The 57,671-nt window shown below is 62.2% G+C and carries 51 protein-coding genes (1 of these 51 only partly in view); 28 read left to right on the top strand and 23 right to left on the bottom strand.

What is annotated here, in order from left to right; all coding sequences use genetic code 11:
- A protein-coding gene (locus LCF59_RS04835) for a DUF4214 domain-containing protein (RefSeq protein WP_292286150.1) crosses the window boundary here: on the bottom strand, positions 1-1,318 show its 5' portion. The gene continues 2,165 nt to the left of window position 1, outside the view; the window shows 1,318 of its 3,483 coding nt (coding positions 1-1,318); the start codon lies at positions 1,316-1,318; its stop codon lies beyond the left edge, outside the window.
- An 824-nt stretch (positions 1,319-2,142) separates the two neighbouring features.
- Here LCF59_RS04835 and LCF59_RS04840 point away from each other — a divergent pair.
- The 3 genes from LCF59_RS04840 (at position 2,143) to LCF59_RS04850 (ending at position 5,107) form a co-directional block, all read left to right on the top strand.
- Entirely contained in the window at positions 2,143-2,802 is a 660-nt protein-coding gene (locus LCF59_RS04840; RefSeq protein ID WP_292286152.1) for a hypothetical protein, read from the top strand.
- A 170-nt stretch (positions 2,803-2,972) separates the two neighbouring features.
- A complete protein-coding gene (locus LCF59_RS04845; protein ID WP_292286154.1) occupies positions 2,973-4,658 on the top strand; it encodes an ATP-binding protein in 1,686 nt (561 codons plus the stop codon).
- Positions 4,655-5,107 carry a response regulator gene (locus LCF59_RS04850; RefSeq protein WP_292286156.1) on the top strand — a complete coding sequence of 151 codons (453 nt, stop codon included), beginning with the start codon at positions 4,655-4,657 and terminating at the stop codon, positions 5,105-5,107. The genes LCF59_RS04845 and LCF59_RS04850 overlap by 4 nt, the downstream gene beginning before the upstream one ends.
- 258 nt (positions 5,108-5,365) lie before the next feature.
- On the opposite strand, the gene LCF59_RS04855 is transcribed toward LCF59_RS04850, so the two are convergent.
- A complete protein-coding gene (locus tag LCF59_RS04855; protein ID WP_292286158.1) occupies positions 5,366-6,448 on the bottom strand; it encodes an AbrB family transcriptional regulator in 1,083 nt (360 codons plus the stop codon).
- A 34-nt stretch (positions 6,449-6,482) separates the two neighbouring features.
- Entirely contained in the window at positions 6,483-7,223 is a 741-nt protein-coding gene (locus LCF59_RS04860; protein WP_292286160.1) for an SDR family oxidoreductase, read from the bottom strand.
- A gap of 420 nt (positions 7,224-7,643) precedes the next feature.
- Between LCF59_RS04860 and LCF59_RS04865 the strand changes: the two genes are divergently transcribed.
- From LCF59_RS04865 to LCF59_RS04880, 4 genes are all read left to right on the top strand, one after another.
- Positions 7,644-8,636, top strand: coding sequence for a tripartite tricarboxylate transporter substrate binding protein (locus tag LCF59_RS04865; protein WP_292286161.1), 993 nt, complete (start codon positions 7,644-7,646; stop codon positions 8,634-8,636).
- A gap of 85 nt (positions 8,637-8,721) precedes the next feature.
- Positions 8,722-9,174, top strand: a complete 453-nt coding sequence (locus tag LCF59_RS04870) for a tripartite tricarboxylate transporter TctB family protein (RefSeq protein WP_292286163.1) — start codon at positions 8,722-8,724, stop codon at positions 9,172-9,174.
- Positions 9,175-9,212: 38 nt separating this feature from the next.
- Entirely contained in the window at positions 9,213-10,739 is a 1,527-nt protein-coding gene (locus tag LCF59_RS04875; protein WP_292286164.1) for a tripartite tricarboxylate transporter permease, read from the top strand.
- On the top strand, positions 10,729-11,760 hold the full coding sequence (locus tag LCF59_RS04880) for an Ldh family oxidoreductase (RefSeq protein WP_292286166.1): 1,032 nt from the start codon (positions 10,729-10,731) through the stop codon (positions 11,758-11,760). Before LCF59_RS04875 ends, LCF59_RS04880 begins: the two co-directional genes overlap by 11 nt.
- Here the strand turns inward: LCF59_RS04880 and LCF59_RS04885 are convergent.
- Genes LCF59_RS04885 through LCF59_RS04895 form a run of 3 tightly spaced genes read right to left on the bottom strand, consistent with a single transcriptional unit; the run spans position 11,757 to position 14,243 of the window.
- Positions 11,757-12,221 carry a PaaI family thioesterase gene (locus LCF59_RS04885; RefSeq protein ID WP_292286168.1) on the bottom strand — a complete coding sequence of 155 codons (465 nt, stop codon included), beginning with the start codon at positions 12,219-12,221 and terminating at the stop codon, positions 11,757-11,759. The two genes, LCF59_RS04880 and LCF59_RS04885, sit on opposite strands and share 4 nt — an antisense overlap.
- Complete coding sequence (locus tag LCF59_RS04890) at positions 12,221-13,006, bottom strand: enoyl-CoA hydratase (RefSeq protein ID WP_292286170.1); 786 nt, start codon at positions 13,004-13,006, stop codon at positions 12,221-12,223. The genes LCF59_RS04885 and LCF59_RS04890 overlap by 1 nt, the downstream gene beginning before the upstream one ends.
- Positions 13,007-13,028: 22 nt before the next feature.
- Positions 13,029-14,243: a CaiB/BaiF CoA-transferase family protein gene (locus LCF59_RS04895; RefSeq protein WP_292286172.1), complete on the bottom strand. Its 1,215-nt coding sequence runs from the start codon at positions 14,241-14,243 to the stop codon at positions 13,029-13,031.
- Positions 14,244-14,359: 116 nt separating this feature from the next.
- Here LCF59_RS04895 and LCF59_RS04900 point away from each other — a divergent pair, with 116 nt between their 5' ends.
- From LCF59_RS04900 to LCF59_RS04910, 3 genes are all read left to right on the top strand, one after another.
- Positions 14,360-15,052, top strand: a complete 693-nt coding sequence (locus LCF59_RS04900; protein ID WP_292286173.1) for a GntR family transcriptional regulator — start codon at positions 14,360-14,362, stop codon at positions 15,050-15,052.
- Positions 15,053-15,065: 13 nt separating this feature from the next.
- Entirely contained in the window at positions 15,066-16,589 is a 1,524-nt protein-coding gene (locus LCF59_RS04905) for a malonyl-CoA synthase (protein ID WP_292286175.1), read from the top strand.
- Between the two features lie 228 nt (positions 16,590-16,817).
- Entirely contained in the window at positions 16,818-18,125 is a 1,308-nt protein-coding gene (locus LCF59_RS04910) for a cytochrome c peroxidase (protein ID WP_292286177.1), read from the top strand.
- Between the two features lie 67 nt (positions 18,126-18,192).
- On the opposite strand, the gene LCF59_RS04915 is transcribed toward LCF59_RS04910, so the two are convergent.
- Positions 18,193-19,701, bottom strand: a complete 1,509-nt coding sequence (locus tag LCF59_RS04915; RefSeq protein WP_292286179.1) for a CRTAC1 family protein — start codon at positions 19,699-19,701, stop codon at positions 18,193-18,195.
- The gene (locus LCF59_RS04920) at positions 19,701-21,014 is read right to left on the bottom strand and encodes an ROK family protein (protein ID WP_292286181.1); all 1,314 of its coding nucleotides are present in this window, start codon (positions 21,012-21,014) and stop codon (positions 19,701-19,703) included. The genes LCF59_RS04915 and LCF59_RS04920 overlap by 1 nt, the downstream gene beginning before the upstream one ends.
- A 255-nt stretch (positions 21,015-21,269) precedes the next feature.
- Here LCF59_RS04920 and xylF point away from each other — a divergent pair, with 255 nt between their 5' ends.
- The 13 genes from xylF (at position 21,270) to LCF59_RS04985 (ending at position 36,071) form a co-directional block, all read left to right on the top strand.
- Positions 21,270-22,295: a D-xylose ABC transporter substrate-binding protein gene (gene xylF / locus LCF59_RS04925; RefSeq protein ID WP_292286183.1), complete on the top strand. Its 1,026-nt coding sequence runs from the start codon at positions 21,270-21,272 to the stop codon at positions 22,293-22,295.
- Between the two features lie 130 nt (positions 22,296-22,425).
- Complete coding sequence (locus LCF59_RS04930; RefSeq protein WP_292286185.1) at positions 22,426-23,736, top strand: sugar ABC transporter permease; 1,311 nt, start codon at positions 22,426-22,428, stop codon at positions 23,734-23,736.
- On the top strand, positions 23,736-24,491 hold the full coding sequence (locus LCF59_RS04935) for an ATP-binding cassette domain-containing protein (RefSeq protein WP_292286187.1): 756 nt from the start codon (positions 23,736-23,738) through the stop codon (positions 24,489-24,491). The genes LCF59_RS04930 and LCF59_RS04935 overlap by 1 nt, the downstream gene beginning before the upstream one ends.
- 4 nt (positions 24,492-24,495) lie before the next feature.
- Positions 24,496-25,935, top strand: a complete 1,440-nt coding sequence (gene xylB, locus LCF59_RS04940) for a xylulokinase (protein WP_292286189.1) — start codon at positions 24,496-24,498, stop codon at positions 25,933-25,935.
- A gap of 3 nt (positions 25,936-25,938) precedes the next feature.
- Complete coding sequence (xylA, locus tag LCF59_RS04945) at positions 25,939-27,234, top strand: xylose isomerase (protein WP_292286191.1); 1,296 nt, start codon at positions 25,939-25,941, stop codon at positions 27,232-27,234.
- Between the two features lie 490 nt (positions 27,235-27,724).
- Complete coding sequence (locus tag LCF59_RS04950; protein WP_292286193.1) at positions 27,725-28,756, top strand: LacI family DNA-binding transcriptional regulator; 1,032 nt, start codon at positions 27,725-27,727, stop codon at positions 28,754-28,756.
- 95 nt (positions 28,757-28,851) lie between these two features.
- The gene (locus tag LCF59_RS04955; RefSeq protein ID WP_292286195.1) at positions 28,852-30,156 is read left to right on the top strand and encodes a sugar ABC transporter substrate-binding protein; all 1,305 of its coding nucleotides are present in this window, start codon (positions 28,852-28,854) and stop codon (positions 30,154-30,156) included.
- 114 nt (positions 30,157-30,270) lie between these two features.
- Positions 30,271-31,137, top strand: coding sequence for a carbohydrate ABC transporter permease (locus tag LCF59_RS04960; RefSeq protein ID WP_292286197.1), 867 nt, complete (start codon positions 30,271-30,273; stop codon positions 31,135-31,137).
- 15 nt (positions 31,138-31,152) lie between these two features.
- Positions 31,153-31,983, top strand: coding sequence for a carbohydrate ABC transporter permease (locus LCF59_RS04965; RefSeq protein WP_292286199.1), 831 nt, complete (start codon positions 31,153-31,155; stop codon positions 31,981-31,983).
- A gap of 12 nt (positions 31,984-31,995) precedes the next feature.
- Positions 31,996-33,000: an ABC transporter ATP-binding protein gene (locus LCF59_RS04970; RefSeq protein ID WP_292286201.1), complete on the top strand. Its 1,005-nt coding sequence runs from the start codon at positions 31,996-31,998 to the stop codon at positions 32,998-33,000.
- Positions 32,997-33,770, top strand: a complete 774-nt coding sequence (locus LCF59_RS04975; RefSeq protein ID WP_292286203.1) for an L-iditol 2-dehydrogenase — start codon at positions 32,997-32,999, stop codon at positions 33,768-33,770. The genes LCF59_RS04970 and LCF59_RS04975 overlap by 4 nt, the downstream gene beginning before the upstream one ends.
- A complete protein-coding gene (locus LCF59_RS04980; protein ID WP_292286204.1) occupies positions 33,770-35,266 on the top strand; it encodes a mannitol dehydrogenase family protein in 1,497 nt (498 codons plus the stop codon). The genes LCF59_RS04975 and LCF59_RS04980 overlap by 1 nt, the downstream gene beginning before the upstream one ends.
- A gap of 148 nt (positions 35,267-35,414) precedes the next feature.
- Complete coding sequence (locus LCF59_RS04985) at positions 35,415-36,071, top strand: nucleoside triphosphate hydrolase (protein WP_292286207.1); 657 nt, start codon at positions 35,415-35,417, stop codon at positions 36,069-36,071.
- 42 nt (positions 36,072-36,113) lie between these two features.
- Here the strand turns inward: LCF59_RS04985 and LCF59_RS04990 are convergent, their stop codons facing one another.
- From LCF59_RS04990 to LCF59_RS05025, 8 genes are read right to left on the bottom strand one after another with little or no spacing between them, the layout of a single operon-like run.
- Positions 36,114-36,782 carry an NnrU family protein gene (locus LCF59_RS04990; RefSeq protein ID WP_292286208.1) on the bottom strand — a complete coding sequence of 223 codons (669 nt, stop codon included), beginning with the start codon at positions 36,780-36,782 and terminating at the stop codon, positions 36,114-36,116.
- A 2-nt stretch (positions 36,783-36,784) separates the two neighbouring features.
- Positions 36,785-37,972 carry an NnrS family protein gene (locus LCF59_RS04995; RefSeq protein ID WP_292286210.1) on the bottom strand — a complete coding sequence of 396 codons (1,188 nt, stop codon included), beginning with the start codon at positions 37,970-37,972 and terminating at the stop codon, positions 36,785-36,787.
- A 2-nt stretch (positions 37,973-37,974) separates the two neighbouring features.
- On the bottom strand, positions 37,975-38,223 hold the full coding sequence (locus LCF59_RS05000) for an NnrT protein (protein ID WP_292286212.1): 249 nt from the start codon (positions 38,221-38,223) through the stop codon (positions 37,975-37,977).
- Positions 38,220-38,396 carry a protein NnrT gene (locus LCF59_RS05005; RefSeq protein ID WP_292286214.1) on the bottom strand — a complete coding sequence of 59 codons (177 nt, stop codon included), beginning with the start codon at positions 38,394-38,396 and terminating at the stop codon, positions 38,220-38,222. The genes LCF59_RS05000 and LCF59_RS05005 overlap by 4 nt, the downstream gene beginning before the upstream one ends.
- Before the next feature lies 1 nt (position 38,397).
- Positions 38,398-40,281 carry a VWA domain-containing protein gene (locus tag LCF59_RS05010; RefSeq protein WP_292286216.1) on the bottom strand — a complete coding sequence of 628 codons (1,884 nt, stop codon included), beginning with the start codon at positions 40,279-40,281 and terminating at the stop codon, positions 38,398-38,400.
- A 4-nt stretch (positions 40,282-40,285) separates the two neighbouring features.
- Complete coding sequence (locus tag LCF59_RS05015) at positions 40,286-41,080, bottom strand: CbbQ/NirQ/NorQ/GpvN family protein (protein WP_292286217.1); 795 nt, start codon at positions 41,078-41,080, stop codon at positions 40,286-40,288.
- Between the two features lie 3 nt (positions 41,081-41,083).
- Positions 41,084-42,433, bottom strand: coding sequence for a cbb3-type cytochrome c oxidase subunit I (locus LCF59_RS05020; protein ID WP_292286219.1), 1,350 nt, complete (start codon positions 42,431-42,433; stop codon positions 41,084-41,086).
- A gap of 13 nt (positions 42,434-42,446) precedes the next feature.
- Positions 42,447-42,899, bottom strand: coding sequence for a cytochrome c (locus tag LCF59_RS05025; protein WP_292286221.1), 453 nt, complete (start codon positions 42,897-42,899; stop codon positions 42,447-42,449).
- 121 nt (positions 42,900-43,020) lie between these two features.
- Between LCF59_RS05025 and LCF59_RS05030 the strand changes: the two genes are divergently transcribed.
- Complete coding sequence (locus LCF59_RS05030; protein ID WP_292286223.1) at positions 43,021-43,233, top strand: DUF1858 domain-containing protein; 213 nt, start codon at positions 43,021-43,023, stop codon at positions 43,231-43,233.
- A 6-nt stretch (positions 43,234-43,239) separates the two neighbouring features.
- On the opposite strand, the gene LCF59_RS05035 is transcribed toward LCF59_RS05030, so the two are convergent.
- Positions 43,240-43,956, bottom strand: coding sequence for a Crp/Fnr family transcriptional regulator (locus LCF59_RS05035; protein WP_292286225.1), 717 nt, complete (start codon positions 43,954-43,956; stop codon positions 43,240-43,242).
- 146 nt (positions 43,957-44,102) lie between these two features.
- Here LCF59_RS05035 and LCF59_RS05040 point away from each other — a divergent pair, with 146 nt between their 5' ends.
- Genes LCF59_RS05040 through LCF59_RS05050 form a run of 3 tightly spaced genes read left to right on the top strand, consistent with a single transcriptional unit; the run spans position 44,103 to position 46,589 of the window.
- Complete coding sequence (locus LCF59_RS05040; protein WP_292286227.1) at positions 44,103-44,534, top strand: pseudoazurin; 432 nt, start codon at positions 44,103-44,105, stop codon at positions 44,532-44,534.
- Positions 44,535-44,594: 60 nt separating this feature from the next.
- Positions 44,595-45,812, top strand: a complete 1,218-nt coding sequence (gene nirK, locus LCF59_RS05045) for a copper-containing nitrite reductase (protein ID WP_292286229.1) — start codon at positions 44,595-44,597, stop codon at positions 45,810-45,812.
- An 18-nt stretch (positions 45,813-45,830) separates the two neighbouring features.
- Positions 45,831-46,589, top strand: a complete 759-nt coding sequence (locus LCF59_RS05050; RefSeq protein ID WP_292286231.1) for an SUMF1/EgtB/PvdO family nonheme iron enzyme — start codon at positions 45,831-45,833, stop codon at positions 46,587-46,589.
- A 174-nt stretch (positions 46,590-46,763) separates the two neighbouring features.
- Here LCF59_RS05050 and LCF59_RS05055 read toward each other — a convergent pair whose 3' ends face one another.
- From LCF59_RS05055 to LCF59_RS05070, 4 genes are all read right to left on the bottom strand, one after another.
- Complete coding sequence (locus LCF59_RS05055; protein ID WP_292286234.1) at positions 46,764-48,053, bottom strand: TRAP transporter large permease; 1,290 nt, start codon at positions 48,051-48,053, stop codon at positions 46,764-46,766.
- A 3-nt stretch (positions 48,054-48,056) separates the two neighbouring features.
- Positions 48,057-48,581: a TRAP transporter small permease gene (locus LCF59_RS05060; protein WP_292286236.1), complete on the bottom strand. Its 525-nt coding sequence runs from the start codon at positions 48,579-48,581 to the stop codon at positions 48,057-48,059.
- A 7-nt stretch (positions 48,582-48,588) separates the two neighbouring features.
- The gene (dctP, locus tag LCF59_RS05065) at positions 48,589-49,593 is read right to left on the bottom strand and encodes a TRAP transporter substrate-binding protein DctP (protein ID WP_292286238.1); all 1,005 of its coding nucleotides are present in this window, start codon (positions 49,591-49,593) and stop codon (positions 48,589-48,591) included.
- A 97-nt stretch (positions 49,594-49,690) separates the two neighbouring features.
- Positions 49,691-51,094 (bottom strand): aminotransferase class V-fold PLP-dependent enzyme, encoded by a 1,404-nt coding sequence (locus tag LCF59_RS05070; RefSeq protein WP_292286240.1) that lies wholly within the window; start codon positions 51,092-51,094, stop codon positions 49,691-49,693.
- Between the two features lie 227 nt (positions 51,095-51,321).
- Here LCF59_RS05070 and LCF59_RS05075 point away from each other — a divergent pair, with 227 nt between their 5' ends.
- A complete protein-coding gene (locus tag LCF59_RS05075) occupies positions 51,322-51,810 on the top strand; it encodes an Lrp/AsnC family transcriptional regulator (protein WP_292286242.1) in 489 nt (162 codons plus the stop codon).
- Positions 51,811-51,832: 22 nt separating this feature from the next.
- Here the strand turns inward: LCF59_RS05075 and LCF59_RS05080 are convergent, their stop codons facing one another.
- Positions 51,833-53,068 (bottom strand): Xaa-Pro peptidase family protein, encoded by a 1,236-nt coding sequence (locus LCF59_RS05080; RefSeq protein ID WP_292286244.1) that lies wholly within the window; start codon positions 53,066-53,068, stop codon positions 51,833-51,835.
- A gap of 380 nt (positions 53,069-53,448) precedes the next feature.
- Complete coding sequence (locus LCF59_RS05085) at positions 53,449-57,549, bottom strand: Hint domain-containing protein (RefSeq protein ID WP_292286246.1); 4,101 nt, start codon at positions 57,547-57,549, stop codon at positions 53,449-53,451.
- Positions 57,550-57,671: the final 122 nt, after the last annotated feature.

Consider the following 57,671-nt stretch of genomic DNA (forward strand, 5'->3'; position numbering starts at 1 on the left):
CTTCATACATCACCAGGTCTAGCCCATGCGCATCGGCTACCGACTTGTGATAGCGGAACAGCTCGAACAGGCCCTGAAGCGAATCGTCGGCGTTGCCGGTCACCGAGCCGTCGCGCAGCTCCCGCACCGCCAGCGCTTCTGCCAGATCGAAACGGTGCTCTGCAACATAGGCGTTTGCCGCCGCACCGGACAGGCCCTGTGCGCTGGCGTCCTGCCGCGCCTCGGACTCGCTTTGAGAAATCCAGTCCAGGACGGTGCCCGCCTTGGTATCCGTGCCAAGGCTGTTTCCGAAATAGCCGGTGATGGCGTAGGTATCGAAGGACAGGTAGGGGGCGTCGTTCTCCGGGCTTTGCGCCTCCCAGTCCGGTGCGCCCAGAATGGCTTTCTCCAGCCCCGGCCAATACGTGTGGGTCGAGACCACCTTGACCAATTGATCCTCGGATCCGTCATAAACCTGATCGAGAATGCGCGCCATCTCGGCGGATCGGGCTCCGTATTCCTGCATCCAGCCGTTACCCAGATCCTGCCCGAACCGCTCTTGTGCGGCCTCGGAGGCATCCTGTGCCTGATCGAACATCCAGTTCCAGACTTCGTTCGACAATTCGATATGCGCGCGCAGATCGGGGTTCAGATTGTCACGCACATAAGTGGCGAACTCGCGGATATAGGTCGCATCGGCATGCCATGGAATGTTGAACCATGGCTCGGTGCCCGTGGTGTTTGCAAGCTCGACCATGACCTCGACAGGGACGCCCTTGTTATAGGTATAGTTTCCCTCTTGCGGGCGTTCTGACCAGGTGCGGACCGTTGAGTCGTTGGTCCCTTGCCAATCCATGAAGCGCAGCGCATGGGCGTCATCGATGATGTCGAGCCAGAGCGGATTGAACAACGCGCCCGCCTCATGCGCCTGGATGTGTTCCTGCTTCACAACCTCGATGTTGCGCAGGTAATTACCGGTGTTTTGCGGGTCGGTCGAATTGATCGAGATCGCGACCATGCCATTCCCGGTCGGGCGATAGTCGAACAAGATCTCGCCGTCTGCCCGCGAAACCATTTCGGCGCCGAAGACGGTGATGTCGCCTTCTCCGTCAAAGCTCAGCCGGTAGGTGCCGCCGGTATATTGCGCCTCGACCGGCATTTCGGTCAGGATGAAGGCTTGGATTTGCGAAACCCCATTCGGCATCTCGGTGACCCAGCCGTTGGCGTCCAGAACACCCATGGCCTCCAGATCATCTGCCCGGTACGCGCCCCATTTGCTCTCGGTATGGGCATGCCAGGGCCGGGCCGTCTTGAAAACATCGAGGAATGGTTGTTGCACACTCCAGTCAACAATACCCCGAAGCCCGAAGGCCATCGCCGACGAAGCTGTCTGGGTTCCGAACACATGATCACCGTCGGGCCCGGTGGACCCTTCGGAAGAGTTAGGCGCGTGCATTTTTTAAATCCCGATTACAATCCTGCAGCTGTGGCCTGCGCGGCCGGTGCATTTGTGATTTGCAAACAGCGTTCCGGTTGTTTCATTGGCAGTGCTGGAAAGGTACGTCCGCCAACATCCTGATACTATTGAGACTCATGGGCTGACCGAATGGGCAGCGGCTATCGAGGCCGCCACGACCAGCCCGGCATGACGCGAGCCTGTCGAGAACCGCGGATCGATCGGGACAGGGGTCTGCCTGTCCACTTGGCCAGAGCCGCGGCCTGGTCACTCCAGCATTTGTTTGGCCCGTAGACGCGGTTCTCCGTGATCTGTGCGGCATGGAGGCCGCATCGCGGTGCCGAGCAGATTTGGACCTGTCCCCTGCCTGAAAAGTAAAAGCTTTTCTTGCGACTGGCCGTCCGTAGGGACGAACAACCTACGATCAGGCTGGCACGAGAAATCCCTTGATCGGCGTGTTCAACCGACCAGGAAACTCCTGTCGAGTCAGGTGATGCCTGCGGCATAGGGCCGGTCATGGAGCAGCGCGGCTTGCTCCGTTCAGAAATCCCGGCGCTCTGTGAACCAGGCGGACTGTCCAGCTCTTGGCTGAACGTCTGGCCAGTCCATCAGGACAGCTATCCTTGAACCGTCGTTAAAAGTTTTATGGATCCCAGCATGTCATCTCATGTGTTTCCGTCCCGCGGATTGTCTTGGGAGCAATCGAAATGACAAAGGACATTTTGCTGAACGGGTGGCGTTCGCAGGTAGAGGTGTCGCCCGGTCCCTTTGACAGGGTCGCACCAACCCTGCTCGACCGCCTGTTTCAGCACGTCTCCTGTCCCCTTGCGCAAAGCGCACCAAAACGGGCGCATGTCGGGGTGACAGGGCGACGGCAGATTGCCCTTGAGCAAGGGTCCGAGATAGCACTTTTCGCGCCGGACGTGCCCGAATTTCGGGGCATGAAAGCCGACATCGAGGAACTTGGTGGAACAGCGACGATCGTTCCCGAAGCAGTTTTGACGGAGTGCGGGCTTCGCAAGCACGCATCGGGACTTTCCTTTTGCGTCGTTGGACATGATTTCGCAGATGCCGATGCGGCAGTGGATTTCTGCCTCGAACTGCGCCGGGTTGCGCCTGCACTCGTGATCGTTCTGGCCCTGGCAGGTATCCCAAACAGCGATTTGAGTTCTGAACGGATGTCGATCTGCGAGGTGACCTTGCGTCGCCCGGTTTCCTGCGTGTCCCTTTCGCGCGGTATCCGGGCGGCATTCGACAATCGTGCGACCTTCGAAAGTGGCCGCGACCAAGGCGCTTCGGGCGGCGTGGCGATGGACCTGCCCTGGGAGGGACTGTGCCCGCAGAAGCTGCACCAATCAAGACAATGATACCGGCGCGGCGCGCGCCATGCTTCGGACACGTCGGGCGGCTTTCCTGATATCCTTCCCGTTTGTGGACGTCAGTCCGGCTTGCACCCGACAGGAACGCTCGACTTGAAGAAACCGGTGCTGTGGAGTATGCGGTCGTCACCGTTCCGATCACGTAAAGCGACATTGGAGTGATTTTGGATCAGGACCATTCACGGCAACTGCGCCAGCAGACCGCTCTCGCCCAGTTTGGCGAGTTGGCGCTCCACTCGGATGATCTGGACGAGATACTCACCGAAGCCTGCCGGCTTGTCGGCGAGGCGCTTGGCACGGATTTCGCCAAGGTTGTCGAACTGCAACCGGACGGCAATACGTTGCTGGTGCGCGCCGGTGTCGGGTGGACGGAGGGCGTCGTCGGGGTTGCCACAATACAGGCGACGGACGACACGTCGGAAGGTTACGCGCTCAAGACCGGCGAGCCAATGATCTCGCCGGACATTGATGAGGAAACCCGCTTCAGATACCCGGATTTCCTGATCACCTATGGGGTGAAAGCGGTCGCGAACGTGATCATCATCGGTGGCACGGATCGACCACCGTTTGGTATCCTTCAGGTTGACAGCCGCGTTCGTCGTGAATTCTCGGAAGAAGACGTGGCCTTTTTGCGGACATACGCGAACCTGATCGCCGCCACCGTCGAGCGGCTTAGCGTTCTGAACGAAACGCGTGATGCATCGACCCGTTTGCGACTGGCGCTGGAGGCCGGTGATCTGGGCAGCTTCGAGATGGATGTTGCATCCGGCCACATCACCAGCTCGGATCGCTATGACAGCATCTTTGGTATCGTGTCGGTCGAAAAGTCCTGGACATGGAACGCGCTGCTGGAGCAGGTCGTGCCCGAGGACCGAGCCGGCATCGCGGATGCCATGCGGTCCGCGCTGGCCGAGAGTGGTGAGCTTCGTGTCGAATTCCGGATCGAACGCGCCGAAGACAGCGCGCCCCGATGGATTGAATTGCGTGGGCGGCTCGACGACCAAGGGGACAGCCCGCCCCGTATTGTCGGCATCGCCGCTGACATCACTGACCGCAAGCTGGCCGAGCAGGCGCTCGTGATGAGCAATGGCACACTGGAGGCGCAGGTGTCGGAGCGGACCAACTCGCTGGCCGAGTCGAATGCCCAGCTTGACGCCTTTGCCTATACCGTGAGCCATGACCTTCGCGCGCCGCTGCGGGCCATGGAAGGGTTCGCGCGCATTCTGCAGGAGGATCACGGCGCGGGTCTTGGCGAAGAGGGTTACCACTATGCCTCCCGCATCGTCGGGGCTGCAAAGCGGATGGAGGGGCTGATCGACGATCTTCTGGCCTTCAGCCGCGTGCAACGCGCAGATGTCACGATGAAATGGACCGATCCTGCCCGAGCGATCCGGAACGCGATCACCGAATTGCGTTCTGCGGGCTTTGACGAGAGCGCCGTAACGCTCAAGGTTACCCCGTCGTTTCCGCCGATCAAGGCTGACGGGATGATCCTTGCCCAGGTGATCGGCAATCTTGTGCTCAATGCAGCCAAGTTCAAGGCGCCGGATCGCAGCGCGCATGTGACCATTCGCGCGGAACGATGTGCGGAACGGGTGCGCATCTGGGTCGAGGATAACGGCATCGGCATTGCACCGGAGCATCAGGCGCGCATCTTCAATGTGTTCGAACGATTGCACGGACAGGAAACCTATCCCGGCACCGGCGTTGGTCTTGCCATCGTCAAGGCGGGGGTCGAGCGGATGGGCGGAACCTGCGGGGTGGAGGGCGACCTGGGTGTCGGCAGCAGGTTCTGGATCGAGCTTGATGCAGCCGAGAACAGCGCAGGGGAAGGGGTGTCATGACCACGGGCACGATGGACGATCAATCGATAGTGTTGCTGGTGGAGGACAATCTCGACGATGCCGATCTCATCCGCCATGCCTTTCGCAAGGCTGATGTCAGGAATCCGCTGGTTGTCTTCGACGACGGAGACAAAGCCATCGACTACCTGCTGGGGCGGGAGGAGTATGCCGACCGTCAGCGGTTCCCGGTGCCCCGACTGATCCTTCTGGACTTGAAGTTGCCACGTCGCTCGGGAAACGAAGTCCTGTCGGTCATCCGGGCGACGGACGCGGTTCGGCAGATTCCCGTGGTCGTGCTGACCTCTTCCAACCGGGAAGACGATATTCGGAAAGCCTATGATGCGGGCGCAAATGCCTATCTCGTGAAACCGATGGGGGGAAACGCGCTCGTGACCATGATCCGCTCCATCCATGCCTTCTGGATAAGCCAGAACAGCGCGCCGTACTGACGGACGAAACTAGCTGGGACATGCGCCTCCTGGTCGTGCATGACAAGGTGGCGCTGACGCTTGAGGCCGCCCGCGCCATGCCGCTCGGTCCTGTCTGTCACGAGATCATTCATCAATGCGATGGATCCTGCATGGCCCGAGGGACAACCCGGCACCCTGAAGATCGGACTCGACGACGCCCATGAGATCACCACCGCCGACAAAGGCGCTGGTTTTGTGAAAGCGAAGGTGGTCGAACCTGTGGATGCCTGAACCCGGTTATTTCGCAGACGGCGGGCCGGGTGGTCCCACGCAAAAAATGCGGGCAGCAACCGGAGCGCCGGAGATCACCAGGAACACGCGGGTGAGGTGATGCACCACGACATAGCCAAGATCGGCGCCAACGACGATGGCCAGAACCGTCATCTCGGCCTGGCCGGCAGGCGCGAAGGCAAGGAAGGCATCGACGGGTCGCCCGCCGGCGATACGCGTGGCAATTTCGGCAAAGATCACGGTCAATCCCGACAGTATCAGGACAAAGAACACGCCTGCTGCCACATCGCGACGAATATCGGCCAGGGTCACCCCGATATACCCGGCCCCGAGCGTGATGCCGATGAAGAACTGTGCGGCCAGGATGGCCTCGGCGGGAGGGCGATGATGGATGATATCAGTGAGCGAAAGCACACCAGCCAGGATCATCGGCCCAAGCATCGGCGCGCCGAACATGCCCAGACGTTCGGCGACCTTCCAGCCGATGACGGCGGCCAGAGCCATGATGGCCAACTCGTGCGCCGGGAGAGCCGAGGCGGGTTCGCCCAGAGGTGCTCCAAGATCCGCGTCGAACCCCTGGGTCAGAATGATGGGCGCAAGGGTGATGATGATCATCAGCCGCGTGGCATGGATCAAGGACAAAGCCCGGACATTGCCGCCCGCTTCCTGGCCAAAGAGCACCATGTCCTGCAAACCGCCGGGCATTGCGGCGTACCAGGCGGTGACACCATCAAAGCGATAGACGTAACGGAAAAACGGCACGCCCAGCAGGGCAATGCAGAGCACGAAGACCGGGATAAGGGCGACCGACGCGGCCATCTGTGGCAGCTCGGCCATCACTTGCGGTGTGATCGACGCACCGATTGCGACGCCGAGGATGGTCCGCATCCATTGGCTTATCGGGCCCGAACCGGCCAGCGGCAGTCCCGCAAGGGCCCCGATCACACAGGCGGCAAGGGGGCCGAACAGAAAGGGCAAGGGCAGAGCGAGCCACCAAAAGACCAGCGTGCCAAGCCCTGCAATCGAGATTGTGAAGCCGCGCTTGCGGGGCGTGCTGCTGGCCAGCCAGCGAAATGTCGTCGGTCGCATCGGGCTGTCCTTGCGGTGGTGCGGAAGCGGCGGGTCAGGTTGTTTCGCCACCATTCACGGCGATCATCTGCCCGGTCACGAAGCGGGCTTCGGGCGATGCGAGATAGGCCGCCATGGAGGCGATGTCGTCAGGTTGCCCCATGACGCCTGCCGGTATGGATGCGGCGCGGGCCGGATCGTCGGCAGTGGCGCTGTCCTTGCGGATCTGGCCCGGCGAGATAGCGTTGATCGTGATGCCCTTTGACGCGAATTCGGTGGAGAGCGCCTTGGTCACGCCCCAGACCCCATGCTTTGCGGCAGAGATCGGCGCGCCGTGGTTGTAACCCCTGATGGCCTTCATGCCTGCAAAGTTTATGATCCGTCCCCAGCCCGCATCCACCATTCCGGGCAAAAAGGCGCGGCTTGTGCGGAACACGGCCGTCAGCGCCACATCGACCACGCTGTGCCAATCCTCTTCGGTCATCTCGAGGAACTGTTTATGCGGACGGCGCGCGGCGTTGTTGACGACGATATCGACGCGCCCAAATCGGGAAAGCGCGGCCGTCGCGATCTGGTCGATAGCGTCCGCGCGGCCCATGTCACCCATCGCGACCATGGCGGTCACGCCTTCGGCTTCTGCGAGCGATGCCGTTTCTTCGACCGGGGCGCTGTCGGAGGACCCGTTGACGATCAAGTTGCAGCCCATCGCGGCCAGACGCAGTGCGACGGCGCGTCCGATGTTTTGCCCGGAGCCGGACACGAAGGCTGTTTTGCCCTCCAATACATGGTTTGTCATGAATGGGTCTCCTATTCCCGGGATGATGTGGGAGCGTTTCGAGGGCCAGCGACCGCAGCGTCACCGGGCGGAATAAACCTGTCGGCATCGAGCATGACGGCAAAGTGAAATTTGTCAATCAATAGAAAATTGTTGACATTCGGCAAATAACAGCCTTTCCATGGCGCCATGCCAGTTAATCTGACCATCATGCCAACTGCCTGCGGACGCCGACGAACAGTCGTGGCCCGACAAGGCTACCACCGGCATTGTCCAAATGGCCGCGATGGGCCGTTCCTGGTATCATGGGGGCAGATCGAAGAACCGGTAAGCTATATCGAAAGCTGACACTTCAAGGAACTGGGAGCGAGAATAGCGACCCCCACACGCCACGATGGACACGGTTGACGTGTCACAACGAGATCAAGGGAGGATCTAATCATGACAATCCAATTCGAACCGACGCACTGGCTGCCGAGCAGTACGGTCGCTGCACTTTCGGCCTGTGCCATTGCACTTTCCGCGCCTGTCATGGCGCAGGAGGCGTATCCATCAACCGACGAGACGCTGGACTGGACCATCGCCTTCGGACCGGGCGGCGGCAATGACATCATGGCCCGGACCATCATCGACATCCTGACCAAATACGATCTCTACCCGGGCGACGTCTCGGCCGAGAACCGTGCCGGCGGGTCTGGAGCTGTCGGTTGGGGCTATCTCTATGGGCAGGACGGAGACCCCTACGGCATCTCCACCACGTCGGGCAGTTTTGTCACAACGCCCTTGCAGGCCGACACACCCTGGCAACCCGAGGACTTCACCCCGGTCGCCTTGCTGGCGACAGATGACCTTGTTTTGGTCGTGAACGGTGACTCCGAGATCCAGAACATCGACGAATTCATCGCAATGGCAAAAGCCGAGCCGATGAATATAGGTGGCACAGGCACGGTGAATGTCGATTTCATCGTTCCGACGCTCTTTGCAGAAAAGGCGGGCTTCGAGTTCGATTACGTCTCGTTCAACTCCATGGCGGACCAGACGACAGCGCTGCTGTCTGGCGCATTGGATGCGATGGTCGGCAACCCCGGTGAAATTCTTGGCTTGATCGACGCTGGCGAATTGCGCCCGCTGGTCTTTTCCGGTCAGAGCACGCCCGATGCCTTGGGCGATACGCCGACGATGGGCGATGTTGGCTTCGATATCGGCGTGTCCATGCCCCGCGGCCTGATCCTGCCGCCGAATGTGCCCGAGGCGGCACAAGAGTGGTGGATCGGCACGATGCAGAAGGTGGTCGACACCCCGGAATGGGCGGAATACATCGCGTCCAACACGCTGACGCCGACCGTGATCTATGGCGAGGATTTCCGCACGTTCCTTGGTCAGACGAAGACCAATTTCGAATCCGTGCTGAAATCCGTCGGGGCCATCGAGTAACCATGCACCTGACCTGATCGGCTTTGCCGATACGAACCGGCCGCGCCACATGCGGCCGGTCACGTTTACGCCGGAGGAAAAAGACTTGAGGCTCGCGTTTTTGCTGGTCCTATTGGCCGGCGCAATCTTCTACACCTATGTCGCGTTCGTGGACCTGTCATTCATGACCCGGTCAGGACGGCTTGGGCCGGGATTCTTCCCGCGTATTGTCGGCGTTGCCGGCGTCTTCTTTGTCGGCTGGACGATTCTCGAGGCGCTGCGCGACCGCCAGGCCTTGCTGGTCGACCAGGCCGGTCAGCGCTGGTCAGACGCGGTCCTGCTGATCGCACTGGCGATCGGATATGCAGTGCTTTTGCGGCTCTTCGGAGGCTTTCCGGCGACAGTCGTGTATCTTGCGCTTGCCCTGTCGATCCTCAACCGCGGCCGATACCTGCAAAACGGTATCCTTGCACTGGCCATTCCGAGTGGTGTGTACCTGCTATTCGACCAATTCCTGAATGCGAACATGCCACCGGCGCTGTTTGATCTGACATTCTGACACTTTCGTGCTGCACGTGACCGACTGGAGCGAAACCAATGGACATCTTTAGCGACCTGATCATGGGTCTGTCGATCGCGATCACGCCGATCAACCTCGTGTATCTTCTGCTTGGAGCTGCGATCGGAATGATTGTCGGGGTGATCCCCGGCTTTGGCCCCTCTGCCGGGCTTGCGATCCTGTTGCCGATGACCTTCGGGATGGATCCGATCGGCGCCATCATGTTGCTGGCTGCGATCTATTACGGTGCCATGTACGGCGGGACCATCACCTCGATCCTGCTTAATACGCCCGGAGAAAGCGCCACTGTGGCAAGCACATTCGACGGCTTTCCGCTGGCCAAGAACGGGCGCGCCGGGCCGGCGCTTGTCATGCAGGCGGTCGCGTCTTTCGTGGGCGGCACGGTGGGCGTCATCCTGATCACTCTGCTGGCACCGATGTTTGCGCAGGTCTCGCGGAGTTTCGGTCCACCGGAATACTTCCTGCTGGCGCTCATGGGAATGCTGACCCTTATCGTGATGATCGGAGAGAACTGGCGCCTCGGCATCATCTCGGCCCTTATCGGCTTTGCGCTTGGCACGGTCGGGGTCGACCTCGAGACAGGGCAGGGGCGCTACACGTTCGGCTCTGCCGAGTTGATCGGCGGTATCTATTTCATTCCCATCGCCATCGGCCTTTTCGGTCTCGGAGAGCTTTTCTACGCCTTCTACCAGGGCCTGCACCGGTTCGGCACTGGGGGCATCGTCAATTACGAGAACGAGGACCGTTTCTGGCCGACCCGGATGGACTGGATTTCCACGCGCATGACAATGGCGCGGAATTCGGTGCTGGGCTTTGTCGTGGGTGTCATCCCGGGCGCAGGGGCCACGATCGCCTCGCTCATGGCCTATTCGACCGAACGGTCGCTGTCTAAAACACCCGAGAATTTCGGCAAGGGCGAGATGGCGGGCCTGGTCGCGCCCGAAACGGCCAACAACGCGGCTTCCTCCGGCGCCATGATCCCGCTCCTGACGCTGGGTATCCCGGGTTCGGCGTCGACTGCTGTGCTTTTGGCGGCATTTCTGCTCTGGGGCCTGCGTCCGGGGCCGCTCTTCATGGAGCAGAACCCCGAACTGGCCTGGGGGCTTATCGCGTCGATGTATCTGGGCAACATGGCGCTTCTGACGATCAGCATTTTCGCGATCCCGCTTTTCGTGCAAATCATCAAGGTGCCCTATCGAATCCTTGGACCGACCGTCATCGTGGTCTGTGCGCTTGGCACGTTCAGTGTGAACGCATCCTTCATCGAACTTTACATCATGTTCGCCGCAGGCATTGTCGGGTTCTTCATGCGTCTTTACGGGTTTTCCGCCGCAGCACTCGTGCTGGCATTGGTGCTGGGTCCCTTGGCCGAAGAAGCTTTGCGCCAGACCCTGACCATCTCTCGTGGGTCCTTCATGATCTTCGTCGAACGACCGGCCTCGGTCTGGATCATTCTCGTGACACTAATGCTCGTGGTGATGTTGCCCTTGCTCAACCGGATCGGAAAAAAAGCACAGATGGTCAAGAAACTCGATGCCGGGTGAGGTCACGATCCCGGCGGAGGAGGCCCGTGACCTTGCGGCAAGCGCTTTTGCCCGACTGGATGTGCCACCCGACGGTGCACAAGCCGCAGCGGAGAGTCTTGTCCTGACTGAAATGATGGGGCTGCCCACCCACGGGTTGAGCCGCGTCATCACCTATTGCGATCGCATAACGGCGGGGGGGATCGATCCGAGTGCCGTCGTCAAGGTGCAGGCTCCCGCGCTTGCCCTGCGTCATGTCGATGGCTGTGACGGTCTGGGTCCGGTCACCGCGATGCGCGCATTGACCGAAGGTCAGAAGGCCGCGTGTGCGGCAGGGGTCGGCGCGGTCTTTCTGCGGGGCGTGACACATGTAGGTGCCCTGGTGCCTTATCTCTGGCTTGCGACGCAGGCGGGCTTTGCAACCCTTGTCACTACGGCCACGGCGCCGATGATTGCCCCGGCCGGCGGACGACAGCCGCTGATCGGCAACAACCCGATCGGCATAGGCGTCCCAATCGACGGGCGCGATCCGGTGCTTCTCGATATCGCGCTCTCGATGGCGTCCCGGTCGCGTGTGCGCGGGGCGCGGGACGCTGGTCGGGCTATCCCGAGCGATTGGGCACTGGATGTCGATGGCAGGCCGACAACCGATCCGCAGGCAGCGCTGAGCGGTGTCTTGCAGGCGATCGGCGGCCCGAAAGGAGCGAACCTGGCGCTGAGCCTGGACCTTTTCGCCGCCACCCTTGGAGGTGGAAAGATGCTCGGGCAGGTCGCCGATCAGCACAAGGACCCGTCAAAGACCCAGGGCTTCAGTATGATGTTCCTGCTGATCGACGCAAATTCGCTTTGCGGCATCATCGGGCCGAATGACACTGTGGACGAAGCGCTGGAGCAGATCGTGCAAAGCCCAGCTGCAGACCCGGCCACACCCGTCCGCCTGCCCGGTGCCCGCGCGGTGGCGCAGATGCGACAGGCAGAGCGCCGGGGTCTTTCCATACCTGCGGTTCTGCTGGAAAAGCTCGAAAAACTGTCGAGAGACTAGGGCATTTTCCATGTCGCGGTCGCAACCGCGGCCAGCTTGCCTGCGTCGTCCCACAAGCGGCTTTCCATAAACGAGATCGACCGCCCGCGTTTCAAAAAACGGCCTTCGCAGGTGGCGTGGCCATGGGTGACCGGGCGCATGAATTGCAGCTTCATTTCGATGGTCGCTCCCGGGCCCTGTATCTTGTTGATGAGGTGCCCCATCGAAATGTCCATCGCCGACGCCATGACGCCGCCGTGCAAGGAACCCTGCGGATTGCGGAGCATGTCCGTCACTTCGAACCTGACGCGGCAGACCTCCTTGTCGGGTGCAGCCGCATCTTGGGGAAGATAGGTGAATTCAAGCCCGAGAAACCGGGCCAGAAAGAATATTTCAAAGGCCTGCTCGTGATCGTTCAGGGCGGTCTCGAACTGCGTGCGCGCCTGCGTTTCGGCGACCCTCTTGGGGCTGTCGCTACTCATTACGCCCCGACAAAGTTTGGCTTGCGTTTCTCCATGAACGCCTTGCGGCCTTCCTTGTAATCCTCGCTCTCGAAACAGGCCTGCACGCGGCGGGCACATTCCTCGCGATTCGTCTTGTTTTCCGGTGCCATGATCTGGCTGACGATATATTTCACCGAATCCACGGTCATCGGGGCATTCTCCGCAATCATCTGCGCGGTTTCTTCCGCCACGGTTTTGACCTGGTCATCCGGGACCACACGGTTGACCAGCCCCATGTCTTTGGCTTCGGCCGAGGTGAAGCGACGCGCGGTGAAAAAGATTTCCTTGGCAAAAGTAGGGCCGACGACGTTCACCAACCGGGTGATGCCTTCATAGCCATAGCCCAGGCCCAACTTGGCCGCAGGCACGGCGAATTGGGATTTCTCTCCACAGATCCGCAAATCACAGCTGAGGGACAGGGCCACGCCGCCGCCAATGCAATAGCCGTCAATCTGGGCGATGGTTGGTTTGGGAAACGCCTCGATGCTGTCATAGACCCGCTTGGTTGCGGCGTTGTACTGCGCAACCGCCTCGACGCTGGCACGTTCGGTCTCGAATTTCGAAATGTCGGCACCCGAGACGAAGGCCTTGCCGCCCGCGCCCGACAGGATGAGAATACGCACGCTGTCGTCGGCTGCAAAGCGCGCCGTCGCGGATTCGACCGCTTCCCACATCTCGAGCGACACCGCGTTGCGCTTTTCCGGCTGGTTGAAGATGATGCGGGCAATATTGCCCGATTGCTCGATCAGGATCTTGTCGGTCATGTCGTGTGTTTCCTCGTGTTCGTCATGTGGCACCTGACGCCTTCATGTCGGCTATTTCAGCTTCGGACAGGCCAATTTCAGACAGGATTTCAAAGCTGTGTTGACCCGCGGTCGGCGGGGGCGTGGCGATGTGGCTTGGCGTGCGGCTCATCAGGATGGGTTGGCCCACAAGTTCCGTATCACCGCGTTCCTGGCTTTTGACGGGTTGAGCAAGACCCAGATGCCGGACCTGGGGTTCGGAAAAGACCTCCCCGATATCGTTGATCTCTCCTGCGGGCACCCCGGCGCGTGTGAAGAGTTCGATCCAATGTGCGGTTGTCGCGGATTGCAGGATGGCCTCGATCTCGGCGCCCAATGCGTCGCGGTGTTCCGACCGCGCCGGCGGGGTGGCGTAGCGGTCATCGGTCAACCAGTCTTCGCGGTCGAGCGTCTTGGCAAAGTTTGTCCATATGTTGTTGCCGGTCACGGCGATGTTCATGTAGCCATCCGCCGTGCGGAAAACGCCTGTCGGGATCGAGGTCGGATGATTGTTGCCCGCCTGTTTGGGAACATCGCCATCCATCAGGTAGCGGGCGGCCTGAAAATCGAGCATGAAGACCTGTGCTTGCAGAAGCGACGTCTGAATCCATTGCCCCTTGCCGGAGGTGGCCCGTTCGAACAGCGCGATCAGGATGCCTTGCGCGGCGAACAGCCCGGCGCAGAGATCGGCGATCGGGATGCCGGCCCGCATCGGTCCTTCACCGGGTTTGCCGGTGATCGACATCAATCCGCCCATGCCCTGCGCTATCTGGTCAAAGCCGGGACGATCGGCCAGCGGACCGTCCTGACCGAAGCCCGAGATGGACGCGTAGATCAGGCCGGGGTTGGTCTTTGACAGCGTGTCGTAGTCGATCCCGAGGCGGGTCTTCACGGCGGGCCGGAAGTTTTCGACGATGATATCCGCCGTCTCTGCCAGCTTGAGAAAAGCTGAAAGCCCGGCCTCGGCCTTGAGGTCCAGCGTCAAGCTGCGCTTGTTGCGGTGCAGGTTCTGGAAGTCGGGGCCGGAGCGGGGCCCTCCGAACTGGGCGGTATCGACCGGCGTCTCGATCTTGATGACATCAGCGCCCCAATCGGCGAGCTGGCGCACGCAGGTCGGGCCTGAGCGCACCCGGGTGAGGTCAAGGACACGCAACCCGTTCAAGGCGGTGCTGGGCGGCACATCCGCCTTGGATGCGAAAGGACGTTCCGGTTTTGTCATTTTGCTTCCTGCGATGGTTCGAGTTCTGCTATTGACTAATACAGTTCTCATCAAATGACAACAATATGTTGATTGTTGACAATATAAACCGGGTGGCAGAAAAAAGGGACATGACCATGAAGGCGAAATTGATCGGAGTTGGACGCGCCACGCTTGCCCAGGAAGCCCGGGCGGAGATTGAACGCATGATCACCGAAGGCGAGTTGACCGCAGGGGAAAAGCTCAATGAGCTCGACCTGTCGATGTTGATGGGGGTCAGTCGCGGCACGGTCCGAGAAGCCATCCGGTCGCTTGCCGATTCCGGGCTCGTCGATCTGATCGCCAACCGTGGCGCTTTTGTGCATGAAACCACCCTGTCCGAAGTGCAGAACCTGTACGAATTGCGGGGGGCGATCTTCGCCATGGCCTGCGCCGCCGCTGCACGCCGTGTGGGCACCGGTGAAGAGCGCGACCTTGCCGCTGCACTTGCCGTCAATATTGATAAGATGGAAGGCGCGCAGGAAACCGAGGAACTGGCGACCTACTATGCGCTCAATATCGAATTTCACGACATGCTGATGGCCGCTGCGGGCAACCCCAAGGCCAAGGTGATCTATGACAACATCAAGCGCGAGATGCACCTGTTTCGCCGCAAGGGCCTGTCGATCGCATCGAACATCGCCCGCTCGCTGGAAGAACACCGGGTCATCGCCGATGCGGTCACCGCCGGCAACGAGGCCGCAGCACGGGATGCCGCAAACGCGCATATACAGCGGGGCTTTGATCGCTACATGATCACTGCGGGCCGCAGCCGAGAGACAGAGAAATAGGAGAGTTTAGGACGTGAGCAACCCACTTTACGACGCCCTGATCGCACCCCACCGGGGACAGGCGACAGATTTCCTGCATTTGCAGGACGGGACGACCCTGACCTACGCGGATTTCGTCAATCTTTCCGGACGCTATGCCGCCGCCCTGCATGATCTGGGCATCTCGCCGGGGGACCGGGTTGCGGTTCATGTTCAGAAATCGGCGGATGCGCTGGCGCTTTACGCCGCTTGTCTGCAATCGGGTGCGGTGTATCTGCCGCTGAACACCGCCTATACGGCGACAGAGCTGGCCTATTTCATCGCCGATAGCGAGGCGGCTTTGTTTGTTTGCGATCCCTCCGAAACTGAAGAAGTCACGCCGATTGCCGAACAGAACGGCGCCATCCTGCGAACCATGAATGCGTCCGGCGCCGGCACGCTCAGGGACGAGGCGGTCAAGCGGTCGGTCCGCACCGAGGTGGTGGCGCGAGACGCAGACGATATTGCCGCGCTGCTCTACACCTCTGGCACGACGGGCCGGTCCAAGGGGGCGATGCTGACCCATCGCAACCTCCTGTCGAACGCCGAATCCCTTGTCGAGATATGGCGCTTTACCGACCGCGATGTGTTGTTGCATGCCTTGCCGATTTTCCACAGCCACGGGCTTTTCGTGGCTTCGAACGTGACGCTCCTTGCCGGGGGCGCGATGATCTGGCTACCAAAATTCGACGCCGATACGGTGATTGCGCAGCTGCCGCGCGCGACCTCGATGATGGGCGTTCCCACTTTCTACACCCGGCTTCTGGACGATGCGCGGTTCGACCGCGCACTGACAGAACATATGCGGGTCTTCATTTCGGGGTCTGCGCCGCTTCTGGAAGAAACGCACGAGCGGTTCGAAGCCTGCACCGGGCACCGTATCCTCGAACGCTACGGCATGACCGAGACCAGCATGAACAGCTCCAACCCCTATGATGGGGACAGGCGGGCGGGAACGGTCGGGTTCCCGCTGCCGGGGGTCGAGGCCAAGGTTTGCGATCCGAAAACCGGTGCTACTCTGCCCTCTGGCGAAATCGGCGTACTGGAGGTGCGCGGGCCAAACGTGTTCAAGGGCTATTGGAAAATGCCCGAGAAGACCGCCGAGGAATTGCGGGAAGACGGGTTCTTCATCACCGGCGACCTCGCCCGGATCGACGCGGATGGGTATATCTCGATTGTCGGGCGCGGCAAGGACCTGATCATTTCGGGCGGCTACAACATCTATCCCAAGGAAATCGAGATGTTCCTCGATGACCTGCCGGGTGTTCTCGAAAGCGCTGTTGTCGGTGCGCCGCATCCTGATTTCGGTGAAAGCGTGGTGGCAGTCCTGGTGCCGGACGGGGCGGGCAACCTCGATCTCGAAGCGATCGAGGCAGAGGTGAAAGACAAGTTGGCCGGCTTCAAGCGCCCGCGTCATTTCGAGATCATGGAGGCGCTCCCTCGGAACACGATGGGAAAGGTTCAAAAGAACGAGCTGCGCACGCGGTTCAGGGATATCTTCCAACTCTCGAAGGTCTGACTGTTGCTTTTTTGCGAAGGTCTGCCTGCGAGGACGTGATTATCGGGTCAGAAAATGAAAGCGGGCTCTCGGGGGCGCGACCGTTCTCCAAGGCGCGCGCTCCTTGTCCGGGGCAACGCGCCCTCGTCGGTTGACTTCAAAGCGTTCAAGGTGGCCCACGCCCTGCTGCGAAAACCACTTGCGGTCCTGGACCGTATCTCGCAGCGTATGAGGCGGAGGGGTTTCCAAATGCGCTGGATCGCGGTGTTTCTTTGCCTGTTTGCAGGCGTGGCGGCCGGGCAGGATTTGCCCGACCCCCTCACGGATGCGGATTTTCCGCAAATTGATGAGGCTGAGGCACAGTTGGGCCGTCTGCTTTTCTACGACCCGATCCTGTCCGGCAACAAAGAGGTGTCTTGCGCCACCTGTCACCATCCGCGTTTTGGCACGTCCGATGGTCTGAGCCTTGGCATGGGTGACGGCGGGCGCGGGCTGGGCCCGGACCGGATGGCCGACCCCGACAACCCGCCGGAGCAACGCGTGCCCCGCAATGCGCCCGCCTTGTTCAACCTCGGGGCACGACAGGTCCGCGTGCTGTTCCACGACGGCCGCATCGAGGTGGACGCTGCCCGGGATGCAGGCTTTCGCACACCTCTTGGCCCGGAGATGGAACAGGGCTTTGACGGTCTTTTATCGGCCCAGACCATGTTTCCCGTTCTGTCCGCAGATGAAATGGCCGGTCACTACGGCGAGAATGCCGTATCAAAGGCCGTGCGGACCGGGCGGATCACCGGACCGGGCGGGGCCTGGGATCTTCTGGCGCAGCGCGTGGCGGCTTTGCCGGCCTATCGGCAGCTCTTTCAATCGGTGTACGGCAAAGCGCCACGCGATGTGCATTTTACCGATATATCCAACGCGATTGCCGGATTCATGGTTCATGAATGGCGATCGGACACAGCCCCCTTCGATGCGGTTCTGCGCGGGTCTGCACTTTTGCCCGCGCGGTCCATGGCTGGGCTGGAGCTCTTTTATGGAACCGCGGGCTGTGCTGGATGTCACAGCGGCCCCCTTTTGACGGATCAACGCTTCCACGCCATGGGTGACGTCCAGATCGGCCCCGGCAAGGCCGCGCGGTTCGAGGCGCATGCGCGCGACACCGGCCGGATGCGGGTAACTGGCAGGCCCGAGGACGCCTATGCGTTTCGTACGCCGTCGTTGCGCAATGTTGCCCTGACCGGACCCTATGGTCATGCCGGGGCCTATGATGATCTGGGCGACTACCTGCGCCACCATGCTGACCCGGCGGCCGGGTTGGCTCAATATGATATCGGGCAGGCCGTTTTGCCTGACCTGCCGGTCGAGGACATGCGCATCATGCAGGAGCAAGTCGAGGTGGATGCGATCCGCGATGCCATCTCGCAGGCGCCGCTGGAGTTGTCGGAGGATGATGTCGCCGCATTGGTCGCGTTCCTGGACAGTCTGACCGATCCAGTGGCGCGCAATGGGCGCATGGGTGTGCCCGAGGCTGTACCCAGCGGGCTGCCCGTGGCCCCATAGGAACATCCGCCGTTCACGCGCACGACGCAAAACGCATGTTTTCAGGGCCGCGCGCGTCCTTGCGTTGCTACCGGCGCAGCGTAATTCGGCGGTTGACGCCTGCGGGCGCATGCCGGGTCTCGGCGCCATCGGGCCAGACAACCGTGATCTTCACATTCGTGACATCACCCAGTCCGAAGTGGAGCGGCCCGGCTTGTCCGCCTGCATGGCCGCCGCCGATCGTGATCTCCTGTTCTTCGGACCAGCCGGTCGCATGAACGCGCACACGCGCTCCGACAGCGCGGGAATTGCCACCGGGTTGGTGCAGTTCGACGGAAAGCCAATGGCCGGCGTCCGGCGTGACATTGCGATAAAGCTCGGCACCGGCCCGGCGATTGACCACGACGAGGTCCAGCCGTCCGTCGCCATCGAGGTCGGCAAGCGCTGCGCCCCGACCGCGTGCGGTGCTGGCCACTCCGGCGGCGAAAGAATGGTCGCTGAACGTGCCGTCAGGCTGCTGCATCAGCAATGAATTCGGATCCTGCATGGCCATGCCCGGCATCTGATCAACATTGCCCTTGGAGATGAAGAGATCGGCACGCCCGTCGTTGTCGATATCGCCGAATTGTGCGTGCCAGCCTGTCGAGGGGCGGCCATCTTCGCCAATATGGGGTCGATGCGCGCTGGTTCCCATCGAAAACGGGGCCGTGACATATCCACCCTCCCGGGCCAACCGCAAGTTCTGGTCGCCCATCGAGGTCAGCATGACCTCGTCACGACCGTCGCCATCCAGATCCCGTGACGCGATTCCCATCCCCCATAGTCTGGGCGGCTCATAGCCGTCGGCAGAGCCGAGAAACCGCTGCTTGGCGATGTCCCAGAGCTGTTCGGACCCGCCGCGAACATAGTAGTGTCGATCGTTGGACAGCCGTAACGAGAGCTGCCCCCGCGCGTCACGCGCTGCGAGCATCGACAGCGGACAATGACCGGGTGTCAGCGGCTGTGTCTGCCACCCTTGGTCGACCGGTGTCAGGATGGCATTGTCATCACATGTGCCGAACGGGCCCTCAGGGTCGGCGCGGTCCACATAATTTCCAACCGCCAGCGTTGGACGGGCGGCGGCGCGTGCCCACCAGGCAGTAAAAGCGGTGGTCCAGGCGTTGCCGTTATCCGGCAGGCCCAATGCCGCAGTTGCCTTTTCGAAACGGCAATCACCCTGGCCGCGAAGCGCGACATTCGGCCCGGAGCGCATCACGAACAGATCGAGGACGCCATCGGCATCAAGGTCGATCGGATAGGCCCCGGTCACGCCCGTCAGTGGCGCGGTCTCCGGCGAGTCCGAAAGGGGCTGCGGTGCGAAAATCATCTTGCCTTTGTTCACCATAAGCTGCGCCGGAGTTTCGCCGCCCGCCAGAAACAGGTCCGGCCTGTCATCCGCATTGCAGTCAAGAACCGCCACGCCACCGCCAACGAAATGTTCCCATCCGCCGGCGTAGACATGGCTGGATATCGGGCCGTCCACCGGTTCGAAACGGGGAGACGCGGTCACGGGCGACGCGATGGCCGCCAGAAATGTGACAAGGGCGAGCCGGCGCATCATGCCAGTGCAGGGTCGCCCAGCAGGCGGTCGGTTTCAACCGAAAGGGCCAGCGCCGTGGCCCCGCGTGCCCAGACAAGGTCGCCCCAGGCGTGGATTTCGACCCGAACGGGTGGGCGCTGATCATCGAGGGCCTGGGCGGTCATCTCGGCCAGAACCTCTTCGGCATAGAGGTAATCGTAGCGCATCCGCGCCCCGGAGAGGATGATGAGTTCCGGATCGAAAAGCTGCACCACGTTTGACAGACCCAGCGACAGGTAGCGCCCCGCCCGCCGAAAGATCGTTGCGGCGGCGCGGTTGCCTGCCTTGGCCTGACCGAAAAGACGATCCAGCATGTCTTCGGGGGCAACCGGCCCCAGACCATCCGAATCCAGCGCCGTGGCAGCCTCGCGCAGCAGGGCATAATCGGCGACATATGCCTCCAGGCAGCCACGCCGTCCGCACCGGCACAGGGCGCCGTCCATCTGAACCTTGGTATGGCCAAGCTCCAGCCCCATGCCGCGCGCCCCGCGATAGAGCTGATTGCCGAGAACCAGACCCATGCCGACCCCCTGTTCGATCGTGACCACGGCAAAGTCCGATTTCCACCGGCCTGCACCGAACCAGAGTTCGGCCAGAGACAGCATGTTCACATCGTTGTCGACATGCACCGGGAGCCCCAGCCGCGCCTCGAGCGCGGCTTTCAACGGGGCGTTTCGCTGCGAAAGGAGCGGCGACCAGGCCACTGTGCCTTCCTCGTGCTTGACCAGACCCGGAAGGCCCAGCCCGATGGCAACGAGCGGCACGGTGCTCGGGCCGGCGGCATTCGACAGCGCTTGATCGACGAGCGCCGCAACCTCTTCGCTCAATGCGTCAAGTCCGCTGGGACGGCGGCCGCTGGGGCGCGTGGCCGACCCATGCTCAACCCCGGCGAAATCCGTGATGACAGCCGTGTGCACGTCCTCTGACAGCTTGAGGCCCAGAACCCGGCCGCTTTCCGGGACCACGCCCAGGGCGGTGGGCGGCCGGCCGCGGGCCGTCTCCCGCGATGTCTGACGATCGGTGTCGGCCATTTCTTCCAGGAGGCCGCTGCGGATCAGGTCGGCCGTAAGTTGCGTGACCATGCCGCCCGAGATGCCCAGGCTGCGCGTGATCTGTGATCGGGTGGCCTGACCTTCGGCGCGGACATGTTCGAAAACCTGTTGTCGCAGAGGCGGTCCACTGTCGCCCCCGTTGCGCAATCGGGGACCGCATCCCACGATCGACCCGTTTCGAAGCTGTCTCGACGCCGCGCGGGGCGGAGAGGGACGATTTGGGGTCGTGGCGTCATTCATTCATTCACCAAAAATAATCTGCTCCGAAACGATCACCGCTCAGCCAAGAAACCTTGGCTTCTCACCCTGAAGACCGCTCAGACAAGCGGGGGAGTGAGAAATTCATCATTTACGGACTCGAATTCAGACATATTGTGGGTTCACTTGTCAATTTTATTTTGACAAGTGAAATTAATCAGGCAAGTTTGCCACGAGGGTCAAACGACTCGCGGCTCGCAAACCAATTGTGGGTCTCAGACTGGGAGGAAATATCACATGCATAAATCCGTAATCGCCGCTGCCGCCATGGTGGTTGGCTTCAGCTCTGCCGCACTGGCGCAGGATTTGACCGTCGGCGTCAGCTGGTCGAACTTTCAGGAAGAACGCTGGAAGACCGACGAAGCCGCCATTGTCGCGGCTCTCGAAAGCGCCGGCGCGGACTATATCTCGACCGACGCACAGTCCTCGTCGTCCAAGCAGCTGTCCGATGTGGAGAGCCTCATCGCCCAAGGTGCGGATGCGCTGATCATTCTGGCGCAGGACGCCGATGCCATCACGCCGGCTGTGAGCGCCGCCGCGAACGAAGGCATTCCGGTCGTGGGGTATGACCGCCTGATCGACGATCCGCGCGCCTTCTACCTGACCTTTGACAATGTCGAGGTTGGCCGCATGCAGGCCCGCGCCGTGTTCGAGGAACAGCCGACTGGCAACTACGTGATGATCAAGGGCTCGTCGCAGGATCCGAATGCCGACTTCCTGCGCGCCGGCCAGCAAGAGGTCCTGCAAGACGCCATCGACTCCGGCGACATCAACATCGTGGGCGAAGCCTACACAGACGGCTGGCTGCCTGCCAACGCCCAGCGGAACATGGAGCAAATCCTTACGGCCAGCGACAACGAGGTGGATGCGGTCGTGGCGTCGAATGACGGCACTGCCGGCGGTGCCGTGGCCGCACTGACCGCGCAGGGCATGGAAGGTATTCCGGTCTCGGGTCAGGATGGTGACCACGCAGCGCTGAACCGCATCGCCCGCGGCACGCAAACCGTGTCCGTCTGGAAGGATGCCCGTGATCTGGGCCGCGAGGCCGCCGAAATCGCCGTCTCCATGGCCGAAGGGACCGCGATGTTGGACATCGACGGTGCGGAATCCTGGACGTCTCCTTCGGGAACCGAGCTGACTGCCAAATTCCTGGAGCCGGTTCCGGTCACCGCCGACAATCTCGAAGTGGTCGTGGACGCGGGCTGGATCGAACAAGAGGCACTGTGCCAGGGCGTCGAGAACGGCCCGGCGCCTTGTGACTGAGCGCCCGACGCACAGCGCATGACTGAGTCAGGGGCGGGTCCATATGGCCCGCCCCGCCTTCCCGACAGGTGATCCAGCCCGGCCCGGTGCCGCTTGCAAAGGGGCAGCCGGTCCAGACGACAGGACAGACATGACCGACACAGCATCCAAAGACGCCGACACCGACCTGCCCCAGGCGCGCAAACGGGGCCTCGTGGCTTCGCTCGAACTCGACATGCGCCTCTTGGGCATGATCGGGGCCTTCATCGTTATCGCGGTGGTCTTCAACATTCTCACCGGCGGTCGTTTCCTGACGCCACGCAACGTGTTCAACCTGACGATCCAGACCGTCAGCGTGGCCATCATGGCCACCGGAATGGTCTTCGTAATCGTCACACGCCACATTGACTTGTCCGTCGGATCCTTGTTGGCCACGACCTCGGCGGTCATGGCCATGCTGCAAACGGAATGGTTGTTGCAGATCTTCGGTTTTTCGCTGGGTCATCCGGCGCTGCCGTGGCTGGCCATCCTGGGCGGGCTTGTTGCAGGCACCGTGATCGGGGCCTTTAACGGCTACCTGATCGGCTACTTGACGATCCCGGCCTTCATCGTGACGCTGGGCGGACTGCTCATCTGGCGCAACGTGGCCTGGTACACGACCAACGGCCAGACCATCGGCCCGCTGAACGAGACCTACCAGATGTTCGGCGGGATTTCCGGCACGCTGGGCACCACCTGGTCTTGGACCTTTGCTGTCGTTGCCTCGGTCGCGGCGCTTTACGCCCTGTGGTCGGCCCGGCGTACCAAGCAAGGGCACGGCTTCCCGGTCAAGCCGCTCTGGGCCGAGGGCGCCGTGGGCGCGATCGCGGTTGGGGCCATCATGGGCTTCATCTGGCTGCTGAATTCCTACGAGGTGCCCCAGCGCGTGCTGGAACGTGACTTCGAGGCCCGCGGCGAGGTTCTGCCCGAAGGCTATACCGCCGCTTACGGTCTGCCAATCTCTGTACTCTTGCTGATTCTGGTGGCGCTTGTCATGACCATTGTCGCGCGGCGCACGCGGTTGGGCCGCTATATCTTCGCCACTGGCGGCAACCCTGACGCGGCCGAGCTTTCGGGGATCAACACGCGGCTTCTGACGGTCAAGATCTTCGCGATCATGGGCTTTCTCTGCGCGCTGTCCGCGGTGGTCGCCTCGGCCCGGCTGTCGTTCCATTCCAATGACATCGGCACGCTGGACGAGCTGCGCGTGATCGCCGCCGCCGTTATCGGTGGCACAGCGCTGTCGGGCGGGATCGGTACGATCTACGGGGCCATCCTGGGCGCGCTGATCATGCAGTCGCTGCAATCGGGTATGGCGATGGTGGGCGTGGATGCGCCCTTCCAGAATATCGTGGTGGGTGCCGTGCTGATCCTGGCCGTGCTCATCGACATCATCTACCGCAAGCGCACAGGAGATACCTGATGGCCGAGACACCGCTGGTCGAGCTTAACGACATCTCCATCGCTTTTGGCGGCGTTCAGGCCGTCGATCATGTCAGCGTCGATCTCTATCCCGGCGAGGTCGTGGGCCTGCTGGGTCACAACGGCGCGGGCAAGTCCACCTTGATCAAGTGCCTGTCTGGCGCCTACCGGATGGACTCCGGCGAAATCCGGATCAATGGCGAGCCTGCCGAGATCAACAACCCCCGCGACGCGCGGGCCTACAACATCGAGACGATCTACCAGACGCTGGCGCTTGCCGACAATCTGGATGCCGCCTCGAACCTGTTCCTGGGGCGTGAACTAACCACCATGACCGGCCTTGTCGACGATGGGGCCATGGAATCCGAGACCCGCAAGGTCATGGGGCGGCTGAACCCGTATTTCCAGAAGTTCTCGTCCCCCGTGTCGGCACTCTCGGGGGGGCAACGGCAATCCGTGGCCATCGCCCGCGCAGTCTATTTCAACGCGCGGATCCTGATCATGGACGAACCCACTGCCGCGCTCGGACCGCAAGAGACCCGCATGGTCGCGGATCTGATCCAAGAGCTGAAAAAACAGAACCTCGGCATCTTCCTGATCGATCACGACGTGCACCAGGTCAAAGAGCTTTGCGACCGTGCGGCGGTGATGAAGAACGGCAAACTTGTGGGCGTGGTCAAGGTGGATGACGTGACCACCGACGATCTTCTGGGCATGATCATCGCGGGCAAGACGCCCGAGGGCGTGGCGGCCTGATTCCATGACAACATTTCTGGGACTGGACCTCGGGACATCGTCGCTCAAGGCGATCCTGATCGATGAAAACGACGCGCTGCTGGCCGAGCACAGCGTCCCGCTGACCGTGTCGCGCCCCCATGACGGCTGCTCCGAGCAGGACCCCCGCGCCTGGGAGACCGCCGCCGAGGCGGCCATCGCCGCTGTTGCCGCCAAGGCCGATTGCAGCGGGCTGGCCGGGATCGGGCTGTCGGGGCACATGCACGGGGCCACGCTGCTGGGCCGGGACGGGGCGCCGCTGCGGCCCTGCATGATGTGGAACGACACCCGCGCCGGGGATCAGGCCGCGCGCATGGACGCAGATCCGCGTTTTCGCGCCATTACCGGCAACATCGTCTTTCCGGGCTTCACCGCCCCCAAGGTCGATTGGGTGCGCGAAACCGAGCCGGAGATCTTCGACAAGATCGACAAGGTGCTGTTGCCCAAGGACTACCTGCGTTTCTGGCTGACGGGCGAGGCCGTGTCGGAGATGTCGGATGCCGCTGGCACGAGCTGGCTGGACACCGGCGCGCGCGACTGGTCAGATGATCTGCTGGCCGCTTGCCGGCTGTCGCGAGGTCAGATGCCGCGACTGGCCGAAGGGTCAGAGGTCACGGGCACCCTGCGGGCTGAACTGGCGCAACGCTGGGGCCTGCCGCAGGTGCCCATCGCCGGCGGGGCCGGAGACAATGCTGCCGCCGCGATCGGGGCAGGGGTCGTCAAGGACGGCCAGGCCTTTCTGTCGCTGGGAACTTCTGGTGTGCTTTTCGCGGCCAATGCGGGCTATCGTCCGGACCCTGCCAGCGCCGTTCACGCCTTCTGCCACGCGGTTCCTGGGACCTGGCACCAGATGGGCGTGATCCTTGCGGCGACGGATGCGCTGGAATGGCTGTCGCGCCTGACCGGGCGCAGTGCCGCCGAGCTGACCTCCGGGCTTGGCGACCTGCACGCGCCGGGCCGGGTACTGTTTCTGCCCTATCTGGGCGGCGAGCGCACACCGCATAACGATGCAAACATCCGGGGCCAGTTCCTGAACCTAGACCACGCCACCGACGCCACCGAAGCCGCCCGCGCGGTGCTGGAGGGTGTCGCCCACGCCTTTGTCGACAGCCGCGATGCGCTCGCCGACACCGGGACGCAGATCACCCGCGCGCTGGCGCTGGGTGGCGGGACGCGGTCATCATACTGGCTCGATCTGCTGGCCTCGGCGCTGGGCGTGCCGCTGGACGTGCCGCAGGCCGGGGACTTCGGCGCGGCCCTGGGCGCGGCACGGCTGGGGCGCATGGCCGCCACCGGCGCGGGCGCCGAGATCGCCACACCACCGCCCGTTGCTTGCACCCATGACCCTAATCCGGCGCTGGCTGACCCCCTGGCACAAGCCCAGGCCCGCTATCGCGCCGCCTATCACAAGCTCAAGGATCTATAAGACATGACCAGTTTTTTCGACGGGATCGCCCCGATCCGCTACGAGGGCCCGCAAGGCGACAATGACTTTGCGTATCGCCACTACAACCCCGAGGAGGTCATCCTCGGCAAGCCAATGAAAGAGCATCTGCGCTTTGCCGTGGCCTATTGGCATTCCTTCGCCTGGGAGGGCAATGACCCCTTTGGCGGGCAGACCCTGATCCGCCCCTGGCAGCCCCAGGACAGCATGGAGCGTGCAAAGCTCAAGGCCGATGCCGCCTTCGAGCTGTTCGGGATCCTCGACGCGCCCTATTTCTGTTTTCACGATGCCGACGTGCGCCCTGAAGGCGACAGCTTTGCCGAAAACCATGCCCGTTTGGACGAGATCACGGACTACTTCGGCCAAAAGATGGAAGAAACAGGTACAGGGCTGCTCTGGGGGACTGCAAACCTCTTTTCGCACCGGCGCTTCATGTCTGGAGCAGCGACCAATCCTGACCCGGATGTCTATGCCTATGCCGCAGCGACGGTAAAATCCTGCCTGGATGCCACGCAGCGCCTTGGCGGAGAGAACTATGTCATGTGGGGCGGGCGCGAGGGCTACGAGACCCTGCTCAACACCGATCTGGCCCGCGAACGCGAGCAGGCGGGCCGGTTCCTGTGCCAGGTGGTGGAGTATGCGCGCAAGATCGGTTTCGAGGGTCAGCTTCTGATCGAGCCCAAGCCGCAGGAGCCGACCAAGCACCAGTATGACTATGATGTCGCCACGGTTTACGGGTTCCTCAAGGATTTCGGCCTGGAAAACGAGGTCCGCGTCAACATCGAATGCGGCCACGCGGTGCTGGCGGGGCACAGCTTCGAGCATGAACTCGCGCTGGCCGGGGCATTGGGCATCCTTGGTTCCATCGACATGAACCGCAACGATTACCAATCCGGTTGGGACACCGACCAATTCCCCAACAACGTGCCCGAGGTGGCGCTTGCCTACTACGAGATCCTGCGCGCCGGTGGACTGGGCCGGGGTGGCACCAACTTCGACGCCAAGCTACGGCGTCAGTCCATCGACCCTGCCGACCTCGTGCTGGCACATGTGGGCGGCATGGACACCTGTGCTGCGGGCTTCAAAGCCGCCGCGCGGATGCTGGAGGATGGCGAGCTGGAAGAGGCCCGGCAAGCCCGGTACGCAGGTTGGGACAGCTCTGATCTGTTGGGGCAGGACCTGGAAGCCATCGCACAGCGGGTGATCGAGCAGGACCTTGATCCACAGCCGCGATCCGGTCGCCAGGAGCGGCTTGAAAACCTGGTGAACCGGTATCTCTGAACGCTTTGGCGGGCATTCCCCTGCGATGTCGCGGATATTTACCAGTGGGTGTCAGTCTCGACTGACACCTGCGAAACGGTGGAAAAGCGCGGGGTGGATCAGGACAAAGCCCGGAGGCTTTGTTCGGTCGATCAAGCAACGAACCCGAATCCTGAAAACAGCCGACTGACATGCAACCAAAGTCACGGCTTTGGGCCTTGGCCCAGGTCGCTTGGGTGGCGGCGACGGTACGCGTCTTGCCGCCTTGGCGGCAATGACGTCCGGCAGGCCCCTGACCGGGCGTGGCGTTTTTCCAACGGGCCGGTCCTTTCGCGCCAGCCCTATCGGTCAAGACATTTCACGACCAATTTACACCCGACCAGACCGCGTTAGTATGGTGTGTGGAATGGTGAGCTTTTCGCGCGTCAATTATGCTCAGGCCATGTTGATGCTATACGGACCGCTCAGGGCCCGGGGCTGGATGCGAGGGCGAAGCTGATGGATTGTCGGAATGCGTGAGCAGAAAATAAGAACGATGGAGGATTTCGCGGCCGCGAGCGGGATTTCGCGCCCGACGGTGTCCAAGTATTTCAACGATCCGGACAGCGTGCGGCGATCCACCCGGCAGAAGATCGAAGAGGCGTTGGAACGGTTCGAGTATCGCCCGAACATCTTCGCAATGAACCAGAACCGGCGCGCGACAAAAAATATCGGTATCATTGTACCCTACCTTGCAGATCCTTTCTTTGCCGAGATCGTACGGGTGATCGAGAGGCGCTGCATAGACGCGGGTTTTTCACCGTCCTTGTTCAGCTCTCACGGGGAACGCGAGCGCGAGATCGACATCCTGGACAACCTTCGATCCCTGAAGCCGGCGGGTGTCTTGCTGGCGCCGCTGGGGCGCCAGTCCGACAAACCCGCGATCGAGGCGTTTTGCCGCGACGTTCCCACCGTCCTGTTCGACAGCAGTATCGAGGGGATGGGCGAAGCCTTTGTCGGGTCTGACAATTACAGCTTTGTGTCGCAAACCGTCGAATACCTGAGCCGAACCGGCGACCGGCCCTGTTTTTTTGAGATGATGCACCCCGCCAACCCCAACGCCAACAAGCGCCGCGACGCCTATCTGAGCATGATGCAGAGATTGCAGCTTGAGCCGCATGTGTTGCGCGTTGCCGGTGAGGGCTGGGGCTTCGAAGAAATCGGACGGCAAGGTGGTCTGAAACTCCTCGCCGAGGATGGCTTGCCGACAAATACGGTCCTTTGTTCGAACGACCGGTTGGCGATCGGGTTCCTTGCGGCCTGCTACGAGAAAGGCGTGCGGGTCGGCCGGGCCGAGGGATGCGATCTGCGTGTCGCCTCGCATGATGGCCATCCGTTTTCACAATTCACCTGCCCGTCCCTGACCACATCCGCGCATGATTATGCAACGGTGTCGGAACACGTCGTCAAAACCCTGTTTCGCCTGATCGAGAGCGGCGGGCGATTCGAAAAACGCGAGGAGACGTTGTTCCCGGCGCGGTTGATCATGCGCGACTCCGCTTGATTTCAATCAAAACTTCACGCGCGTAAAAATTTGTTGACGCGATGATAAATTGCGTTCTAGGGTCTCGCCACACCATCCAAATTAGGGAGGATAGGATGAAACTTTCGAACGCACTTCGTGCGGCAACGGCGTTGACGCTGGTTGCCGGCGTATCGCAGGCTGAAACGATCACCATCGCCACCGTGAACAACGGCGACATGATCCGGATGCAGGGCTACACCGACGACTTCACTGAAAAGACCGGCCACGAGGTCGAATGGGTGACGCTGGAAGAAAATGTGCTGCGCCAGCGCGTCACAACCGATATTTCCACCAATGGCGGCCAGTTCGACATCATGACCATCGGCATGTACGAAACCCCGATCTGGGGTGCGAACGGCTGGCTGGTGCCACTGGACGATCTGTCCGAGGAATACGACGTGGACGACATCCTGCCCGCCATGCGCGGCGGCCTGTCCAATGACGGCACTCTCTATGCCGCGCCGTTCTACGGCGAAAGCTCCATGGTCATGTATCGCACCGACCTGATGGAAGAGGCCGGGCTCGAGATGCCCGAAGCCCCGAGCTGGCAGTTCATCCGTGAAGCGGCCGCTGCCATGGACGATCCCGAAAACGACATCAACGGTATCTGCCTGCGCGGCAAGGCGGGCTGGGGCGAAGGCGGTGCCTTCATCACCGTGACGGGCAATTCTTTCGGGGCGCGCTGGTTCGACGAAAACTGGAACGCCCAGTTCGACCAGCCCAATTGGAAAGAGGCGCTGGAATTCTACGTCAACCTGATGAACGACTACGGCCCCGACGGCTATGCGACGAACGGTTTCAACGAAAACCTGTCGTTGTTCCAGCAGGGCAAGTGCGGCATGTGGATCGACGCCACCGTGGCAGCCTCCTTCGTGACCAACCCCGATGATTCGACCGTGGCCGACAGCGTCGGCTTCGCGCTGGCCCCGAATGCCGAGGGCGTGGAAAAGCGCTCCAACTGGCTGTGGGCCTGGGCCTTGGCGATCCCTGCCGGCACCCAGAAGGAAGACGCTGCTAAAGAGTTCATCGAATGGGCTACCTCGAAGGAATACATCGAGCTGGTGGCCGAGAACGAAGGCTGGGCCAACGTGCCCCCGGGTGCCCGGACCTCGCTCTACGAGACACCGGAATACCAGGAAGTGCCTTTTGCCCAGATGACGCTGGATTCCATCCACGCGGCTGATCCGACCGATCCGACCGTCGATCCGGTGCCCTATGTCGGCATTCAGTTCGTCGCCATCCCGGAATTTGCCGGTATCGCCACCGAGGTGAGCCAGGAATTCTCGGCCGTCTATGCAGGCCAGCAGTCGATCGACGAGGCCCTTGAAAAGGCCCAGGCCATCACCAACGAAGCGATGGAAGCAGCAGGCTACCGCTAAGGTGTGACCTTTCCCGAGGGTGGCCCCGTGCCACCCTCGGTTCTCCAAACCCAGTCGACTTCCACATTCCTCGTCAGCCTCGGCCTGCTTCGGGCCGATCTAGGAGACTATCCAATGGCGACCAAGGCTTCCCGATCCGCCGCCCGCCTGATGATGGCGCCTGCCGTGATCCTGCTGATGGGCTGGATGCTGGTACCGCTGACGATGACCGTGTGGTTCTCGTTCCGCAAATACCTGCCGCTGCGCGGGGGCGACCTGGGGCCGGCGGGGTTCGACAATTACGTCCGTTTCGTGACCTCCAGCAGTTTCTGGCCCGCCGTCTGGACGACACTGATCATCGTCGGTGGCGTTCTGTTGATCACCGTTGTGCTGGGCATTTTGCTTGCACTGTTGCTGGATCAACCGATGTGGGGGCAGGGCGTCGTGCGTATTCTTGTCATCGCCCCGTTCTTCGTGATGCCCACGGTTTCCGCGCTGGTCTGGAAAAACATGTTCATGGATCCGACCAACGGTCTGTTTGCGCATTTGTGGCGCTTGTTCGGGGCCGAGCCGGTGGCCTGGCTGTCCGAGGCGTCGATGGGGTCGATCGTCATGATCGTGTCCTGGCAGTGGCTGCCCTTCGCCACGCTGATCCTGCTGACCGCGATCCAGTCGCTGGATAGCGAACAGCTGGAAGCCGCCGAAATGGACGGTGCCGGGCCGCTGCAACGTTTCGGCCATATCATCCTGCCGCATCTGGGCCGCGCGATCACGATCGTGATCCTGATCCAGACGATTTTCCTGCTGTCGATCTTTGCAGAGATTTTCGTCACCACCGGCGGCGCCTTCGGCACCCGGACGCTCACCTACCTGATTTTCCAGCGCGTGCTGGAAAGCCAGAATGTCGGGTTGGGGTCTGCAGGCGGTGTCTATGCCATCATACTTGCCAATATCGTTGCCATCTTCCTGATGCGTATCGTCGGCAAGAACCTGGACGCGTGAGGAGGACCTGATCACATGGCACGCGCCGTCAGCACACAACGCAAGACACTGACCACCGCCCTGGCCTGGGCAATCGGGTTGGTGATCTTCTTTCCGATCCTCTGGACGGTCCTGACCAGCTTCAAAACCGAGGCGCAGGCCATCGCCAACCCGCCCATCTTCCTGAATTTCGACTGGACCCTGGAAAACTATGCCATCGTTCAGGAGCGGTCGAACTACATGCGGTTCCTGTGGAACTCGGTGATCCTGGCGGGCGGGTCGACATTGCTGGGCATCATCATCGCGGTGCCTGCGGCCTGGTCCATGGCCTTCGTACCCTCCAAGCGAACCAAGGACATCCTGCTGTGGATGTTGTCCACCAAGATGCTGCCCGCGGTCGGCGTGCTTTACCCGATCTATCTATTGTTCATCAAAATGGGGTTGCTCGACAGTCGCGCCGGGATGGTCATTGTTCTGATGCTGATCAACCTGCCGATCATCGTCTGGATGCTGTACACATACTTCCGCGAAATCCCCGGCGAGATCCTCGAAGCGGCGCGCATGGATGGTGCGACCCTGAAAGAGGAACTCATCTATATCCTGACCCCAATGGCCATTCCCGGCATCGCTTCCACGGTGTTGCTCAACTTCATCTTGGCCTGGAACGAGGCGTTCTGGACGCTGAACCTGACGGCCGTCGACGCGGCGCCGCTGACCGCCTTCATCGCCAGCTATTCCAGCCCCGAGGGCCTGTTCTTCGCCAAGCTAAGCGCGGCCTCCACCATGGCCATCGCACCGATCCTCATCCTCGGCTGGTTCAGCCAGAAACAACTTGTCCGTGGCCTGACCTTCGGCGCCGTCAAATAAGGAAGATCCGCAATGGGACGCATTCAACTGAAAGACGTGACCAAGAGCTTTGGCGAGGCGCAGGTCATTCCGCCCCTGAACCTGACCATCGAGGACGGGGAGTTCACGGTCTTCGTCGGTCCGTCGGGCTGCGGCAAGTCCACCTTGCTGCGCCTGATCGCGGGGCTGGAGGATATCACCTCGGGCGTGATCGAGATCAACGGCGAGGATGCCACCGATGTCGTCCCCGCACGGCGCGGCCTGGCCATGGTGTTCCAGTCCTACGCGCTTTATCCACACATGAGCGTGCGCAAGAACATCGCCTTTCCGCTGCGCATGGCAAAGATGAGCCCGGACGAAATCGACAGGCGGGTGAAATCGGCTGCCGATGTGCTGAACCTCACCGATTACCTGGAACGCCGCCCCGGGCAGCTGTCGGGCGGTCAGCGCCAACGCGTCGCCATCGGGCGCGCGATTGTCCGCGAACCTGCGGCCTTTTTGTTCGATGAACCGCTGTCCAACCTCGATGCCGCGCTGCGCGTCGGTATGCGGATGGAGATTTCCGAGCTGCACAAGAAGCTCGACACGACGATGGTCTATGTCACACATGACCAGGTCGAGGCCATGACAATGGCCGACAAGATCGTGGTCCTGCAGGCTGGTTATATCGAACAGGTCGGCAGCCCTCTGGAACTCTACCAGCGGCCAAAGAACACCTTTGTCGCCGGGTTCATCGGGTCGCCCAAGATGAACCTTGTGACCGGAGCAGAGGCAGCCAGACATGACGCCACAACCATCGGCATCCGGCCCGAGCATATAGACATATCGGATTCCGAGGGGGCGTGGAAAGGCATCGTCGGCGTTTCCGAGCATCTTGGATCCGACACGTTCTTCCATATTCACAGCGACATCTCCGACGAACCACTGACCGTTCGCGCTTCGGGCGAGCTGTTGCTTGACTACGGCGCCACGGTTTTTCTGACCCCGCGGGCCGAGTATCTGCACCGTTTCGACGCAAGGGGGCTGAGGATCGAATGAAACGACTTGAAAACAAGACCGCCCTGATCACCGGGGCCGCACGCGGCATCGGCCTGGCCTTTGCAAAGGCCTATGTGGCCGAGGGCGCGCGCGTCGTTATCGCCGATATCGACATCACCCGCGCGCGGGCCGCCGCCGAAGAGATCGGCGCGGCTGCGGTCGCGATCGAGATGGACGCGACACGGCAGGAAAGCATCGAGGGCGCGGTCGAGACCGCGGCAGAGGCCTTTGGCGGGATCGACATCCTGATCAACAATGCCGCGCTCTTCACGGCCGCGCCCATCATCGAGATCACCCGCGACGACTACACCCGGATTTTCGATCTCAACGTCGCGGGGACGCTCTTTACCATGCAGGTGGTGGCCCGGCACATGATCGACCGCGGAAAGGGCGGCAAGATCATCAACATGGCCAGCCAGGCGGGCCGCCGGGGCGAACCGCTGGTCGCGATCTACTGCGCCTCCAAGGCGGCCGTTATCAGCCTGACGCAATCGGCGGGTCTCAACCTGATCGAACACGGCATCAACGTGAACGCCATCTCGCCGGGTGTCGTGGACGGCGAACACTGGGATGGTGTCGATGCCTTCTTTGCCAAACATGAAGGCAAGGCGCCGGGCCAGAAGAAAAAAGAGGTGAGCGCCAGCGTGCCTTACGGGCGCATGGGACGGGCCTCTGACCTGACCGGCATGGCGATCTTCCTTGCGTCGGAGGAGGCCAATTACATCGTGGCACAGACTTACAATGTCGATGGCGGGAACTGGATGAGCTGATGCGATCTGCTGCGCCTTTATCTGCCCCCGTTCCGCTCATCGAGGCGACGCTCGACGCTCTGCCTGAGGGCGTGTCAGGCCCGGTCTACGATCGCGGCGCCCTGACCCCGGGCATCGTCCATATTGGCGTCGGAAATTTCCATCGCGCCCACCAATCCTGGTATCTGCACCGCCTGATGCAGCAGGGGTTGGCCCATGACTGGGCCATCATCGGCGCGGGCGTGCGGCCATATGATGCCGCCATGCGCGAAAAGCTGCTGGCGCAGGATTGCCTGACCACCTTGATCGAGCTGGACCCGTCGGGCAGTTCCGCCGAGGTGGTCGGTTCAATGATTGATTACCTGCCTATCGAAGAAGGTAATGCGCCCCTGATCGCGCAGATGGCCGATCCGGCCATTCGCATCGTCGCCCTGACCGTGACCGAGGGCGGCTATTATATCGACCCGGTCAGTGGCGGATTTGACAGCGCCCACCCGGATATGCGCCATGATGTCGAAAACCCGGATCGCCCGCGCACGGCCTTTGGGGCGATGGTCGCCGCGCTCAGGCAGCGACGGGACGCGGGGTATGGTCCGTTCACCGCCCAAAGCTGCGACAACCTGTTGGGCAATGGCGGTATCCTGAGGCAGACCGTGGTATCGCTTGCACGGCTCAGCGATCCGGACCTCGCCGATTGGATCGAGGCAGAGGGCAGTTTTCCCAATTCCATGGTCGATTGCATCGTCCCGGCCACGGGCGATGCGGAACGCGCCCTTGTGCGGGAGTTCGGCATTTCGGACGCGGCCCCTGTCACACACGAGAATTTCCGCCAATGGGTGATCGAGGATGATTTCTGCGCGGGCCGTCCGGAATGGGATGCGGTTGGCGCGACCTTCTCGGACCAGGTGCACGCCTACGAGATGATGAAACTGCGCATTCTAAATGCAGGGCATCAGATCTTGGCGAATGTCGGCGAGATTCTTGGGGTCGAGACGATCTCGGGATGTATGCAACACCACGGTATCAGCGCCTTCTTTCACAAGGTGCAGCACGACGAGATCGTGCGTCATGTCGCGCCGGTTCCGGGGATGAATGCGTCCGACTACGTGGAACTGGTCGCCCGGCGCTTTGCCAATCCGTCCATCGTCGACACGACCCGCCGGGTCGCCTTCGATGGATCCTCGCGCCATACCGGCTTTCTACTACCGGTGCTTCGGGAGGCGCTGGCCGAGGGCGCGCCCATCGAGGGACTGGCGCTGGTCGAGGCGCTCTGGGCGCGAATGTGCGCCGGGATCCGCGAAGATGGCAGCGTGATCGACCCCAATGATCCGCATTGGGATCGGCTCAACGCGGTCGCTAAGCGGGCGCGGACGGACCCGCACGTCTGGATTTCCCAAGATCAGGTATATGGTGAGCTTGCGTCGAGCGAGCGCTTTGCCGAAGCCTTTGGCAAATGGCTGGGCCTCATCTGGTCTCACGGCGCCGAGGCTGCGCTGGAGGCTTATTGTCCGCGATAGAGCCCGTGGCGCACAAGTGGGTCCAGATTTTGCGGCACCCGGACCTGCGGGCCGGTATGCACGGTGGGAGCCCAACTCAACACCCGGGCAACTCCGGAATTGCCCGGACCAGACGCCTGGCGGGATCAACCGATAAGGACTGCGAAACATGCAAGAGACGAGCAGCGAAACCGTGATGCAAACCCTTGTCCAAGCCGTCTTGGAAAAGCTCGGCATGGGTGGACGGATCCTGCTGGCAATTGCAGGGCCACCCGCCAGTGGGAAGTCGACGGTGTCTGCCCTTCTGCAGGCGCGGCTGACACAGGAGGGCGTTCGCGCGGTTGTCGTGCCAATGGACGGGTTCCACCTCGACAACCGGGTTTTGGACGAACGCGGTCTTCGGGCGAAAAAGGGGGCGCCGGAAACTTTTGATGTCGACGGGTTCACCGCGGTGCTGCGCCAGCTGCGCGTAACCGACCGCACCATCTACCTTCCGGTTTTTGATCGGGAGAAGGACCTGTCCATCGCGGCGGCCCGCGTTGTCGATCCGGAAACAGACGTTGTGATCGTCGAGGGCAATTATCTGCTCTTCGACGAACCTGACTGGCGTTCAATGGCGGATCTTTGGGATCTCTCCGTTTGGATCGACACACCACCAAGCGTGGTGCGGCAGAGATGCATTCAGAGGTGGCTGGATCACGATCACACGCCTGAGGCTGCCAAAGCCCGGGCCGAGGGCAATGACCTGGTCAACGCGGATCGGATCAGGGTGGCACGGTTGCCAGCGGATGTCGTTCTGTCCGAACCGGTGGATATTTCGGAATAACCCGTGGTCTGGTCCGCTCCCCCGGACCCCATATCGACGCGCTCAGAGGGCGGGCACCCCGATGACATATGGGTGGGCCAGGATCAGGGCTGCGAATACGACAAGGCCGACGAGGCCCCGCAGGATGACCCCGCGCCAGGAGAGCGGTCGTTGCAATCGCGGGGCAGCCTTGCGCGCGGACACGAGCGCGGTCCAATGCGACAGTCCGAGGTCCCGCCGCTTGCGCCGGTCGATCAGCGTCTGCCCAGCGATGGCAAAGCCGCCCAGCACGGCGAACAGGATGACATGGGCCAGATCTCCGTTTGACAAAAGGTGCACGCCAGCCCAGAGGGCCAGCGCCAGCAGGACCGGGTGCCGGGTCCTGCGCACGATCCCCGCCCGGTCCGGGTCGAAGCTGTCGTTCCGCGTCCCGCCAAAGGAGAAGGGATTGGGCCGCGCGATGCTGAACGCAAGGATCAGGCACACCGCCAACATGCCCAGATGCGCGACGTGCCGGTGCCAGCCCATCTGATACCAGAGCTGCAGATAGGGCGCCGCGCCGGCAGCCCGGATCAGGAAGGTCAGCATCGCCAGCGACAGGGCCGAGTAGGCCCATCCGAAGCCACGCGGGCCAAGCGCGCCGACAAGCCGCGCCTTGACTGCCGGGCGCAGCGGTATCGAATGCGTCAGGAGAAAGCCTGCGAAGACAGCGGCAAATCCGGCCCATCCCATTGTCATTTCTCCGGTTTCGGCCGTAGCAAGGACGGGCCATAGGCGGCCACGAACCCTGCGAAGGCTGCAATCCATAGCACCCCGGAAATATGGCTCAGGGCAATGTGCACCGACGACAGGACCCGCGCCAGAACCGCTCCGAACAGGCAAAGGTAGATGGCGATGGTCGCCCCGTTCGCGGTCAGCGCCCGACCGGTATGGCCAAGGCTGGCCCGTGTCATCACTGCCATGGTCATCGCGCCGATGGCGCCGGTCATCCACAGGTGCTGCGCCGCAGCGCTGCTGAACCGGCCAGCGATCAGGTCCAGCCCGAGTGCAAGCGCCCCCGCCGGAATAAAAAGATAGGCGGCATGCAACCCCCAGAGAAGCGGCTCGCGCAGCGTCTGATGCGGCTGCCAGCGGACCTGTCGCGCCAAATGCAAGATGCCCATGCCGATCAAAGCCACCCCGGTCTGGGGCGCGAACGGCCACAAGACCCAAAGCGCCAGCGCTGCAATGGTCACCAGCAGAACCAGCTTGTCGAACCTCTGCATCGGCGGGGCAGGGCGCGCGGGACGGTTGATCTTGACCAGCCAGTTGCGCGTGAAGGACGGGATGATCCGCCCGCCGATCACCGCGATCATCATCACCGCCGTCGCGACGCCAAGGCGCAGGCCAATGCCCTGGGCCGGATAGCCGCCCGTGATGGCTTCGATGTGGAACAAGGCATTGGCCAGGGCGAAGGCCGCCAGCAGAGCCAGCACGACCAGGTTGCGCCAGTTCTTTCCGACCACGATCTCGCGCAAGACCAGGCCGCCCAAAGCGATGGGAAAGGCCAGATCGACCACTGCTGCAATGCCCGCCGGTAGCAGCGCAGAAACCAGCACCGCGATCCGCCCGGCCACCCAGAGCGCAAAAAGCGCGGCCAGACGCCAGCCGACCATCGGCAGACGCCCCGTCCAGTTCGGGACAGCCGTTAGCAGGAACCCGGCCAGGACCGCCCCAAGATAGCCGAAAAGAAACGCATGGGCGTGCCACGACACCGGGTCGAACCGGCTCGGAAGCGCAAGTGTGCCCGCCAGCATTGGCAACCAGAGCAGCATCGCCAGTACGGCCCAGGCCGCGCCGAACAGGAAAAAGGGCCGGAACCCGAAGCTGAACAGCGCCGGTCCAGCCCAGGCGCGCATTTGCTCTGCCGATGTGTTTGCCATTGTCAATCTCCTGCGGGATCGGATCCCGCGTCTGCCATATCCATGAGGGCCCGTATGTGCCGGGCGAAATACCAGGTCGCCGGGACTCCGATCACGCAGCCAAGCCCGATCGACCATGCGGTCGACAGGACCGGCCCGCCCAGCCAGCTAAAGATCAGCGAGGCGAAAAAGACGTTGATCGCCGCCGCGCCGGCCCCGAAGGGATAGAGCGCCAGCGCGATCTTCTGTGCGGACCAGCCCTGCCGGGTCATCGGCGCGAGACCAGCCGCTGCACAGCGACCATGGCCACCACAAGGGCCAGGCAGGCCAGAGCATACCACAACTCGGCCGTGGCGGATTGCGCCTGCGGGATCGGGCGGTCATAGCCCTCGGCCAGGGCGGGCGATGCCAGAAGTGCGGGGAACAGAAATATAAAGCGGTGCATCTCAGGTCTCCTGTGTCAGGGTGCGGTAAATGTCGGGCAATGCCTTGGTCAGGCGTTCAGGGTCGGGCAAAAGGGTGAAGCCCCCACGCCCGAAGATGCGCGCGAACCAGTCTTGACCATCCTCGTCGATCACGATCCCGTGCAGGCTTTGGCCCGCGTTTCGGGCCTCGCGGACGGCCATGTGGCTGTCCTCGATGCCGTGCTGACCTTCGTAATGGTCCAGATCGTTTGGTTTGCCGTCGGTCAGCACGATCAGCAGCTTGCGCGCGCTCGGTTCTTCGGCCAACTGCGCGCTGACGTGGCGGATCGCGGCACCGAGGCGGGTATAGTGGCCGGGGGTCAGATCGCCGATATTGGCGGTGATCTCGGGTGACATGGGATCGGCAAAGTCCTTGCATCGGCTCAGAAACACGCGATCGCGGCGCAGAGATGAAAAGCCCCATATGCCCAGCCGGTCGCCCGCCGCGTCGATGCCGCCTGCCAGCGCCGCCATGGTCTCGCGCGCCACGTCGATCACGCTGGTCTCGCCGATTGCGGCCTCGGTGGATCGAGAGGTGTCGATCAGGAACGCAACGGAGACATCCCGTTCCAGCTGGCGGGCCGATTGCCAGATCCGGTCGGAGCCGCGCCCCGTGGCCATCAGGTCGGCGCGGGCGGTCAGCACCGCGTCGAGGTCCAGTTCGGTCCCGTCCACCTGGCGCGGTTGCAGGATGCGGCGCGGGCGCAACGCCTCGAACTGGCGGCGCACCTCGCGCATCCGGCGTTCGTTTGGATGGAACGGCGCGCCCTCGGGCTTGGTCGGTGCATCCAGAACGCGGCAATGGCTGGCCATGTAGCTACGGCTGCGGTGGTTCCATTCGGGGTACGTGTGTTCCCCGGCCAGCGCCTCGTGATCGGCATCCGAAGGCGACAGATCAAGATGCAGGCGCAGGCGCGTTGCGACCTTTCGCGCCTGTTTCGACAGGGTGATCCTGTCTTGGTCGTCGGCAGCCTTCTGCGCGTTTTCTTCGTCGTCATCATCGACGCTGCGGTTGATGTTCATCGATTCGACCCACGACAGGATCGATTCGAACCGGTAGATGATGAAGCTGTCCTTGCGGGTCTGCTGATCCTGGTCCTTGCGCTCGCCCAGCTTGCGCTTGGTCCGAGCGGCGGTCGCGGGCGGGGCGGCCGGATCGGGCGATACCTCTTCGGCCGCATCGCCCCGGCCCGGCGTTGCAAAGCGCAGCCAGATCGGCACGGGTGCGATGGGCATGTAGCCGCGCGCGGCGGGGACCGTGGCGAGATCTGGCGTGCTGCCGCAAAGCTGATCCCGGATTGCGGTTTCCAGGGCCGCTTCCTGTGCGGGGCGCATTACCTCGGGGCGGGCATCGACGCACTGCCGCGCCATGTCGTCATAGGCCGGGCGCAGGCCCGGACAGGCCGAATAGGCGGCCTTGGCCGCGCGGGCGTTGGCGCGGATCTGCGCGACATCCTGTTCCGGCCCTGTCTTGTCGGGGTCCATCTGGCCGAGATCGGCAGTTGCCGCCAGCGCCGTCAGCCAGAAATAGGCGGCACGGTTGAGGCTGGCGTCCGGGAAGGCGGCGATGACCGGCGGCAGGGTGAGCCGTTCGCCGTCGAACCGGGCGATCCATTCGCGGTCGCGGTCAGCCCCCAGCTTGCGCCGCAAGGGGCGGCGATGCTGCATCAGCGTCGCCGGGGCCTCGGCCAGTTCCACGCCCGGCGCACCGCCCAGTCCGCGAAACAGTACCGCCAGGCTGGGCCGGACAGAGGCGAGCGTCACGCCCGCCTCCGCATGGCTGACATCCGCGCCGATGCCGCTGGCCATGTCGTGCCACAGGTTGCCGACGGTCTCTTCGGGCTCCATCAGATCAAGCAGATGCATGGCCTTACCCGTAGATCGTCGAGACCAGGTCGCGCAGCGCCTGCTGCACATCCGGCTCATCGCTGAGGGGTTCGATGACGGCGGCCTCAAGCGCCTGATCGACGCCCATACCCCCCGCCATCAATGTCGCGGCATAGATCAGGAGGCGGGTCGAAACGCCCTCTTCAAGGTCCATGCCTGAAAGGTTGCGGATATGCCCGGCCAGCCGCACCAAGGGAGCGACGCGCCCTGGCTCCAGCCCGCTTTCAGCCGCAACCACGTCGATTTCGGTCTGCGCCTTCGGGAAATCGAAGGAGATCGACAGGAACCGCTGGCGCGTCGAGGGTTTCAGCCGCTTGAGCACGTTCTGGTAGCCGGGGTTGTAGCTGGCCACCAGCATGAAACCAGGGGGTGCCACCAGTTCCTCGCCGGTGCGGTCGATCATCAGCGTCCGGCGGGTGTCGGTCAACGGGTGCAGCACGACCGTCACGTCCTTGCGGGCCTCCACCACCTCGTCGAGGTAACAGATACCGCCCTCGCGCACGGCGCGGGTCAACGGTCCGTCGACCCAGACCGTCTCTCCGCCCTTGAGCAGGTAGCGCCCGATCAGGTCCGCCGCCGACAGGTCGTCATGGCAGGCCACAGTGTAAAGCGGCTTGCCCATCTTCGCGGTCATGTGTTCCACGAAGCGGGTTTTGCCGCAGCCGGTCGGCCCCTTCAGAAGAAGGGGCAAACCGTTGTCATGGGCGGTCTCGAAGAGGTCGCATTCGCGCCCGGTGGGTTGGTAGAACGGCAAGGTCGGCGTGTTTTGCATGTTCATGGCTCATTCTCCCGGAACGGGGTTGGCGGAACCGGGGGCGATGACCTCGGACTTGCGCACCACGAGTATGGAATAGATGAACAGCAGCGCCCCGATCACAACCGCCGCTCCGGCGCCGAAGCGCATCAGGTAAAAGATCGACAGGCTGTCCTGCACCCCCATGTAATAGTCGCCGATGACGCGTTGCATATGCGTCTGGATGGTGCCTGCGAATGTCAGAACGAAGGTCATGAAGGCCATGCCACCGGTCATCAGCCAGAAGGATGCCATGTTGAGCACCTGGTTGTAGGGGGCGCGTTCGCGCAGCATTGGCATGGCGTAGCTGAAGACCGCGAGGTTGAGCGCGACGTAGGCGCCGTAGAAGGCAAGGTGGCCATGTGCAGCGGTGATCTGCGTGCCGTGGCTGTAGAAGTTCACCCCGTGCAGCGTGTGTAGGAAGCCCCAGACACCCGCGCCGAAGAAGGCCACGGTGGACGCCCCGAGCGACCACAGGAGCGCGGCCTTGTTGGGGTGGTTCTTGCGGCCCTTCCAGACCATGACGAAGGCAAAGGACATCATCAGGAAGAAGGGGATCACCTCGAAGGTCGAGAAGATCGATCCGACCCATTGCCAGTAACCCGGCAGGCCGATCCAGTAGAAGTGGTGCCCGGTGCCAAGGATGCCGGAAAACAGCGCGGTCGCGACGATGACATAGAGCCATTTTTCAACCACTTCGCGGTCGACGCCGGTCAGCTTCAGCAGCAGGAAGGCCAGGATCGACGCCATCACCAGTTCCCAGGTTGCCTCGACCCAGAGGTGCACGACGAACCACCAGTACATCTTGTCGAGCGACAGGTTGTCGGGGTTGATGAAGGCAAAGACCCACAACAGCGACAACAGCCACATCCCCATCAGCAGCACGCCGGTGATCGCGGTCTTCTTGCCCGCCAGAACGGTCATCGAGATGTTGAGCAGGAAGATCAGCGCGGCAACCAGAATGCCGAACTTGACCCACAAGGGTTGCTCAAGAAATTCGCGCCCGCCATGGATGCCGACAAGGTAGCTGCCAACCGCACCCAGCGTGCCGACCACGAGGATGATCAGCTGGATATAGGCCAGCTTTGGTGACCAGATTTCCCGCTCGGATTCCTCGGGGATCAGGAAATAGGCTGCGCCGAAGAAGCCCAGCAGAAGCCAGACAATCAGCGCATTCGTGTGGATCATGCGGATCAAGTTGAACGGCAGGATTTCCGAAAGGAAGTTGGGCGCAACGTAAACCCAGCCTGCGAGCAGCCCGCCCAGGACCTGGATGCCGAAAAGCGCGAGGGCTGCGAGGATATACCAGTAAGCGATTCTTTGTGTTTCGTATTTCAAGGGTCTTTCCTCCTTAACCGGCGTCATTGGGCGGCCAGCCCTGAGTGTCTGTCTGATCGGCCCAACGCAGGAATTCGGCGAGCCCGCGGATATCTTCTTCTGTCAGGTCATACGCCGGCATCTGGCGGCGGCCCTCGATCCCGCTGGGCTGTGCTTCGATCCAGCCCTCTAGGATTTCAAAGGCCCCTTCCGGGTCGTCGAGTACCCCCCAACGGGTCATCACGTTGCCGACCTCTGGCGCGAAATAGGCGCCTTCGCCATGCAGACTGTGGCAATTGATGCAGGAGTGCTCCTCCCAGACATGCTTGCCGTGAATGACCTCTTTGCTCAGCGCCATGCCGGCGGTCGAGGTCTGCACCACGTATCGGTGCGAATGGACGGTCATTCCCACGAAGACCACGACAAAGAATATCGAGCCCCCGTAGAAGATGTTGCGCGCCCGGGATTTCGTCAGGAATTCAGCCATGTTCAGGCCTCCTTGAGTGCGGGATGTCCGTTTCCTAGCCGCGCGGTCAGGACCGAAGTTTGCGCCAGCGCAAAGTTTGGCGCGATGGCGCGCCTAGCGTGATCCTGAAAGGAGGCCTGCCATGGCGCCTATCCGCATGGACGATCCGGACCTGCCGCTGGCCGATCTGATGACCGAGTGGCCGCAGACCATCCATGTGTTCGTGCGGCACAGGATGCTTTGCGTTGGATGCCTCGTCAGCCCGTTTCACACAGTCACAGATGCCTGCGCGGCCTATCACCTCGACGAAGACCTGTTCCTGGGGGAATTGATGCAGGCCGCCGGGCTGGCCTGACCGCGCTCAGCCCTGGCTCAGGACCATCAGGGCATGCGGGTCACGCACGGTGATGCGCTTGCGCTTGCTTTCGACAACGCCGCGTTTTTCCCACCCGCTGAGCACCCTGCTGACGGTATGCAGTGTGGTGGCCGTCAGTTCCGAAAGGTCCTGGCGCGTGATCGGAAAGTCGATCTCGATCCCGGTCTCGACCTTGCGGCCCGTCTGGTTGATCAGGCGCAACAGGGCATTGGCGACGCGCTGTTCGACCTGCTGCGTGGCCATCTCGATGACCCTGTTGTGGACCTCGCCCAGCCTTTGGCCCACCGTCTTGTAGGTTTCGGTGGCAAAGCCGTCGTAGTCGCGGATGAAGCTGTCCCACAGGTGCATTGGCCAACTCAGGACAAGCGATTCCGAGGCCGTCATCGCGGTTGCAGGATAGGTGTCACGCCCGATCGCGCGGGCCATGCCCAGAAGCTGGCCAGCCGGAATATGCAGCGCCGTGATCTGCTCGCCGTTCGGCGTGATACGGATGACCCGGACATAGCCGTCCAGCAACATGTAGAACCGCTCTGCCGGGTGTGCCTCTTCGAAGATCGCGACACCCTCGTCATAGCGCCGCGACGACGCCTGATCGAGGATCACGCGGATTTGCCGTTTCTCGAGGCGCGAGAAGGGCGGCAGGTGCGTCAGCAGGCTCTCGTCGAGCCGCGGCAGGGTTTTACGGTGGGGTGCGTCAACCATGAGTCGCCTAGTGGCACAGCTGCTCGGGTAACGCCATTGCGGGTTTATCGCCAAAACGTTTGGGAGTTTGTTCCAGAGCAAATTGCGATAGCGGAAAATGCCTATTGTTCAGGTCAAGCACTCAAGCGATCTGAAAGGAACACATCATGATCCGCACATTGACAACCGGCCTCGCACTGGCTGCCCTGATGGGCACAGCCGCTTTCGCGGAAACCTTCGAAGTCCAGATGCTCAACAAGGGCTCTGACGGCGAACGAATGGTCTTCGAGCCGGCCTTCGTGCAAGCGGTCCCCGGCGACACGATCAAATTCATCGCTGCCGACAAGAGCCACAACGCCGAAATCAACGCGGGCATGCTGCCGGAAGGCGCAGAGGTGTTTTCCGGCAAGATCAACGAGGAATTCGAAGTCACGCTGGATGTTGAAGGCGTCTACGGCGTTATCTGCAAGCCGCATTTCGCCATGGGCATGGTGATGACCATCGCCTTGGGCGATGTGGACGCTCCCGAGGATTTCCTCGCCGGTCGTGTGCCGCCGAAAGCCAAGCAACGGTTCGAAGCCCAGCTCGACAATCTCTGATCCAATTCCGGCACGTGGGCAGATGCGCCCGCCGCCATATTCAACCCCATGGAGGGACCCATGACCAAGTTCATCAACCCAGGCCTTTCAAAGACAAGCCGCCGCAACGTCTTGCGCGGTTCGATACTTGCCGGCGCCGCCGCCATGACAGGTGCTGGCGCCATGGCCGCCCAGCGTGCGCCCCGGCTTGACAGGGCCAACGCGACCTCTGCGCGGCTCTACAAGGCCGCAGGTGAGCAACCTGCCGACAGCACCGCGAAACCCGCCGACCTGTCGGGCTATACCCGCGTCAAGCAGGAGCTGGTCGCCCCGCCCTTTGCCCCCAAGCATGAACAGGTCGCGACCGGCGGACCCAAGATCGTCGAGATCACGATGGACACCACCGAGAGGTTGATGGTCGTCGACGAGGATACCGGTGCGGAAGTCTGGGCGCTGACCTACAACGGCTCGGTCCCTGGTCCGCTCATCATCGTGCACGAGGGCGACATGGTCGAACTGACCCTGCGCAACCCGCATGACAGCATGATGGAGCACAACATCGATTTCCACGCCTCCACCGGCGCTCTTGGCGGCGGCGCGCTGACCCACGTCTACCCCGGCGAAGAGGCTGTCCTGCGCTGGAAGGCCACCAAGCCCGGTTGCTTCACTTACCACTGCGCGCCTGGTGGGGCCATGATCCCCTACCACGTCACGCATGGCATGAACGGGGCCATCATGGTGCTGCCGCGCGATGGGCTAAAGGATGCCCAAGGCAACCCGCTGCGCTACGACAGCATCGCCTATATCGGTGAGCAGGATTACTACCTGCCGATGGACGAGACCGGCGAATACCGGACCTACGAGGCCGCAGGCGACGATTATTCCGACAGCCTGGAAGCCATGCGCGGGCTTGTACCGACGCACCAGGTGTTCAACGGCGCCGTGGGGGCCTTGACCGGGGAAAACGCATTGCGTGCCAAGGTCGGCGAAACCGTGCTGATGGTGCATAACTCGTGCAACGTCGACAGCCGTCCGCACCTGATCGGCGGACATGGCGACTATGTATGGGAAAGCTCCTTCTCCGACGCGCCGTTGACCGGGATGGAAACCTGGTTCGTCCGCGGCGGCAGCGCGGCGGCGGCGATGTACACCTTCGAGCAGCCAGGCGTCTATGCCTATGTGAACCACAACCTGATCATCGGCGCGATGCTTGGCGGAACGGCCCACTTCGTCGTCGATGGCGACTGGAACAACGACCTGATGGAACAGGTCGTCGCACCGCGCCCCTTCACCACCTGACCTGAAAGAACCAGACTCATGACCGCCCCGCGGAAAGCAAGGCCCACCCCCAGGTTCGCCCTGATATCGGTCGCTGTGATCGCCGTGGGGGCGGCCCTTCTCGGCGCCGCGCTGGACTGGCGCAGCGCCGATCACGACCTCTCTTTTGTGCCTGACATGACCGCCGAACCTGTTGCGCTTTCGACCGGTGCGCGGCTTCATGTCCAGAAATACGAAGTCACCATCGCCGAATGGAACCTTTGCAACGACAGGGGTGGCTGCGCTCTGCGCCTGCGCGCCCGGTCGAACCAGGATCCGCGTGTGACACCCGCGACCGGGATCAGCCATGCCGACGCGATGGAATACCTGCACTGGATCAACGGCGAAACCGGGATGAATTTGCGCCTGCCCACGACCGCCGAGTGGCGCGAGATCGCACGACCGGTGCTGCACGAAGACGCTTCGCCGATCTTTACGGATTCTTCCCTTGAGTGGGCCTCGACCTACCTGACCGAGGCCGCTGCGCCGCGTGCCCTGAAACCGCAGGGCAGCTTTTCGACCTCGCCGGCGGGCATCTCGGACCTTGACGGCAGCGTTTGGGAATGGACGCAGGACTGCTATTCGGGTGCCGCGCAGGGCGTCGATCCGGCGCGCTGCCCCGCCTATTTCGTCGGCGGCGAACATGTCGCTGCGATGTCTTTCCTGATCCGGGACCCGGCTCGCGGCGGCTGCGCCGTCGGGACGCCCCCGGCGCATCTGGGCCTGCGTCTGGTGAGCGATCAGACAGCCCGGCTGTGAATCGCCCCGGATTTGCGGGAGACCACCAGTTGAGCATGAATTTTGCGTGTCACAAAAAACAAGATGGCAAACCGCCATTCGCCCGAGGTCGGGATGATGTTTGAGCCTCCAGGCTCCTGCGGAACGCAGGCGCGCGCGATCGCGGCCGTTTTACCACGCCCGCAGCGCGACAGGCTAGAACATGAGGTCCGGGAGGAACAATGCGATTGCCGGAAAAAGCGTCAAGATGACGACAGCCAAAAGATGGATGACCCAATAGGGTACTGTCGCCTTGGCGACGCGCCCCAGGCTGACTTGGTTCTTCGACAGGCTTGCGATGACCGAGAGATTTAGCCCGACAGGTGGTGTGACCTGGCCGATCTCAATGACGATCGTGATCAGCACTCCAACCCAGATCGGATCGAACCCCAGCCCGGTCAGCAGCGGAAACACGACGGGCAATGTCATGATCATCAGCGACAGCCCGTCGAAAAAACAGCCCATCACCAGATAGACCAGCACCACGAGCAACAGGATAGAATACCGGTCCAGACCGCTTTCGGCAAAGGTTCGCAGAAGCTGTTGGGGAATGCCAAGGATGCTGACCGATTGCGCAAGGATCGTCGCGCCCAGCACGACGAACCCGATGGCGGAGAAAAGCAGGGTTGAGTGAAACACCGCCTCCACCAGCTTGCGCACAGTGAGATCACCCCAAACGAAGGAAATACCCGCCGCCAGCACCACGCCAAGACCGGCTGCCTCTGTCGGAGTTGCAAGGCCGCCGATGATGCTGCCGATCACCGCGAGGATCAGCAGCAACAATGGCCAGACCTGCCCAAAGCCCAGAAGGATCGCGCCGACAGACGCCTTGGCCTGTTCGCGCGGGGCAAGATGTGGATGGCGCAGGACCTTGATCAGGATATAGGTCATGAACATTGTGGCAATCATCAATCCGGGTCCGATCCCCGCAAGGAACAACCGGCCGATCGACGTCTCGGTCAATGCGCCGAAGATCAGGAAAGACAGGCTGGGCGGGATCAAAAGCCCCAATGTGCCGCCGCCCGCCAGGCTGCCGACGATCATCTCGCGGTCATAACCTCGGCGCGTCATCTCTGGATAGGCGACCGATCCGACCGCGGCTGCTGTTGACAGGCTTGACCCGCTGACGGCGCCGAACATGGTACAGACCGCGATATTGGTGTGCAAAAGTCCCCCTGGCACCTTGCGGAACACCGGGGCAAAGGCCGAGTAGGCCCGTTCGCTGACACCGCTGCGCAGCAGGATTTCCCCCATCAGGATGAAAAGCGGCACCGCACTCAGCGTGAAGGAATTGAAGACGTTCCAGATCGCATCAACCGCAAGCGATGTCGCCCCGTTGGAATAGACGTGCAGAAGGACCAGCCCGGTCAGCCCCAACGCCGCGCCAAGTGCAACGCCTGTTGCGGCGGCGGCCACCATGATCCCGATCAGGGTCGTCCAGAACATCGATCAGGGTTCCTCGTGTGAAGCGGGCGCGGAATGATCTTCGGGCGGCAGAAGGCCGGTCAGCCGGGCCGCGAAGATCACCCAGGTCAAACCGAAAGACAGTGGCAGGATCAGCATCCAGGGGTACAGCAGCAACCTGGCCGTTTCGGATTTCAGATTGCGCGCGAAGGCAAATTCCAGCCAGGGCAGGGCTTCGATGAAAATCCAGCCAAAGAACACCACGCCGACCAGCATGGCGGCACCATTGACCGCAAGGCCGAACCTTGGCGGCACCGCGTTTGCCACGATCGACACCCGGACATGCCGGGACCGCAAGGTCACCAGGGGCAGACTGAGAAACAGCACCGCGGTCAGCATCAGCCCGGTCACATCCTCCGTGAATGGAAGCGGCGCACCGAGGACACGGCGCATCACCACACCCAATGTGATGATCCCGACGATGCCAACCATGCACAGCGCCGCGGCAATGGCCATCGCGAGGGCCAGATGAGTCAGCCCCCGCGCAAGGATGCCTTGAAACGCCTGCATTCCGCGATCAGCGGCCCAGGGCGGTGAGCACACGCTGACGATACTCCAGTGCGTTGCCGCCGGCTTCTTCGGCCAGCATCTGCCAGGTTTCGGCCACGGCTGTCAGGAATTCCGCGCGGTCGGATTCGGGAAAGTCTTCTCCCCATGTGATGCCAAGCGCTTCGCGGGCAGCAAGTTCGCGCTCGAAGTCCTGATCGTACTGGTTGGTGCGCTCCCAAAGAGCATCGGCGGCATCGGTGATGGCCGACTTGATTTCAGGATCGGTCGCGTCCCAACGCCCCGTTTCCACGCCGATCGTGTAGGGAGCAGAGGCCATGGGATAGAGGAAAGACGCATAATTCGTCACCTCCTGGAGCGAGATCGTGCTGGCATACAGCGCCGGGTACAATGCGCAATCCACAACCCCGGTCCGCAGTGCGACATAGGTTTCCTCTTGCGGGATGATCTGTGCCGACACGCCCAGCCGGGTGAATGTCTCGACCTGCTCGCGCGCCCAGACGCGGAGTTTGACGTCCTTGAGGTCTTCCAGAGTGTTAACCGGTTCGTCACGGCAGAACACCGAGACCGACAGCGTCGGAATGGCGACATAGCCAACCGTGGAGACACCCCAGTCGGCGTATTCCTCGGCATAGATGTCCCGGGCGACCGGCAACACGGCTTTCAATTCGTCAACCGTGCTGATGGCGCCTTGCACGAAGACCGACCCAAGCGCCGGCGCATCGCGGCCAAGATAATTCGCCCACATCAAGCTCATCTCGACGGCGCCCGAAGGCAGCACGCGCAACAGGTCAGTGTTCTTCAGGCCAAGCGACCCGCCGCTGTAAAGCGTCAGGGAGAAATCCTCATCGGCCAGCGCCGTGTTCACGTCTTCGACGAATTCTTCAAGCTGCGCAGATTCCGGCCGTGTTTCGGGCAGGAAGTTGTTCAGGCGCCACTCTTCAGCACTGGCGGTGGTGGCAAGAAGGCCGCACAGCGCGGCACCCAGCACGATGGGACGGGTCATTTTCGGCATGTCGTTTACTCCTGTTGAGGGGGTCATTTTCTGATTTACACTTGTTTCACGCGATACAGCATCGAAACCTTACAAGAGCAAGGGCGCGACGGTTGTTTCAGGCAGCCTCCAAGCGCCAGTTTTGCGACAGAGCCAGCACGGAGTCTAGGATATAGTCGACGGTTTCCTCCGACATCAGCACGCTGAAATTCAGCCTTACGAAGCCCGGTTTTTCCGCGACTTGCCCGGCAAGGATGCGGTCGCGCAGATGCGCCGAGCGCTGCGAGTCAATCTTAAGCAGACGATGCGCATAGGGCCCCGCGCATGCACAGCCGCCACGGGCCTGGATACCGTATAGCCGTGACAGCGCCGCCGTGAATTCGGCGGCGTCTACCCCGGAGCCTACATGTGGCGAAAAGGAAAATATCGGCAACCGGTCGCGATGCTCTTGGGCAAGAAGTCCGATCGGCGGGGCCTCGCCCCAGGCCGCGAAGGCACGCGCTGTCAGATCGCGGTTGCGTTCCGTGATGAAGCGCTGCCCGATCACCTCCTTGACGATCAAGGCCAAGGCCGCGCGGATGTCGCCGATGATATTCGGCGTGCCACCTTCCTCTCGGGCTTCGAGATCAGACAGGTAATCGTGATGCGTGTCATTCACGAAGGCGACCGTTCCCCCGCCCGTGCGATGCGGGCGCGCGGTCCGGACGGCGTCGCGCCGGATGACCATGACCCCGCTGGCGCCCGGCCCGCCGATGAACTTGTGGGGCGAAAACACGATGGCATCGATTCCGGCCCCGTCAGCGGGTGTCATGGTCATCGGCAGATAGGGCGCGCCTGCCGCGAAGTCCCAGACCATTGTCGCTCCGAACCGTTTGACCAAGGTCGTGATCGCAGCCACATCGGCACAGATGCCGGTCACGTTTGCCGCTGCACTCATGGCAACGATCACGCGCCCTTCTGCGGAGGCCAGCCGGAGCGCCGTTTCCAGCATATCAAGGTCCGGACCCCCCTGTTCAGCTTCGTCAATCGCGTCAACCTTTGCGCCGCTTTCGCGCCAGGGCAGCAGGTTGGAATGATGTTCGTAAGGGCCCGTCAATACGGTCACGCGCTCACCCTGCGCAATTGCGCCGGGCAGGTCCAGAAGGTGGACCAGCTGATTCAGACCGGCGGTTGCCCCGCTGCCTGTGAAAATCACCGAATGCTCGGGTCCGGATGCGTCGCAATGGCGGGCAATCCTGTCCCGTGCGGCTTCGCGTAGCGCCGTGGAATAGGCCCCGCAGAGCGAGGAGTCGGTATGCGTATTGGCGTAGAAGGGCAGGACCTCGTCACGCAGGAAATCCTCGACCTGCGCCAAGGCACGTCCTGAGGCGACATAATCGGCATAGACCAGCTGTCTTGGCCCGTCTGGCGTATCGATGCGATGACAGGCGCCGATAACCCCCGCAGCAAGCGCCGCATGCGGATCGGCGACACCGCGAAGTCCGTCTTCGAAACGGGCAAGGGGAGGCAAATGGGTCACCATGGCGATTTCCTTCTGAGCAGGTGGACAGAGCGTTTGCCAAGAATACTCCGAAAAGCCTGCAAAAACTTCATTGAACTTTGCGATACAAAGGAAAATAAGCGATCATATGATCGCGAAATTGAAAATAAATCGCTGTAATGATCCGAGTTGTGGCGGTAAATCCGAGCCATCATGGCGCTGTGTCCGGGACCCGCAGCTTGAGGCTTGCCTGACAAAAAGAGGTCTGGATGAAGATTGACCGACTGGACCAGAAACTGCTGATGACCCTGCATCAGGATGCGTCGATGTCCCAGCGCGCGTTGGCCGAAAAGATCGGCTTGTCGCAAAACGCGCTCTGGCGGCGATTGAAGCGCCTTGAGTCCAGCGGTATTCTACAGGGAAGCAGGCCGCGCATCGACCTTGCCGGTCTCGGGCTTGATCTGACCGTGTTCGCGATGGTGCGCACAAGACACCATTCCCTTGACTGGGCCGACTCCTTCAAAAACCACGTTGCCCGAATTCCCGAGGTTGTCGAGATGCACCGGATCGGAGGCGACTGGGACTACATGCTCAAGATCGTGACACGCGGCATGGCAGGCTATGACTCGGTCTATCGCAGGTTGACCACAGGCACCGAGTTGGAGACCATCACCGGGTATTTCTCGATGGAAACGATGCTGGAAGACCGCCTGCCGGATCTGGACAGCCACGCGGCGGGACAATCCACCCCCCGATGACCCCAGGCCTTTTACCGTTGTCTCAGCAAGACACCAGGTCGCGGGGCAAGGCGTTCATCGACACGGGGCCGCTTTCGGTGATCTCGACCTGGTCCTCGATGATCATGCCACCCACGCCATTGACGTAGATCGGACATTCGAAGGCCAGCACCATGCCCACCTCTGCCGGGGTTTCGGCCTGCGCGGAGATGAACGGCCATTCCTCGGTTCCGGGCCCGGTGCCCAGCCCATGGCCGAAATGCCCGCGGCAATAGCCGGTCAGCCCCTGCGCGCGGATCGCGGATTGGGTGGCCGCGTGCACTTCGGACAAGGCGACACCGGGATGCAGAACCGACAAGCCGGCGTCGAACCCGGCCATCAAGGCGGCATGGATGTCAGCCTGCAAACGGCTTGGGCCTCCGAGAACGAAGGTACGCCCGCTGTCGGAAGTGTAGCCGTCCATCAGACAGCCGACATCGACCTTGATCAGGTCACCGGGCGTGGCGATAGCCTCTCCTCCCCAGGGGTCGCTCCCGACAGAGATATAGTCCCATGCGCCTGTCATCGGCTGGCCGACGCCTGCGTTGGCAACAGTTTCGGACCAGACCGCCCTGAGATCGCTGCGCGCGACACCGGGCGCCACGGCCTGCCGAACCGCTGCAATCCCGTGTTCTGCCACCGCAACGGCCTGTCGCAAGAGGGCGATCTCTGCCGGGGATTTCACGGCGCGAAGGTTTTGCACCATCGCGGTGGCGTCGACCACTTGGGCGGGTGCCAGCGCATCCACAAGGGCCTGATAGCCCCGTGCCGAAACCGCGCTCAACTCCACACCGACACGCGCTGCGTTCAAGCCTTTTTCGCGCAAGGCATCGCGCAGGTGGCGGTAGCACACCGCCGCGTCAAAGGTTTCGGGACGCAGGTTGCCCGCCGGTCGGTTTGCCGCGCCCCAGATCGGTGCAAATTGCGGCGCCGCGGCGGCATCCGGGACTGGGGCTGGCAGGGTCATCGCCTCGACCCAGATCGGGCTTTGCCGCACGTCCTCGATGTGACTGTCACGGTGAAACATTGGCGCGAACAGATCGCTCACGACGGCTGTCTCGGGTTCGCCCGGATCGGCGGGGATGAGCACCGCAACCGCCCCCTCGCGCCGCCACATCGTGGCGACACCCGGCGCCGCGCCGGTCGCATGTGCGAAACCTTCGGGCGACAAAAGGATCAATGCATCCAGATCCGCAGCCTGAAGGTGTTTCTGCGCCCGTAACCTGTCGAGATGCGCCATGCGATTTGCCTCGTGCCTGTCCGCCTGTGATGGCGCAATTGTTTTGCCAGACCACATTCGAAGATCTGCCTTGCCGGTGACAGACTAGGGCTGGAACGCCCTCATGTGCAACGAGGTTGGGGTTTGACCGCATTGGCGATCATCACGCCTATCGCGTCGGTTCCCCCGGCACGAGACAATGGGGCAAGTGCGGCGCATTGATCGCTGGCGATCTTGATCCGTTGGCCCATGCCAATGATTTGTATCCTGTACAGCCAGTGCCGCTGGAAGTTGCGCCGAATACGAACAAGCCCAACTTTGCGACAACCGGCCCCGATGAAGGAAGCTGCTTCACCAATGCAGGTAACTGCATTGGACACTGGCGCGTATGTTTCACAAGGTCATTCGCAAACGGCGTAATGTGCGTCTTGCGGCGGGGCAGGCCGGCAGCGCGTTCGCGGGCGGGGTTTGAGGCCGTTCAAATGCACCGGCAAGTGGCGCGGGCGGGCATAGCTGCGAGCATGGAGCCCGTAAGCTGTCTCGGCAGGGGAGACGCGCAGCTCCGGGAAGAGGTAGAGGATCTCCTGGCGAACCTTGGCCTCCAACGTGCCGAGGGCGAAGGGGCCGGGGAAAAAGCTTTCCGAGGGCGCACCATTGGAAAAGACGATCTGGTGATCGTCGAACAGGATATGCACGTATGTGACGGCGCGGAGCCCCTGCATCACGCGCGCAGCACCCCCTTTCAGCCGTGCAAGATGGGTCGCCCGAACCAGCCTTTCCTCGCCGTCGAGATCAAGCAGCACACCGTGCTGCGGTGACACGATCAAGGGCGCGTCGCCGCCGGTCAGGTCAGGCGACAGCAGGATTGGCCGCAGCTTTTCTCGCGCAGCAAGTTCCGCGCGGCCGACATGGCACTGCCCGACCCAGCGCAGGGTCTGAACGCCGTTGTCGCGGGTCACAATCCGGTCTCCGGGCCGCAGGCTCTCGACGGGGCGGTCGCCGTGTTCGGTCAGGATGCGGGTTCCGGTCGTGAAACAGACCACGCCGGTGTTTTCCACGGTGAACGAGGAGGTGTCGCCGGTCGCCCCGGTAAAGACCAGACCATCGCCGTCAAAGCTCGTGTTGTCGGAATAATCGACAGTGCCGACGCCATCGTTCGACTGGTTCAGGATACCATCGTCGTTGAAGTCGGCGGTCAGTTCCCAGATATTATCGTAGAAGGACGACAGGTCGATCCGGTCGTTGTTGGTGATATCGCCGTCATTCAGCGTGCCGGTATTGCCGAAGTTGAAATCGCTGATCGTGTCGGTGCCATCTCCGGGCGCATAGACAAACGTGTCGTCGCCATCGCCGCCGGTGATCGAATCGTCACCCAGCCCGCCGGTGATCGTGTCGTTGCCCGTCCAGCCGTCCAGAGTGTCGTCGCCGGTCCCGCCATCGAGCAGGTCGTTGTCGCCGCCTCCAAAGAGCGTATCGTTGCCGTCCCCGCCCAGCAGGGTGTCGTTGCCATCACCGCCGCTCAGTTCGTCATTGCCGGTGCCGCCATCAAGACTGTCGGCAGAGCTATCAGCGCCCCCCAGCAGCGTGTCGTTGCCCGCCCCGCCGATCAGCGTGTCCGCGCCCTCGGCACCATCAAGATAGTCGTCGTCGGTGCCCCCATCGAGGTAGTCGTTGCCCAGACCGCCTTCGAGCGTGTCGTTGTCGTCCTGGCCGTAGATCGTGTCATTGCCGTCGCCACCGGTCAGGCTGTCGGCATTGTTGTTGGGCGCAAGGTCGGTGCCGTCATTGGGCAGATCGTAGGGAGCAAAGAACGGGTAGTCCGGGTTCGTCGGGGCCACGTCGCCATAGATGATGTCATCATCCGCGCCACCGTCGATGGTGTCGTTGCCCTCGTTGCCTTCCAGCGAGTCCATGCCCGCGCCACCCGACACGGAATCGTCGTCGAAGCCTGCATCAACGCTGTCATTGCCATCGCCACCGAAGATGATGTCGTTGTCATCCCCGGTCAGGATCGTGTCGTTGCCGGCGCCGCCATGCACGGTGTCGCGGTCGTTGAAGGCATCGGGATCCGACGGATAATAAAGCGCGTCGCCGGGGGTGCTGTAGCCTTCATCGGGCAGGCCGGTTCCGGGAGAGGTGCGGGTGTTGATGAAATCATCCCCATCCCCGCCGTCGACGCTGTCATTGCCTTCGAAGCCGATGATGGTGTCATTGCCGTCGCCGCCGAAGATCGTGTCATCGCCTGCGCCGCCGTCGAGATAGTCGTTGCCGGCCTCACCGTAAAGCTGGTCATCGCCGGTGCCGCCCTCGACGCTGTCATCGTCAGCCCCGGCAAAGATCAGGTCGTCATCGGCACCACCCAGCAGGGTATCGTTGCCTCCGTCACCGATGATCGTGTCATTGCCGGCCTCCCCCGAGACCGAGTCGGCCCCGGCCAGCCCGTCGTCACCGTCAAGCGAATCGTTGCCCGCACCTCCAAAGATGGTGTCATTGCCGTCCTGGCCGAAGATCGTGTCGTTGCCATCGCCGCCCGACAGGCTGTCGGCGCCGGTCCAGCCATAGACAAGATCGTCTCCCAATCCGGCAAGAACGGTGTCATTGCCAGCGCCCGCGTCGATGACATCGTCCTCCGAGCCATCCACCGCGTCGCCCGCGTCGACCATGTCGCCCTCGGGATCGCCGGTATAGCTTGCGTCGATCAGGTCGTCTCCGGCCGTGCCTTCCACGATATAATTCTTGGGCTCGAGGATCAGCTCCTCGATATCGACGTAGTTGATCGTGGCGGATTCAGCCCCGCGCGACAGCGATATCTGTCCGCTAAAACCGGGACTGCCCGCCGTCTCGGGGTTCTGGGTCATGCTGCTGATGACCCAGCCGTCCGAAATGAGCGCCGTTATATCCAGCGTGTCGGCATCGACCCCGCCCGATCCGCCGTCGACGGAGAGATTGTTGATGCCGCCAAGCTCGAACGGGGTGATCCGGATCACATCCGCGCCGTCGCCGCCGGAAATACTGTCGTTGTTGCCGCTGCTCAGTATCGTGTCGTCCCCGGCCCCGCCGAGGAGGCTATCGCTGCCCGCGCCCCCGTCGATCAGATCGTTACCCGCGCCGCCGTCTATGCTGTCATTTCCGGTGCCACCGTCGACCGTGTCGTCGCCCCCGCCTGCAAGGATTGTGTCATCGCCATCGCCGCCATCGATGCTGTCATTGCCCTGGGTGTAGGTGACGGTGCTGCCATCGGCAGGCGCGCCCAGGTATTGCAGCGGCGTGCCGGTGTTGGCATCCGCGACATACCATGTATGCCCGACGAAGGTGGACTGCGTCAGCGTCCCGCCAGGGGGAATGCTGCCATAGCTGGCGGGTGTCCCGCTTTCGTCGATCCAGAAAAGCTGAACCGTGCTGTCGCTGTCGTTCACAACGGTGAAACTGGAGGCCGTGAGACTGGTCGCGCTGGGGTGGGCCGCCGGATTGAACACGGACGACATGACGTCGCCTTCGACATAATCGGCCCCGTCGCCGCCGAAAATCGTGTCGTCGCCTACGCCGCCGTAAAGGCTGTCGTCTCCCGCCATGCCGTCAATAAGATCATTGCCCGCGCCACCGTCGAGGATATTGGTGAAGTCGTTAGGACCGCCAGTCAGCAACTCGCCGTCAAACCCCGTCAGGGTGTCGTCAAAGGCAGTGCCGATGATCCCGTCAATCCCCGTGCCGGTGTCGCCGGTCGCGTCGCCCCCCGAAAAGCTGCCGGTATCCAGATTGATATCCACGCCCGCGTCCGAGTCGGCGTAATCCACGATATCAAGGCCGGCACGGCCGTTGATTGTGTCAGCACCAGGCCCGCCGACGATCGTATCGGCGCCGTCGCCCGCCTCGATGGAATCATCATTATTGCCAGCGAGGTTGTCATTGTTGTCGATCCGGTCGCCATCGGGATCGCCCGTGTAGTTTACGTCGATCAGATCATCGCCTGCCGTGCCCTCGACAACATAATCCAGAACGTCCAGATCATAGCGGTCGGCAGTCATGTTGTATACGGTGTCGCCATTGGCTGGGTTGGCCGTGCCCAAAGTCAGCGATTCGATGGGCTTTGCTTCCAGCACGTCCGAATACGCGTTGGGGCCGCTGGACGGCGGCAGCAGGTACAGATTGCCGTCGGTGTCCTGCATCACGATGGCATCGACAAAGGCTGTCGTGCCGTCGGTGTAGGTGATTTGCGATCCGGTGTAGATCATCGTCGCGTCATGCGTCAGCGTAACACCGTCGATGACGAATTGTTCGTTGGCCGCACTATTGTCCGAGTCGTAGGAGATCGCACTGGACCCGCCGGTGTACAAACTTGTCGCATCCGGCGACAAAGTGCGCAGGTCACTGGCCAGTGGCGTGCTCGAGCCGCCAAAAACCAATCCTTCCAGCGCCTGGTGGTTTTCCGAGATTATATTGCCCTCGACCGTGTCGATTTCAGGGGCAACGCCGAGGGAGAAGAGATCAAACGTCGTGGGCATGGTCAGGATACTCGGTGATTTTCAGCGTGCGGTTCGGCTGATGAGGCAGGGATCGATGGCAAAAGCCTTCAGGCGAATAGAGGCAAAGGGCGCCATGAAGCGGTGAGCGGACCGAAACGGTG

The sequence above is a fragment of the Marivita sp. genome, assembly GCF_020055675.1.
Taxonomy (GTDB): domain Bacteria; phylum Pseudomonadota; class Alphaproteobacteria; order Rhodobacterales; family Rhodobacteraceae; genus Marivita.

Excerpts from the sequence above, each read along its gene's own strand:
- LCF59_RS05025 (WP_292286221.1), bottom strand. The coding sequence starts at position 42,899 with ATGGCTGAATTCCTGACGAAATCCCGGGCGCGCAACATCTTCTACGGG.
- LCF59_RS05030 (WP_292286223.1), top strand. The coding sequence starts at position 43,021 with ATGGCGCCTATCCGCATGGACGATCCGGACCTGCCGCTGGCCGATCTG.
- LCF59_RS04995 (WP_292286210.1), bottom strand. The coding sequence starts at position 37,972 with ATGGCAAACACATCGGCAGAGCAAATGCGCGCCTGGGCTGGACCGGCG.
- LCF59_RS05050 (WP_292286231.1), top strand. The coding sequence starts at position 45,831 with ATGACCGCCCCGCGGAAAGCAAGGCCCACCCCCAGGTTCGCCCTGATA.
- LCF59_RS05055 (WP_292286234.1), bottom strand. The coding sequence starts at position 48,053 with ATGTTCTGGACGACCCTGATCGGGATCATGGTGGCCGCCGCCGCAACA.
- LCF59_RS04970 (WP_292286201.1), top strand. The coding sequence starts at position 31,996 with ATGGGACGCATTCAACTGAAAGACGTGACCAAGAGCTTTGGCGAGGCG.
- LCF59_RS04860 (WP_292286160.1), bottom strand. The coding sequence starts at position 7,223 with ATGACAAACCATGTATTGGAGGGCAAAACAGCCTTCGTGTCCGGCTCC.
- LCF59_RS04890 (WP_292286170.1), bottom strand. The coding sequence starts at position 13,006 with ATGACCGACAAGATCCTGATCGAGCAATCGGGCAATATTGCCCGCATC.
- LCF59_RS04855 (WP_292286158.1), bottom strand. The coding sequence starts at position 6,448 with ATGCGACCGACGACATTTCGCTGGCTGGCCAGCAGCACGCCCCGCAAG.
- LCF59_RS04930 (WP_292286185.1), top strand. The coding sequence starts at position 22,426 with ATGACCGACACAGCATCCAAAGACGCCGACACCGACCTGCCCCAGGCG.
- LCF59_RS05085 (WP_292286246.1), bottom strand. The coding sequence starts at position 57,549 with ATGCCCACGACGTTTGATCTCTTCTCCCTCGGCGTTGCCCCTGAAATC.
- LCF59_RS04840 (WP_292286152.1), top strand. The coding sequence starts at position 2,143 with ATGACAAAGGACATTTTGCTGAACGGGTGGCGTTCGCAGGTAGAGGTG.
- LCF59_RS04965 (WP_292286199.1), top strand. The coding sequence starts at position 31,153 with ATGGCACGCGCCGTCAGCACACAACGCAAGACACTGACCACCGCCCTG.
- LCF59_RS05035 (WP_292286225.1), bottom strand. The coding sequence starts at position 43,956 with ATGGTTGACGCACCCCACCGTAAAACCCTGCCGCGGCTCGACGAGAGC.
- LCF59_RS05010 (WP_292286216.1), bottom strand. The coding sequence starts at position 40,281 with ATGCATCTGCTTGATCTGATGGAGCCCGAAGAGACCGTCGGCAACCTG.
- nirK (WP_292286229.1), top strand. The coding sequence starts at position 44,595 with ATGACCAAGTTCATCAACCCAGGCCTTTCAAAGACAAGCCGCCGCAAC.
- LCF59_RS04915 (WP_292286179.1), bottom strand. The coding sequence starts at position 19,701 with ATGCGCCGGCTCGCCCTTGTCACATTTCTGGCGGCCATCGCGTCGCCC.
- LCF59_RS04900 (WP_292286173.1), top strand. The coding sequence starts at position 14,360 with ATGAAGGCGAAATTGATCGGAGTTGGACGCGCCACGCTTGCCCAGGAA.
- LCF59_RS05080 (WP_292286244.1), bottom strand. The coding sequence starts at position 53,068 with ATGGCGCATCTCGACAGGTTACGGGCGCAGAAACACCTTCAGGCTGCG.
- LCF59_RS04980 (WP_292286204.1), top strand. The coding sequence starts at position 33,770 with ATGCGATCTGCTGCGCCTTTATCTGCCCCCGTTCCGCTCATCGAGGCG.
- dctP (WP_292286238.1), bottom strand. The coding sequence starts at position 49,593 with ATGCCGAAAATGACCCGTCCCATCGTGCTGGGTGCCGCGCTGTGCGGC.
- xylA (WP_292286191.1), top strand. The coding sequence starts at position 25,939 with ATGACCAGTTTTTTCGACGGGATCGCCCCGATCCGCTACGAGGGCCCG.
- LCF59_RS04850 (WP_292286156.1), top strand. The coding sequence starts at position 4,655 with ATGACCACGGGCACGATGGACGATCAATCGATAGTGTTGCTGGTGGAG.
- LCF59_RS04920 (WP_292286181.1), bottom strand. The coding sequence starts at position 21,014 with ATGAATGACGCCACGACCCCAAATCGTCCCTCTCCGCCCCGCGCGGCG.
- LCF59_RS04990 (WP_292286208.1), bottom strand. The coding sequence starts at position 36,782 with ATGGGATGGGCCGGATTTGCCGCTGTCTTCGCAGGCTTTCTCCTGACG.
- LCF59_RS04960 (WP_292286197.1), top strand. The coding sequence starts at position 30,271 with ATGGCGACCAAGGCTTCCCGATCCGCCGCCCGCCTGATGATGGCGCCT.
- xylB (WP_292286189.1), top strand. The coding sequence starts at position 24,496 with ATGACAACATTTCTGGGACTGGACCTCGGGACATCGTCGCTCAAGGCG.
- LCF59_RS04885 (WP_292286168.1), bottom strand. The coding sequence starts at position 12,221 with ATGAGTAGCGACAGCCCCAAGAGGGTCGCCGAAACGCAGGCGCGCACG.
- LCF59_RS05005 (WP_292286214.1), bottom strand. The coding sequence starts at position 38,396 with ATGCACCGCTTTATATTTCTGTTCCCCGCACTTCTGGCATCGCCCGCC.
- LCF59_RS04865 (WP_292286161.1), top strand. The coding sequence starts at position 7,644 with ATGACAATCCAATTCGAACCGACGCACTGGCTGCCGAGCAGTACGGTC.
- xylF (WP_292286183.1), top strand. The coding sequence starts at position 21,270 with ATGCATAAATCCGTAATCGCCGCTGCCGCCATGGTGGTTGGCTTCAGC.
- LCF59_RS05075 (WP_292286242.1), top strand. The coding sequence starts at position 51,322 with ATGAAGATTGACCGACTGGACCAGAAACTGCTGATGACCCTGCATCAG.
- LCF59_RS04975 (WP_292286203.1), top strand. The coding sequence starts at position 32,997 with ATGAAACGACTTGAAAACAAGACCGCCCTGATCACCGGGGCCGCACGC.
- LCF59_RS04985 (WP_292286207.1), top strand. The coding sequence starts at position 35,415 with ATGCAAGAGACGAGCAGCGAAACCGTGATGCAAACCCTTGTCCAAGCC.
- LCF59_RS04935 (WP_292286187.1), top strand. The coding sequence starts at position 23,736 with ATGGCCGAGACACCGCTGGTCGAGCTTAACGACATCTCCATCGCTTTT.
- LCF59_RS04880 (WP_292286166.1), top strand. The coding sequence starts at position 10,729 with ATGCCGGGTGAGGTCACGATCCCGGCGGAGGAGGCCCGTGACCTTGCG.
- LCF59_RS04875 (WP_292286164.1), top strand. The coding sequence starts at position 9,213 with ATGGACATCTTTAGCGACCTGATCATGGGTCTGTCGATCGCGATCACG.
- LCF59_RS04910 (WP_292286177.1), top strand. The coding sequence starts at position 16,818 with ATGCGCTGGATCGCGGTGTTTCTTTGCCTGTTTGCAGGCGTGGCGGCC.
- LCF59_RS04950 (WP_292286193.1), top strand. The coding sequence starts at position 27,725 with ATGCGTGAGCAGAAAATAAGAACGATGGAGGATTTCGCGGCCGCGAGC.
- LCF59_RS05015 (WP_292286217.1), bottom strand. The coding sequence starts at position 41,080 with ATGAACATGCAAAACACGCCGACCTTGCCGTTCTACCAACCCACCGGG.
- LCF59_RS04895 (WP_292286172.1), bottom strand. The coding sequence starts at position 14,243 with ATGACAAAACCGGAACGTCCTTTCGCATCCAAGGCGGATGTGCCGCCC.
- LCF59_RS05060 (WP_292286236.1), bottom strand. The coding sequence starts at position 48,581 with ATGCAGGCGTTTCAAGGCATCCTTGCGCGGGGGCTGACTCATCTGGCC.
- LCF59_RS05000 (WP_292286212.1), bottom strand. The coding sequence starts at position 38,223 with ATGACCCGGCAGGGCTGGTCCGCACAGAAGATCGCGCTGGCGCTCTAT.
- LCF59_RS05070 (WP_292286240.1), bottom strand. The coding sequence starts at position 51,094 with ATGGTGACCCATTTGCCTCCCCTTGCCCGTTTCGAAGACGGACTTCGC.
- LCF59_RS05040 (WP_292286227.1), top strand. The coding sequence starts at position 44,103 with ATGATCCGCACATTGACAACCGGCCTCGCACTGGCTGCCCTGATGGGC.
- LCF59_RS04955 (WP_292286195.1), top strand. The coding sequence starts at position 28,852 with ATGAAACTTTCGAACGCACTTCGTGCGGCAACGGCGTTGACGCTGGTT.